General features: G+C 70.4%; 47 protein-coding genes and 1 pseudogene (1 of these 48 running past the window's edge). 25 read left to right on the forward strand and 23 right to left on the reverse strand.

What is annotated here, in order from left to right:
- The 3 genes from mmpL3 to trmB form a co-directional block, all read right to left on the reverse strand.
- Positions 1-2,577, reverse strand: a 2,577-nt coding sequence (mmpL3, locus tag BST44_RS17510; protein WP_142274549.1) for a trehalose monomycolate exporter MmpL3, incomplete at its 3' end; no start/stop codon positions are given.
- A gap of 49 nt (positions 2,578-2,626) precedes the next feature.
- Positions 2,627-3,340: an NYN domain-containing protein gene (locus BST44_RS17515; protein WP_083178435.1), complete on the reverse strand. Its 714-nt coding sequence runs from the start codon at positions 3,338-3,340 to the stop codon at positions 2,627-2,629.
- A 9-nt stretch (positions 3,341-3,349) separates the two neighbouring features.
- Complete coding sequence (trmB, locus tag BST44_RS17520; protein ID WP_208619828.1) at positions 3,350-4,144, reverse strand: tRNA (guanosine(46)-N7)-methyltransferase TrmB; 795 nt, start codon at positions 4,142-4,144, stop codon at positions 3,350-3,352.
- A 170-nt stretch (positions 4,145-4,314) separates the two neighbouring features.
- On the opposite strand from trmB, the gene BST44_RS17525 reads away from it, so the two are divergent.
- The 3 genes from BST44_RS17525 (at position 4,315) to BST44_RS17535 (ending at position 8,960) form a co-directional block, all read left to right on the forward strand.
- Complete coding sequence (locus BST44_RS17525) at positions 4,315-5,409, forward strand: hypothetical protein (RefSeq protein ID WP_083178380.1); 1,095 nt, start codon at positions 4,315-4,317, stop codon at positions 5,407-5,409.
- Positions 5,406-6,983: a hypothetical protein gene (locus tag BST44_RS17530; RefSeq protein WP_083178436.1), complete on the forward strand. Its 1,578-nt coding sequence runs from the start codon at positions 5,406-5,408 to the stop codon at positions 6,981-6,983. The genes BST44_RS17525 and BST44_RS17530 overlap by 4 nt, the downstream gene beginning before the upstream one ends.
- 147 nt (positions 6,984-7,130) lie before the next feature.
- A complete protein-coding gene (locus tag BST44_RS17535; protein ID WP_083178381.1) occupies positions 7,131-8,960 on the forward strand; it encodes a phosphoenolpyruvate carboxykinase (GTP) in 1,830 nt (609 codons plus the stop codon).
- Between the two features lie 18 nt (positions 8,961-8,978).
- Here BST44_RS17535 and BST44_RS17540 read toward each other — a convergent pair whose 3' ends face one another.
- Positions 8,979-9,998: a sensor domain-containing diguanylate cyclase gene (locus BST44_RS17540; protein WP_244184855.1), complete on the reverse strand. Its 1,020-nt coding sequence runs from the start codon at positions 9,996-9,998 to the stop codon at positions 8,979-8,981.
- 250 nt (positions 9,999-10,248) lie between these two features.
- Between BST44_RS17540 and fadD4 the strand changes: the two genes are divergently transcribed.
- Together fadD4 and BST44_RS17550 are read left to right on the forward strand one after the other, a co-directional pair.
- Complete coding sequence (gene fadD4 / locus BST44_RS17545; RefSeq protein ID WP_083178383.1) at positions 10,249-11,778, forward strand: fatty-acid--CoA ligase FadD4; 1,530 nt, start codon at positions 10,249-10,251, stop codon at positions 11,776-11,778.
- Positions 11,779-11,781: 3 nt separating this feature from the next.
- Positions 11,782-12,741 (forward strand): enoyl-CoA hydratase/isomerase family protein, encoded by a 960-nt coding sequence (locus tag BST44_RS17550; RefSeq protein WP_083178384.1) that lies wholly within the window; start codon positions 11,782-11,784, stop codon positions 12,739-12,741.
- 18 nt (positions 12,742-12,759) lie between these two features.
- On the opposite strand, the gene BST44_RS17555 is transcribed toward BST44_RS17550, so the two are convergent.
- Together BST44_RS17555 and BST44_RS17560 are read right to left on the reverse strand one after the other, a co-directional pair.
- Entirely contained in the window at positions 12,760-13,182 is a 423-nt protein-coding gene (locus BST44_RS17555) for a CD225/dispanin family protein (protein WP_083178385.1), read from the reverse strand.
- A 117-nt stretch (positions 13,183-13,299) separates the two neighbouring features.
- Positions 13,300-14,460: an acyl-CoA dehydrogenase family protein gene (locus BST44_RS17560; RefSeq protein WP_208619829.1), complete on the reverse strand. Its 1,161-nt coding sequence runs from the start codon at positions 14,458-14,460 to the stop codon at positions 13,300-13,302.
- A gap of 112 nt (positions 14,461-14,572) precedes the next feature.
- On the opposite strand from BST44_RS17560, the gene BST44_RS17565 reads away from it, so the two are divergent.
- The 3 genes from BST44_RS17565 to BST44_RS17575 all read left to right on the forward strand — a co-directional run bounded on the left by BST44_RS17565 (position 14,573) and on the right by BST44_RS17575 (position 18,161).
- Positions 14,573-15,577, forward strand: a complete 1,005-nt coding sequence (locus tag BST44_RS17565; RefSeq protein ID WP_083178386.1) for a MaoC family dehydratase — start codon at positions 14,573-14,575, stop codon at positions 15,575-15,577.
- Between the two features lie 95 nt (positions 15,578-15,672).
- On the forward strand, positions 15,673-16,863 hold the full coding sequence (locus BST44_RS17570) for a CoA transferase (protein WP_083178438.1): 1,191 nt from the start codon (positions 15,673-15,675) through the stop codon (positions 16,861-16,863).
- Positions 16,857-18,161: an amidohydrolase family protein gene (locus BST44_RS17575; RefSeq protein WP_083178387.1), complete on the forward strand. Its 1,305-nt coding sequence runs from the start codon at positions 16,857-16,859 to the stop codon at positions 18,159-18,161. The genes BST44_RS17570 and BST44_RS17575 overlap by 7 nt, the downstream gene beginning before the upstream one ends.
- A gap of 7 nt (positions 18,162-18,168) precedes the next feature.
- Here BST44_RS17575 and BST44_RS17580 read toward each other — a convergent pair whose 3' ends face one another.
- Positions 18,169-19,068: an alpha/beta hydrolase gene (locus BST44_RS17580; protein ID WP_083178388.1), complete on the reverse strand. Its 900-nt coding sequence runs from the start codon at positions 19,066-19,068 to the stop codon at positions 18,169-18,171.
- Positions 19,069-19,202: 134 nt separating this feature from the next.
- Here BST44_RS17580 and BST44_RS17585 point away from each other — a divergent pair, with 134 nt between their 5' ends.
- The 7 genes from BST44_RS17585 (at position 19,203) to BST44_RS17615 (ending at position 26,474) form a co-directional block, all read left to right on the forward strand.
- The gene (locus BST44_RS17585) at positions 19,203-20,006 is read left to right on the forward strand and encodes an alpha/beta fold hydrolase (RefSeq protein ID WP_439330735.1); all 804 of its coding nucleotides are present in this window, start codon (positions 19,203-19,205) and stop codon (positions 20,004-20,006) included.
- A 185-nt stretch (positions 20,007-20,191) separates the two neighbouring features.
- Positions 20,192-20,860, forward strand: a complete 669-nt coding sequence (locus BST44_RS17590; protein ID WP_083178389.1) for a class I SAM-dependent methyltransferase — start codon at positions 20,192-20,194, stop codon at positions 20,858-20,860.
- A 188-nt stretch (positions 20,861-21,048) separates the two neighbouring features.
- A complete protein-coding gene (locus BST44_RS17595) occupies positions 21,049-22,227 on the forward strand; it encodes an alpha/beta hydrolase (protein WP_083178390.1) in 1,179 nt (392 codons plus the stop codon).
- A gap of 44 nt (positions 22,228-22,271) precedes the next feature.
- On the forward strand, positions 22,272-23,681 hold the full coding sequence (locus BST44_RS17600; protein ID WP_083178391.1) for a WS/DGAT/MGAT family O-acyltransferase: 1,410 nt from the start codon (positions 22,272-22,274) through the stop codon (positions 23,679-23,681).
- A gap of 99 nt (positions 23,682-23,780) precedes the next feature.
- Complete coding sequence (locus tag BST44_RS17605) at positions 23,781-24,566, forward strand: crotonase/enoyl-CoA hydratase family protein (RefSeq protein WP_142274550.1); 786 nt, start codon at positions 23,781-23,783, stop codon at positions 24,564-24,566.
- A 103-nt stretch (positions 24,567-24,669) separates the two neighbouring features.
- Complete coding sequence (locus BST44_RS17610) at positions 24,670-26,181, forward strand: class I adenylate-forming enzyme family protein (protein WP_083178393.1); 1,512 nt, start codon at positions 24,670-24,672, stop codon at positions 26,179-26,181.
- On the forward strand, positions 26,178-26,474 hold the full coding sequence (locus BST44_RS17615) for a hypothetical protein (protein WP_083178394.1): 297 nt from the start codon (positions 26,178-26,180) through the stop codon (positions 26,472-26,474). Before BST44_RS17610 ends, BST44_RS17615 begins: the two co-directional genes overlap by 4 nt.
- A 4-nt stretch (positions 26,475-26,478) precedes the next feature.
- On the opposite strand, the gene BST44_RS17620 is transcribed toward BST44_RS17615, so the two are convergent.
- From BST44_RS17620 to BST44_RS17630, 4 genes are all read right to left on the reverse strand, one after another.
- Positions 26,479-27,045 carry a TetR/AcrR family transcriptional regulator gene (locus BST44_RS17620; protein WP_083178440.1) on the reverse strand — a complete coding sequence of 189 codons (567 nt, stop codon included), beginning with the start codon at positions 27,043-27,045 and terminating at the stop codon, positions 26,479-26,481.
- Between the two features lie 89 nt (positions 27,046-27,134).
- Complete coding sequence (locus tag BST44_RS31345) at positions 27,135-27,266, reverse strand: hypothetical protein (protein ID WP_007167324.1); 132 nt, start codon at positions 27,264-27,266, stop codon at positions 27,135-27,137.
- Positions 27,267-27,551: 285 nt separating this feature from the next.
- Positions 27,552-29,021, reverse strand: coding sequence for an aldehyde dehydrogenase (locus tag BST44_RS17625; protein ID WP_083178395.1), 1,470 nt, complete (start codon positions 29,019-29,021; stop codon positions 27,552-27,554).
- A 91-nt stretch (positions 29,022-29,112) separates the two neighbouring features.
- Positions 29,113-29,895, reverse strand: a complete 783-nt coding sequence (locus BST44_RS17630; RefSeq protein ID WP_083178396.1) for a class I SAM-dependent methyltransferase — start codon at positions 29,893-29,895, stop codon at positions 29,113-29,115.
- A 63-nt stretch (positions 29,896-29,958) separates the two neighbouring features.
- Here BST44_RS17630 and BST44_RS17635 point away from each other — a divergent pair, with 63 nt between their 5' ends.
- The gene (locus BST44_RS17635) at positions 29,959-31,113 is read left to right on the forward strand and encodes a glycosyltransferase family 4 protein (protein WP_083178397.1); all 1,155 of its coding nucleotides are present in this window, start codon (positions 29,959-29,961) and stop codon (positions 31,111-31,113) included.
- Here BST44_RS17635 and BST44_RS17640 read toward each other — a convergent pair.
- Together BST44_RS17640 and pgfA are read right to left on the reverse strand one after the other, a co-directional pair.
- A pseudogene (locus BST44_RS17640) lies at positions 31,097-32,901 on the reverse strand (MmpA family trehalose lipid delivery protein). The gene BST44_RS17635 and the pseudogene BST44_RS17640 overlap by 17 nt on opposite strands.
- Positions 32,902-32,909: 8 nt before the next feature.
- The gene (pgfA, locus tag BST44_RS17645; protein ID WP_142274551.1) at positions 32,910-34,190 is read right to left on the reverse strand and encodes a cell envelope lipid trafficking protein PgfA; all 1,281 of its coding nucleotides are present in this window, start codon (positions 34,188-34,190) and stop codon (positions 32,910-32,912) included.
- 130 nt (positions 34,191-34,320) lie between these two features.
- Here pgfA and BST44_RS17650 point away from each other — a divergent pair, with 130 nt between their 5' ends.
- On the forward strand, positions 34,321-35,550 hold the full coding sequence (locus BST44_RS17650; RefSeq protein ID WP_142274552.1) for an acyltransferase family protein: 1,230 nt from the start codon (positions 34,321-34,323) through the stop codon (positions 35,548-35,550).
- On the opposite strand, the gene BST44_RS17655 is transcribed toward BST44_RS17650, so the two are convergent.
- From BST44_RS17655 to BST44_RS17665, 3 genes are read right to left on the reverse strand one after another with little or no spacing between them, the layout of a single operon-like run.
- Positions 35,547-36,023, reverse strand: a complete 477-nt coding sequence (locus BST44_RS17655) for a type III secretion system chaperone family protein (protein ID WP_083178400.1) — start codon at positions 36,021-36,023, stop codon at positions 35,547-35,549. The genes BST44_RS17650 and BST44_RS17655 overlap by 4 nt on opposite strands.
- Before the next feature lie 44 nt (positions 36,024-36,067).
- Entirely contained in the window at positions 36,068-37,558 is a 1,491-nt protein-coding gene (locus BST44_RS17660; protein ID WP_083178401.1) for an AMP-binding protein, read from the reverse strand.
- Complete coding sequence (locus BST44_RS17665) at positions 37,551-38,531, reverse strand: phosphotriesterase family protein (protein ID WP_083178402.1); 981 nt, start codon at positions 38,529-38,531, stop codon at positions 37,551-37,553. Before BST44_RS17665 ends, BST44_RS17660 begins: the two co-directional genes overlap by 8 nt.
- A 116-nt stretch (positions 38,532-38,647) precedes the next feature.
- Here BST44_RS17665 and BST44_RS17670 point away from each other — a divergent pair, with 116 nt between their 5' ends.
- From BST44_RS17670 to BST44_RS17680, 3 genes are all read left to right on the forward strand, one after another.
- Positions 38,648-40,354: an acyl-CoA dehydrogenase family protein gene (locus BST44_RS17670; protein WP_083178403.1), complete on the forward strand. Its 1,707-nt coding sequence runs from the start codon at positions 38,648-38,650 to the stop codon at positions 40,352-40,354.
- A gap of 154 nt (positions 40,355-40,508) precedes the next feature.
- A complete protein-coding gene (locus tag BST44_RS17675; protein WP_083178404.1) occupies positions 40,509-41,216 on the forward strand; it encodes a TetR/AcrR family transcriptional regulator in 708 nt (235 codons plus the stop codon).
- A complete protein-coding gene (locus tag BST44_RS17680) occupies positions 41,213-42,154 on the forward strand; it encodes a R2-like ligand-binding oxidase (RefSeq protein ID WP_083178405.1) in 942 nt (313 codons plus the stop codon). Before BST44_RS17675 ends, BST44_RS17680 begins: the two co-directional genes overlap by 4 nt.
- Before the next feature lie 157 nt (positions 42,155-42,311).
- Here BST44_RS17680 and BST44_RS17685 read toward each other — a convergent pair whose 3' ends face one another.
- The gene (locus BST44_RS17685; RefSeq protein WP_083178406.1) at positions 42,312-43,688 is read right to left on the reverse strand and encodes an NADP-dependent succinic semialdehyde dehydrogenase; all 1,377 of its coding nucleotides are present in this window, start codon (positions 43,686-43,688) and stop codon (positions 42,312-42,314) included.
- A 79-nt stretch (positions 43,689-43,767) separates the two neighbouring features.
- Here BST44_RS17685 and BST44_RS17690 point away from each other — a divergent pair, with 79 nt between their 5' ends.
- Entirely contained in the window at positions 43,768-45,414 is a 1,647-nt protein-coding gene (locus BST44_RS17690; protein WP_083178407.1) for an acetolactate synthase large subunit, read from the forward strand.
- Position 45,415: 1 nt separating this feature from the next.
- Here the strand turns inward: BST44_RS17690 and BST44_RS17695 are convergent, their stop codons facing one another.
- The gene (locus tag BST44_RS17695) at positions 45,416-45,787 is read right to left on the reverse strand and encodes a hypothetical protein (RefSeq protein ID WP_083178408.1); all 372 of its coding nucleotides are present in this window, start codon (positions 45,785-45,787) and stop codon (positions 45,416-45,418) included.
- Positions 45,788-46,061: 274 nt separating this feature from the next.
- On the opposite strand from BST44_RS17695, the gene BST44_RS17700 reads away from it, so the two are divergent.
- Positions 46,062-47,441 carry an HNH endonuclease signature motif containing protein gene (locus tag BST44_RS17700; RefSeq protein ID WP_083178409.1) on the forward strand — a complete coding sequence of 460 codons (1,380 nt, stop codon included), beginning with the start codon at positions 46,062-46,064 and terminating at the stop codon, positions 47,439-47,441.
- Between the two features lies 1 nt (position 47,442).
- Here BST44_RS17700 and BST44_RS17705 read toward each other — a convergent pair whose 3' ends face one another.
- The 4 genes from BST44_RS17705 to BST44_RS17720 all read right to left on the reverse strand — a co-directional run bounded on the left by BST44_RS17705 (position 47,443) and on the right by BST44_RS17720 (position 53,754).
- Positions 47,443-48,885, reverse strand: a complete 1,443-nt coding sequence (locus BST44_RS17705; protein WP_083178410.1) for a lipase maturation factor family protein — start codon at positions 48,883-48,885, stop codon at positions 47,443-47,445.
- Between the two features lie 87 nt (positions 48,886-48,972).
- Positions 48,973-53,223, reverse strand: a complete 4,251-nt coding sequence (locus tag BST44_RS17710) for a DUF3367 domain-containing protein (RefSeq protein WP_439330736.1) — start codon at positions 53,221-53,223, stop codon at positions 48,973-48,975.
- Positions 53,224-53,287: 64 nt separating this feature from the next.
- Positions 53,288-53,461, reverse strand: coding sequence for a DUF2613 domain-containing protein (locus tag BST44_RS17715; RefSeq protein WP_065443914.1), 174 nt, complete (start codon positions 53,459-53,461; stop codon positions 53,288-53,290).
- A 95-nt stretch (positions 53,462-53,556) separates the two neighbouring features.
- Positions 53,557-53,754, reverse strand: coding sequence for a DUF2613 family protein (locus tag BST44_RS17720; protein ID WP_065443883.1), 198 nt, complete (start codon positions 53,752-53,754; stop codon positions 53,557-53,559).
- A gap of 128 nt (positions 53,755-53,882) precedes the next feature.
- Here BST44_RS17720 and BST44_RS17725 point away from each other — a divergent pair, with 128 nt between their 5' ends.
- The 3 genes from BST44_RS17725 to BST44_RS17735 are packed head-to-tail and all read left to right on the forward strand — an operon-like array spanning position 53,883 to position 57,008.
- Complete coding sequence (locus tag BST44_RS17725) at positions 53,883-55,034, forward strand: glycoside hydrolase family 3 N-terminal domain-containing protein (protein WP_083178412.1); 1,152 nt, start codon at positions 53,883-53,885, stop codon at positions 55,032-55,034.
- Between the two features lie 53 nt (positions 55,035-55,087).
- Positions 55,088-55,741, forward strand: coding sequence for a TetR/AcrR family transcriptional regulator (locus BST44_RS17730; RefSeq protein ID WP_083178413.1), 654 nt, complete (start codon positions 55,088-55,090; stop codon positions 55,739-55,741).
- 16 nt (positions 55,742-55,757) lie between these two features.
- Positions 55,758-57,008, forward strand: coding sequence for a chloride channel protein (locus BST44_RS17735; RefSeq protein WP_083178414.1), 1,251 nt, complete (start codon positions 55,758-55,760; stop codon positions 57,006-57,008).
- A 6-nt stretch (positions 57,009-57,014) separates the two neighbouring features.
- Here the strand turns inward: BST44_RS17735 and BST44_RS17740 are convergent, their stop codons facing one another.
- On the reverse strand, positions 57,015-57,671 hold the 3' portion of the coding sequence (locus tag BST44_RS17740) for a MaoC/PaaZ C-terminal domain-containing protein (protein WP_083178415.1). It continues 225 nt past the right edge of the window; only the last 657 of its 882 coding nucleotides appear in the window; its start codon lies beyond the right edge, outside the window; its stop codon occupies positions 57,015-57,017.

Genomic DNA, 57,671 nt, shown 5'->3' on the forward strand with positions numbered 1-57,671 from the left:
CGGGGGCACCGGCAGTCGCGTGGTCTTGGCCTCCGTCGGCTGGCCGGGCCGGGTCTGCAGGCGCGTGGTGTTGGCGGCGTCGGCGGGGGGCGCCGGGCTGCGCATCGTCGCCCCAGCGGGGGCGTCGTGCCCCGGCTTCGGCTCGGCGGGACGGGTCGCGCGCGACGGCTCCAGGGCGCCGGGGTGCGTGGGGTCGTGCGGCGGGCGCGGCGGGGCGGCGGCCAGGCTGGCCGCCACCGGGGGCCGCGCGGGCCGGCCGTTGAGCGTCGGCCGCTTGCGCTCGTCGGGCAGGTCGATCTCGCCCAGCCCGATCCGGTTCTGCAGCCGCCGGGCCCAGCGCGGCGCCCACCAGCAGTCGTCGCCGAGCAGCTTCATCACCGACGGCACCAGGAACATGCGGACCACGGTCGCGTCCAGCAGCAGCGCCGCCATCAGGCCGAACGCCAGGTATTTCATCAACACGAGGTCGGAGAACACGAACGAACTGGCCACCACGGCCAGCACCAGCGCGGCGGCCGTGATCAGGCGCCCCGTGGTCGCCGTGCCGATCCGGATGGCCTCGGCGGTCGACATGCCGCGTTCGCGCGCCTCCACCATGCGGGACACCAGGAATACCTCGTAGTCGGTGGCCAGGCCGAAGCCCACCGCGACCACCAGCGCGATCACCACCACCATCAGCGGGGTCGGCGTGAAGTTGAGCACGCCCGACAAATGCCCGTCGACGAAGATCCACGTCAGGATGCCCATCGTCGACCCGAGCGTCAGCGCGCTCATCAGCACCGCCTTGACCGGCAACACCACCGACCCGAACGCCAGGAACATCAACAGCAGCGTCGCGCCCAGCAGCAGCACCAGCATCAGCGGAGCCTTGTCGAACAGGCTGTGGATGCTGTCCTGCTCGAGGGCCGGCGTGCCGCCGACATAGAGGTTGAGGCCCTTCGGCGGGCTGATCGCCCGGAGTTCGCTGATTTTCTTGGCGGCGTCGTTCTTATTGACCAGGCCGTTCTGGATCACGCGCACCGAGCCGTCCTTGGGCACCGTCGTGCCGTTCGGCCCGGCGACACAGGGGTTGCCGGCGATGGTCGGGCACGGCCGCTCCTCCCAGGTCTTGTCGGTGAACCCGCCGATCGAGGAGATCCTGTTGCGGATGTCGGCGACCTGCTGGTCGGTGACCTTGCTGTGGTTGGTGCTCTGGATCACCATCGTCAGCTGTTCGGTGCGGTAGCCGGGGAAGAGCTTGTCGAAGTGTTCCTGCGCCTGGCGCACGGGGTTGGTGGGCGGCAGGTACTTCTCGCTCATGCCGCCGAACGACAGGTTGCCCAGCGGGATGACCAGCAGGATCATGCCGACGGCGATCGGGATGGCGAACGCCAGCGGGCGCTTCATCACCCAGTTGACGAGCTTGCCCCAGAAGCCGGCCTCGACCTCTTCGCGGGTCTTGGTCTTCTGCAGCCGGTCGGCGAGCCAGTTGAGGTAGGCGCGCGAGTACTTCCAATTGCGCAGGAACGGCACGCGGAACGCGGTCCGCACGCCCAGCGCGTCGACGTGCCGCCCGAGGATGCCCAGGCAGGCCGGCAGGAAGGTGATCGACAGCAGCGCGGCGAGGCCCACCGCGGCGAAGATCGCGTATGTCAGCGAGTGCACGAAGCCCTGCGGCAGAACCAGCAGGCTGGCGCTCGACGCGATGATCAGCACCGCCGAGAACGTCACGGTGCGCCCGGCCGTCATCACGGTGCGCCGCACGGCGGTCTCGGTGTCGTAACCCTCGGCGATCTCCTCCCGGAATCGGCTCACCACGAAGAGCCCGTAGTCGATCGCGATGCCCAGGCCGATCAACGACACCACCGGCTGGGCGAAGTAGTGCACCGGCCCGAACACGGCGACCAGCCGCAGGATGCCCAGCGAGCCCGCGATGCTGAGCCCACCCACGATCGCCGGCAGGCCCGCGGCGACCGCACCGCCGAACACCAGGAACAGGACCACCGCCACCATCGGGACCGCAAGGACCTCCATGCGGCGCTGGTCGGTGGCGATGGTTCCGGTCAGGGCGTTGGCGATGGGCTCGAGGCCGGCCAGCTGCACGGTGCCGCCGTCCAGCTTCTGCAAATCGGGCGCGATGTCCTTGTAGTTGTTCAGGATGCTGTCGTCGTCGTCACCCTTGAGCGGAATCGAGACGAAGGTGTGCTTCCTGTCCTCGCTGACCATCCCCTTGATCAGGGGGTTCGTGCTGTCGGGCGCGGCCAGCCAGCCTGCCCAGCCGACGACCTGGTCAGGATGATCGGCCTTGAACTTGTTCAGCTGGCCGACGATCTTGTCGCGCCACGCGGCGTCGTCGACCGTTTTTCCGCTGGGCGCGGTGAAGGTGGCGACGATGTGACTGGTGCGGTCGCGGCCGTAGGTCTGGTCGCCCAACACCGAGGCCTTCACGGATTGACTGCCCTCGTCGTAGAAGCCGCTCTGTGTGACATGCTTGCCGAGGCTCATCCCGAAAACCCCACCCAGCAGGCACAGAGCTACCGTGACCCCGATCACGATGTACCGATAGCGGTACACAGTCCGACCCCACCAGGCGAACACGCAAGCTCCTTACTGGATCGTTAACGACCCGCGCATCGGTTTTCCAGTGTCACACACGCGCGGTCAACAGCGCGGACAGCGGCCTGAACGGCTGCAGCCATGCTCCCTGGTCAGGCAGCGAATCTAGGCCGATTCGCGGCAGCGGCTCCCGGAACACACCGTTGATGTCCTCCAGGTCGACGAAGTCCAAGGTATCCGACGCTAGCGCCCAACTCGCATGTTCGCGAAATCCGATGACCTGGACCGCGACTCCGGTGCGCGCAATTTCCTCCAGCGGCTCGCGAAACGCCTGCCCGTCGGCCGACGCCACCACCAGGGCCGCCAGCCCCTCGCTGCGCCGCAACTCGATGTGGGCGAGCATGTCGCGGTCGACGTCGCTGTCCTCGTCGATCTTCGGTTTGGCGAACACCGCGAACCCGACGTTGCGCAGGGCATCCACCCAGGGCCGGACGACGTCGGCGCTGGCCGGCGCGATGTTGGTGAAGACGGTGGCCTCGGGTTCCACGACGACGCCCGGCCGGCCGGCGCTGACCTCGGCGGTACGCCCCAGCAGCCAGCGGCCCAGGGCGTCGAACCGCGGCCGCTCCAGCGCGGTGGGGCGACGCCCCAGGATCGAGCCGAGCCCCATGTCGAGGTTGGGCGCGTCCCAGACCAGCAGGACGCGACCGCCCGGAGGCGAGAAGCTGCCCAGCGCGTCGTCGGACAACACGGCGGGGGACTCGAGGGGGTCTGCTGCTGCGGTCTGTTGTTCCGCCAGGCTCATGGTCATCGCCTACTCGTGTCGTAGCCAGATGAATTCGGTCACCGCGCTGCCCGCCTCGTGGGCCTTCGTCTCGTATTTGGTGGTCGGCCGCACCACCGAGATCGGCAGCCCGGCGTCGTCGGGGTCGACGCGGGACAGCCGCGGTTCGGCGTCGCCCACCTCGGCGATGTGCTCGGCGTAACCGGGGTGATCGGTCGCGACATGGAGGACACCACCGGGGAGTAACCGGTCGGCGATCAGGCCAATCGTGCCCGGCTGCAGAAACCGGCGCTTGTGGTGACGGGCCTTCGGCCAGGGATCGGGGAAGAAGACGCGGACCCCGGTGAGCGAACCCGGCGCGATCAGCCGCTGCAGCACGTCGAGGGCGTTCCCGCGGATCAGCCGGATGTTGCCGACGCGCTCGCGGTCGATCGCGCACAGCAGCTGCGCCAGTCCCCGCTTGTAGATCTCCACCGCGATCACATCTATATCCGGCTCGTCCTTGGCCATCGCCAGCGTCGACGTGCCGCTGCCGCAACCGATCTCGAGCACCAGCGGTGCGCGGCGGCCGAACCAGCCGCGGGTGTCCAGTGGCGGCTCCCCGGCGCCGGCGCCCTCCCCGGCCGGGGCGCCCACCGACAGCCCCAGCTCCGGCCAGAGCCGTTCCCAGGTTTGCCGCTGGGCGTCGGAAAGGGCGGAACGTCGGGAGCGAAAGGTCGATGCCGGAAGGTAGCGCTGGTCGCGACCGCCGTCCGACTCCTCCTCCGGCGCGCCCGGACACACTCCCACCCCGGGTTGCGCATGCATTTGTCCATGGTGGCCCATAAACCGGTGATGTAGCCGCCCCTGGTCCAGATTGATACCCAACAGTTGCCTTCAGCTGGTAACAGTCAAACGGTGGCTCGCATCAAAGTGACGCAAGTGCCACCATTCGGTGGGACCCGACCGGCCCCCGGGTCGGATCCATCGAACCGAACGCAGGACATGAGGGGACGATGAGGGGACAAGGACACCAGGTCTTCGTCGACGAGTTGGCGCGCTTTGCCGCCGGCCACGCCGACCCGCGCGTCGCGGCCATCGCCGAGCGGACCGCCGCGCCGCTGCGCGCGCTGGTTCGGGGGCGCCGCGGGGCGGGGCGCGGCACGGTGGCCCGCGCGCTGGACCGTGCCGGGGCAGGCGCCGGGATCGCGGTGACGACGGCCGAGCTGCGCGACGCCGACGTCGTCGTGCAGGTGATCACCGAGGTGGTCAAGCCGGAAGACGCCGAGGCCATCGCCGCCGCCGGCCGCCCGGTGGTGGCGGTGCTGAACAAGGCCGACCTGGCCGGATCCCTTTCCCGCGGGGACGGGCCCATCGCGGCGGCACGGACCCGCTGCGCGGAACTGGGCGGCCTGGCGGGCGCGCCCGTTCTCCCCATGGCCGGGCTGCTCGCGGTCGCCGCGCTCGACGACCTGGACGCCCCGCTGTGGGCCGCGCTGCGAACGCTGGCCGCCCACCCGGGCGCGGCCGCCTCCCTGGACGGTTCGTTCGCCGGGTTCCTGGCGGCGGACAACCCCGTGCCGGCCGACGTGCGGCTGCGGCTGCTGCAGACACTGGACCTGTTCGGCATCGCGCTCGGGGTCGCCGCGTTCCGGCAGGGCAGGACGGCGGCCCAGGTGCGGGCGCTGCTGCGCCGGACCAGCGGCGTAGACGCCGTCCTGTCGCAGCTCGCGATCGCCGGCGCCGAGGTGCGCTACCAGCGGGTCCTCGACGCCGGCGCGGAGTTGGCGGCGCTGGCCGTCGGCCCAGGTGCGGCCGCCGAGCGGATCAGCGCGTTCCTGTCCCACGACGACACCGTGGTGGCCCGGATGGCGGCGGCCGTCGACCTGGCCGAGGCGGCCGGGCTCGACCCCGACGAATCGGGCGTCGCCGACTGGGACCGCGACCCGTCCGCGCACCTGCCGCGGGCCGTGCGCTGGCAGCGCTACAGCCGCGCCTCGGGGAACGACCTGCACCGGGCCTGTGGGGCCGACATCGCCAGGGGAGCGATGCGGCTGTGGTCGCAGGCCTGCGGCTCGCTGCCCGGGCATTCGCCGGGGGACTGGCGATGAGCGGCGACAAGCCCGACGATCCGGTCGCTGCCGTCGACGCGCTGGTGGCGGGCGTCGCGCCGGAGCTGGAAGCCCCCGCCATCCACCGCCGCGAGGTGGTGCTGGTGACCGGGCCGTGGCTGGCCGGCGTGAGCGCGGTGGCGGCGGCCCTGCGGGAACGGCTGCCCGAGCAGAAGTTCGTCGAGTCGGCGGAGCTGGGCTCCGCAGAAGCGCCGACGGCGGTGGTGTTCGTCGTCTCGGCGGCGGCCGAGCTCACCGCGTCCGACTGCGCGCTGCTGGACGCCGCGGCCGCGCACACCGATGCGGTGGTCGGGGTGGTCTCCAAGATCGACGCGCACCTCGCGTGGCGCGACGTCCTGGCCGCCGACCGCGGGACGCTGGCCGCGCACGCGCCGCGCTACGGCGGCGTGCCCTGGGTGGGGGCGGCCGCGCTGCCCGACGTCGGCGAGCCCGACGTCGACGCCTTGGTGCAAACCCTCTCGGCGCGGTTGGCCGACCCCGAGCTGGCCCGCCGAAACAGGCTGCGGGCCTGGGAGTTCCGGCTCACGACGGTCGCGCAGCGGTTCGACCGCGAGGCCGACGGCGCCGGGCGGCGGGCGCGGGTCGACGCGTTGCGCGACGAGCGCAGCACGGCCCTGCGGCAGCGGCGCGAGGCGAAAACCGAGCGCACCATCACGCTGCGCGGCCAGATCCAGCAGGCGCGGGTCCAGCTGTCCCACTTCGCCCGCAACCGGTGCTCGTCCGTGCGCAGTGAGCTGCAGGAGGACGCCGCCGGATTGTCCCGGCGCGACATGCCCGGCTTCGAGGCACGCACCCGTGACCGGCTGCACGAGGTGGTCGCCGAGGTCAACGACGGCACCGCCACCCACCTCGCCGACGTCGCGCACGTGGTGGGGGTCGCGACGATCCTGCCGCCCGCCGACGAGCTGCCGACGGTCGACGTCCCGCCGCCGCCGCTGAAGTCGCGCCGCCACGAAACCTGGCTGATGATGCTGCTGGGCGCCGGGTTCGGCCTGGGCGTGGCGCTGACCCTGAGCCGGCTGATGAGCGGGCTGGCGGACCGGCTCAGCCCCGCGCTGTCCGTCGTCGCCGCCGTGACGTGTGTGGCGATGGGACTGGCGGTCACCGTCCTGGTGGTCCACATTCGCAGCCTGCTGCGCGACCGGGCGCTGCTGGACCGGTGGGCGGGCGAGGTGACCTCCTCGCTGCGTTCGGTGGCCGAGGAACTGGTCGCCACCCGCGTCCTGGTGGCCGAGTCGGTGCTGAGCAAGGCGGTAATGGCTCAGGACGAGGTCGAGGGCGCGGAGGTGGGCGACCAGGTCAGCGCCATCGACCGCGAGCTGCGCGCGCACGCCATGGCCGCCTCGCGGGCGGCGGCCGCGCGGGACCGGGAGATGCCCGCGGTGCGCGCCGCCCTGGAGTCCGTGCGTGCAGAACTGGGAGAAGCGGGTATGTCTACACCCGACGATTCCGCTTCGGACGGGGAAAATGCCGCCGCCCCCGATGCGACCGAAAAACCGGCATCTAGGAGCGGTGACAGTGATCTTTCGGGATCTTCTGAATCGTTGTTGTGAGAAGGCTTATACCTGCCCGAGACCGCCCCGACAAGATCCTCACGATAACCTGTAGTTAACGCCACCATGTTCACCGTTGTGTGGGCGACCGCATACGCGACAGGCACCCAAGAAGCCCGAGTACAAAGAAGAATTCAGGAGACTTCGATGACCTCAGCGACCATTCCCGGTTTGGACACCGCGCCCACGAAACATCAGGGGCTGCTGTCGTGGGTACGGGAGGTCGCCGAGCTCACCCAGCCCGAGCGGGTGGTGTTCACCGACGGTTCCGACGAGGAGTGGCAGCGGCTGACCGACCAGCTGGTCGAGGCGGGCACCTTCACGCGGCTGAACGAGGAGAAATACCCCAACTCCTTCCTCGCGCTGTCCGACCCGTCGGACGTGGCCCGGGTGGAGTCGCGGACGTTCATCTGCGCCGAGCGCAAGGAAGACGCCGGGCCGACCAACAACTGGATGGACCCCGCCGAGATGCGGTCCACCCTGACCGACCTGTACCGCGGCTGCATGCGCGGCCGCACGATGTACGTGGTGCCGTTCTGCATGGGGCCGCTGGGTGCGGACGACCCCAAGCTGGGCGTGGAGATCACCGACTCCGAGTACGTGGTCGTGTCCATGAAGGTGATGACCCGGATGGGTAAGGCCGCGCTGGAGAAGATCGGCGACGACGGCTTCTTCGTCAAGGCGCTGCACTCGGTGGGCGCCCCGCTGGAGCCGGGCCAGCAGGACGTCGCGTGGCCCTGCAACGACACCAAGTACATCACCCACTTCCCGGAAACCCGCGAGATCATGAGCTACGGCTCCGGCTACGGCGGCAACGCCCTGCTGGGCAAGAAGTGCTACTCGCTGCGCATCGCGTCGGCGATGGCGCACGACGAGGGCTGGCTCGCCGAGCACATGCTGATCCTCAAGCTGATCTCCCCGGAGAACAAGGCGTACTACTTCGCCGCCGCCTTCCCGTCCGCCTGCGGCAAGACCAACCTGGCCATGCTGCAGCCGACCATTCCGGGCTGGCGCGCCGAAACGCTCGGCGACGATATCGCCTGGATGCGGTTCGGCAAGGACGGCCGGCTGTACGCGGTCAACCCCGAGTTCGGCTTCTTCGGGGTGGCGCCGGGCACCAACTGGAAGTCCAACCCCAACGCCATGCGCACCATCGCCGCCGGCAACACCGTGTTCACCAACGTCGCGCTGACCGACGACAACGAGGTGTGGTGGGAAGGCCTGGAGGGCGAGCCCGACCACCTCGTCGACTGGAAGGGCAACGACTGGTACATCCGCGAGACGGAAACCAAAGCCGCGCACCCGAACTCGCGGTACTGCACGCCGATGTCGCAGTGCCCCATCCTGGCGCCGGAGTGGGACGACCCGCAGGGCGTGCCGATCTCGGGCATCCTGTTCGGCGCGCGCCGCAAGACCACCGTTCCGCTGGTGACGGAGGCCCGCGACTGGCAGCACGGGGTGTTCATGGGTGCCACCATGGGCAGCGAGCAGACCGCCGCCGCCGAGGGCAAGGTCGGCACCGTGCGCCGCGACCCGATGGCCATGCTGCCGTTCCTGGGCTACCACGTCGGTGACTACTTCCAGCACTGGCTGGACCTGGGCAAGAACTCCGACGAGTCCAAGCTGCCGAAGGTGTTCTTCGTCAACTGGTTCCGCCGCGGCGACGAGGGGCAGTTCCTGTGGCCGGGCTTCGGCGAGAACAGCCGCGTCCTGAAGTGGATCGTCGACCGCATCGAACACCGGGCCGGCGGCCAGGACACCCCGATCGGCGTGGTGCCGTCGGCCGACGACCTGGACCTCGACGGGCTCGACGTCGACGGCCAGGACGTCGCGCAGGCGCTGGCGGTCAACCCCGACGAGTGGCGGCAGGAACTGCCGCTGATCGAAGAGTGGTTCGAGTTCGTCGGCGACAAGCTGCCCACCGGCGTCAAGGACGAGTTCGAGGCGCTCAAGCAGCGGCTGGCCGACGCCGGGTAGGCCGAGCGAACCGAGAAGTCACACCGCGCGCCGCGAGTCGGGCCTCGCCTTCTTCTCCGCGTACATCAGCTCGTCCGCGCGGGCCAGCAGTTCCTCCACGGTCGCGTGCTCGGCGACGGGCGCCTGCACCAGGCCGACGCTGGCGGACAGCCGGTAGGGCCGGTCGCCGGTCTCGTTGAAGGCGCGGAACGCCTCGGCGAGCCGCTCCTTGACCCCAGCGGTGCCGCTGTCGCGTTCGGTGACCAGCACGCAGAATTCGTCGCCGCCCAGGCGGGCGACGATGTCGGACTCCCGCCGGATCGCCCGCAGCACCGCGGCGACGTCCTTGATCAGCGCGTCGCCGACGTCGTGGCCCTGTTCGTCGTTGACCCGCTTGAGCCCGTCGACGTCGAGGAACGCCAGCACGCAGTTGTGGCCGAGATGGTGTGCCCCGCGCAGCTTCTGCTCGGCGAGCAGGTAGAAGCCGCGGCGATTGTTCAGGCCGGTCAGTTCGTCGGTGACGGAGAGCCGGCTGATCTCCTCGTTGGCGCTTTGCAATTCGGCGGTGCGATCGCGCACCCGCTGCTCGAGTTCGGAGTACACCTGCACGTTCTCCATCGCGATCGACGTCGAGTCGGCGAGGGCCTGCAGCAGGCGCACCTCCTGCTCGGACGGCGGATGCCGGTGGGCCCAGTAGTTGCCAATCGCCCCGATCGGGTCGCGCTTGCGGATCGGGACCATCACCAGGCTCTTGACGAACGTCGCGCGGTAAATCCCTTGCGGGATGCGCGCGTCGCGGAAGACATCCGGGATGATCGCCGCTTCGCGGTGCAGCATCGCCCAGCCGCTGACGCAGGACTCGATCGGGAATCGGCTGCCCTTCCAGAGCGGAGCGATGGCGTCTTCGTCGGCGTAGTAGCACCTGTTGTCGTCGCGCAGCACGAACGTCGCGCCGTCACAGCCGGTGAGCTCACGCGCCGAGGACCGGACGATGCGCTGGATCTCGGGCAGGGTGCGCGCCAGCGACAATTCCTGGACCGCCTCGAGCAGGCGCTCCATGCCGTCGACGTAGTCGTAGACGCCCAGTCGGTCGGTCGCCGCGCAGCACGTCGCCCGCGTGGAGAGGCGCTCGGCGTCCATGCGCACCTCCGTACGAGACCGGCCGCCGCGTCACGCCGGCGTCGTCAAGGCAAGTTACCGTACGCCGACCCGGGCCGCATTCGCCGGCGGATTCGCCGGTCGCGAGCCTCCGCCGCCCGGGCGACCACCACTTGACACCCGTCAAGTTTTTCGGCGGTACAGTCTGCGCATGCAGATTCGCGAGTACCTCGGCAGCGGCAAGCCCGCCGTCATCCTCCACCCGTCCGGCACGGTCATCACGTTCGACGAGCTGGAGGCGCGGGCCAACCGGCTGGCGCACTACTTCCGGCGGGCCGGCCTCACCGAGGGCGACGTCGTGGCGATCCTGATGGAGAACAACGAGCACATGCACGCGGTGATGTGGGCGGCGCGGCGCAGCGGTCTGTACTACGTGCCGATCAACACTCACCTGACGGCGGCCGAAGCCGCCTACATCGTCGACAACAGCGCCGCCAAGGCGATCGTCGGGTCGGCGGCACTGCGCAAGACGTGCGAGAACCTGGCCGAGCACCTTCCCGGCGGCCTGCCCGGGCTGCTGCTGATCGCCTTGGAAGAGGGAGAGGCCGACCTCGCCGGCTGGCAGCGCTACCCCGAATGCGTTGCGGGCGAGCCCGACACCCCGATCGACGATGAACGGGAGGGCGACCTGCTGCAGTATTCGTCGGGCACCACCGGCCGGCCCAAGGGCATCAAGCGCGAACTGCCGCACGTGCCGCCGGCCGAGGCGCCGGGCATGATGTCGGCGCTGGTCAGCTTCTGGATGAACCCGGACTCGATCTACCTCAGCCCGGCGCCGCTGTATCACACCGCGCCGTCGGTGTGGTCGATGAGCGCGCAGGCCGGCGGGGTCACCACGGTCGTGCTGGAGAAGTTCGATCCCGAGGGCTGCCTCGACGCCATCCAGCGTCACCGCGTCACGCACGGCCAGTTTGTCCCGGCGATGTTCACCCGCATGCTGAAACTGCCTGAGGCGGTGCGTAATTCGTACGACCTGTCCAGCCTGCAGCGGGTGATGCACGCCGCGGCGCCGTGCCCGGTGGAGATCAAGAAGCAGATGATGGACTGGTGGGGGCCGATCATCGACGAGTACTACGCCTCCTCCGAGGCGCACGGGTCGACGTTGATCACCGCCGAAGAGTGGCTTGCGCATCCCGGTTCGGTCGGCAAACCCATGGGGGGCGCTGTGCACATCCTCGACGAGAACGGCAACGAGTTGCCGCCCGGGCAGGCCGGCGAGATCTACTTCGAGGGCGGGTATTCGTTCGAATACCTCAACGACCCCACGAAAACCGCGGCCTCGCGCAGCAAGCACGGCTGGGCCACCGTCGGCGACATCGGCTACCTCGACGAGGAGGGGTACCTGTACCTGACCGACCGGCGCCACCACATGATCATCTCCGGCGGGGTGAACATCTACCCGCAGGAGGCCGAGAACCTTCTGGTCACCCACCCGAAGGTGTTGGACGCGGCCGTGTTCGGGGTTCCCGACGACGAGATGGGGCAACGCGTGCTGGCCGCCGTGCAGACCGTCGACCCGGGCGACGCCACCGACGAGTTCGCCGACGAACTGCTGGCCTGGCTGCGAGACCGCTTGGCGCACTACAAGTGTCCGAAATCGATCGCCTTCGAGGCGCAGCTGCCACGCACCGACACCGGCAAGCTCTACAAGAACGGGCTGATCGAGAAATACTCGGTGTGACCCGTGCTCAAGGTGGTCGACCTGTCGAGCCCGCCGGACCCCGGGCCCGACACCGGCGCCGCATCCCCGCCGGGGGTGATCCTGGCGCACGGCGCCGCCGCCGACCTCGCCCGGAGCGAATCATGGCTGGATACTGCCACTTTCACCCTGACCGAGGATCCCTGTGACGATCGCCGGGTCGTCACCGTCGATTCGGTGTCCGACGCGCTCACCGAGCTGACCGCGCGCTGTCGCCGATGGCCGCACGCCAGCGGCGTCTGTGACGACGTGTTGCGCGCGGTGAACCCGGGCGGCCCGGCGCTGCCCGCGGTGCTGACCGAGTCGCTGGCGTACTCCACCCTGCAGGCCGGGCCCGAGTTCGCGCGCTGGCTACGCGAGCGCGGTCCGGCCCGCATGCCCGACATCGCCGACCCGGTGCGGGCCCACCGCGACGGCGACACGCTGCGCATCGCCTTCAACCGGCCGCAACGTCACAACGCGTTCTCCACCGACGCGCGCGCCGCGCTGCTGGAGGCGCTGACCGTCGCGCAACTGGACCCGTCGGTGACCGGGATCGTGTTGAGCGGCAACGGACCGTCTTTCTGCAGCGGTGGGGACCTCGCGGAGTTCGGCACCTTCGCCGACCCCGCGAGCGCGCACCTGGCCCGCACCCGGCACAGCCCCGCCCTGGCGCTCCATGCCCTGACGGCCCGGCTCGGCCGCGGCTGCAGGGCGGAGGTGCACGGCCGCGTGCTGGGCAGCGGGCTGGAGATGGCGGCGTTCTGCGGGTGGGTCACCGCGCGGGGGGATTCGGTGTTCGGACTACCCGAGCTGCAGCTGGGGCTGATCCCCGGCGCCGGCGGGACGCTCAGCGTCACCCGCCGGATCGGCCGGTGGCGCACCGCCTATCTCGTGCTGTCCGGCCGCACCGTCGACGCCGTGACCGCGCTGGCCTGGGGCCTGGTGGACGCGACCTGGGACTGAGCGGTGCCTAAGCCGTTGTCAGAAGCCCGAATACGTCGTGGTTGTGGTCGACGGCATGTTCGAGACGGCGATCACGCCGATGGCGACGTACAGGATCACCATGATCACCGCGAACACCGCGCCGGCGATGGCGCCGATGATGGCCCACTTTCTGGCGTTGTCGGCCGCCGCCTGCGCCTCGGCGTACCGCCCCTGCGACCACAGCCCGGACACCTTGGTGGAGTAGACGATCGACACGATGCCGAACGGCAGACAGCACAACACCGTGACCAGAATGGCCCAGACGAGATAGTTCTCCGGCTCCGGCTGTCCCGGCCAGCCCGGTTGCGGCGCCTGCCAACCCGGTTGCTGCCCCGGCCAACCCGGCTGCGGGCCCTGCCAGGGCGGGGGCTGACCCTGCCATTCCGGGGAGCCCTCGTACGGCCCTGGGGGATAACTCATCGCAGCCGACTTTCCTTCGTTGCAGTAAGTTTTACTCCCGCGCAGCTTTGCTGGCTTGAGAAGTCAGGCAAGGATACAGCACGCCCCGACGTCAAGCCCGCACATTCGGGCGCGGGCTCAGATGCCGCCGCGCGCCACCAGCTGCCCGGCGATCACGTTGCGCTGAATCTCGTTGGTGCCCTCGCCGACGATCATCAGCGGCGCGTCGCGGAAGTAGCGCTCCACGTCGTACTCGCACGAATAGCCGTAGCCGCCATGGATTCGCACGGCGTTCAAGGCGATTTCCATCGCCACCTCCGAGGCGAAAAGTTTGGCCATGCCGGCCTCCATGTCGCAACGCTCGCCGCTGTCGTAGCGTTCGGCGGCATAGCGGGTGAGCTGCCGCGCGGCCGTGAGTTTGGTCGCCATGTCGGCGAGGTAATTGCCGACCGACTGGTGTTTCCAGATCGGCTTGCCGAAGCTTTCCCGCTGCTGGGCGTACGCCAGCGCGTCCTCGAGCGCCGCCGTGCCCACTCCCAGGGCGCGGGCCGCCACCTGGATGCGGCCGGTCTCGAGGCCCTTCATCATCTGCGAAAAGCCTTCGCCCATCCGGCCGCCCAGCACCGCGGACTCGGGCACCGGGAAGTCGTCGAAGGACAGCTCGCAGGACTCGACGCCCTTGTAGCCCAGCTTGGGCAGGTCCCGCGACACCGTCAGCCCGGGCCCGTGTCCGACGAGCACGATCGAGATGCCCCGGTGCCGAGGCGCGGCGTTCGGATCGGTCTTGCACAGCAGCGCGATCAGCCCCGAGCGCCGCGCGTTGCTGATCCACGTCTTGGCGCCGTTGATCCGCAATTGGCCGGGGGCGCCGTCCGCGCCCTCAACAGGCAGCGCCGTCGTCGTCATGTTCTGCAGGTCCGAGCCGCCGCCCGGTTCCGTCAACGCCATGGTGGCCCGCAGCTCGCCGGTCGCCATCGCCGGCAGATACGCCCGCTTCTGCTCCTCGGTCCCGAACAGCGTCAGCAGCTTGGCCACCACGGTGTGCCCGCCCATCGCGCCCGCCAGGCTCATCCAGCCGCGCGCGAGCTCCTCGGTGACCCGCACATAGCACGGCATGGACACCGGCGACCCGCCGTATTCCTCGGGAATGGCCAGGCCGTAGATGCCGATCCGCTTCATCTGCTCGATCCACGCCTCGGGATAGGTGTTGGCGTGCTCGACCTCGCGGACGGTCGGCTTCACGTCGCGGTCGACGAACGCCCGCACCGTGGCGACCAGCATCTCTTCCTCGTCGTTCACCTGTGAGCACCCTCCAGCATCGATGGTGGCAGACCCGCTTCGCCCGGCTTCGCCGCGCTCGCGATCGCCACGGGTTGACCCTCGATTCGACAGCCTGCCAGCATGTGGCGTTGTGACTAGTGACGGGTATGCGGGGATCCGCGCCGGCGGGCCGTACTTCGACGACCTGTCGGTGGGCCAGGTGTTCGACTGGGCGCCGGCGATCACGCTGTCGTCAGGACTGGCCGCCGCACACCAGGCGATCGTGGGGGACCGGCTGCGGCTGGCGCTGGACGCCGACCTGTGCGCCGCCGTCACCGGACTGCCCGCACCGCTCGCGCATCCGGCGCTGGTCTGCGACGTGGCGATCGGGCAGTCCACGCTGGCCACCCAGCGGGTCAAGGCCAACCTGTTCTACCGCGGGCTGAGGTTTCACCGCTTCCCGGTCATCGGCGACTCGCTGTCCACCCGCACGGAAGTGGTTGGGCTGCGAGCCAATTCGTCCAAGCCGGGGAGGGCCCCCACGGGACTGGCGGCGCTGCGGATGACCACCGTCGACCAGGCCGGCCGGTTGGTGCTCGATTTCTACCGTTGCGGCATGCTGCCCGCCGGTCCGGATTGGCGGCCGGAACGGGCGCCGCACGACGACCTGTCCACCATCGGCGCCGACGCGCCGCCCCCCGCGGCGGATCCGACCGCGCGGTGGGACGCCGACATCTTCAAGAACAGGGTGCCCGGCCCGCACTTCGACCGCGCCCTGGCCGGAGCGGTGCTGCACAGCACCGGCGACGTCGTCAGCAGCGCCCCGGAACTCGCCCGGCTCACCCTCAATATCGCCGCAACACACCATGATTCGCGCGTCGGCGGACGGCGGCTGGTGTACGGCGGGCACACCATCGGACTCGCCCTTGCCCAGGCGAGCAGGCTGCTGCCCAACCTGGTGACCGTGCTGGGCTGGGCGTCCTGCGAGCACACCGGACCCGTCCACGAGGGCGACACCCTCTACAGCGAGTTGCACGTCGAGTCCGCCCAGCCGGCCGGGCACGGGGGAGTGCTGGGGCTGCGGTCGCTGGTCTACGCGGTGGGCGAGCCGGATCGCGCGGTCCTGGACTGGCGATTCAGCGCGCTGCAGTTCTAAGGCCTTTCGCGAGCGTGACGGCACTGCGAGATTCCCCGCGATTTTTCGCACGCCCACGAGACACAGACATATTCCCGGTGACGGCCACGCGCACAATGGGGGGCGTGAGCTCGGCTACGTCGATGTGGGGGAGCAGCGGGCTGGCCTGTCTGACCGGCTTACCGGACGGGCCGCCCGACTTCTCCCGCGCCACCGTGCTGACGCACGCCCGACGGGTCGCCGCGGTGGTCGGCGAGCGGTTGGGTGTCACGATCGATGCCGCCGGCCTGCTGGCCGGGCGGGCCGCCCTGCTCGGCCTGACCCGCCGCGGCCGGGTGTCCGCCGGCGGCGCCACCCGGTTGCTCATGGCCGCCGACGCCTGGTGCGCGATCACCCTGTCGCGTCCCGACGACATCGCCGCGGTCCCCGCCCTGGTGCAGGCCGACAAGGTGGCCGCCGACCCGTGGCCTGCGCTGCTGCGTTGGGCCGCAACGCAACCGCGCGCGGCGATCGTCGAGCGCGCGACGCTGCTCGGCATCCCGGCAGCGAGCCTGGGCGAGGTCGTGCGCGCGGCGCCGCGAATACGGCCACGGGGGGACCGGGGGCCGGCGCGCGACGCCGGCGGTCTCCTGGTCGCCGACCTGTCCTCCATGTGGGCGGGCCCGCTGTGCGCGCAGCTGTTGGCACGCGCGGGGGCGACCGTGGTGAAGGTCGAGAGCCCGGCCCGCCCGGACGGCACCCGCGGGGGCAACCCGGGCTTCTTTGACTGGATGAACGGACAAAAGCTCTCCTACTGCGTCGATTTCGACCGCCAGGCCGACGAGTTGCGTGCCTTACTGACCGTCGCCGACGTCGTGATCGAGGGCTCGCGCCCCGCGGCGCTGAGTCGGCGCCGGCTCGGGCCGGAGCACATCGAGCCGGGCGTGGGCCGAATCTGGTTGCGCCTCGAGGGACATCCAGACGGCCGGCCGGCGTTCGGCGACGACGCCGCGGTGGGCGGCGGGCTCGTCGGCGTCGCCGCCGACGGGCCGGTGTTCTGCGGCGACGCCATCGCCGATCCGCTGACCGGCCTGGAGGCGGCCCGACTGGTCGCCGATGCGCTGGGCCGCGGTGGCGGCGAGTTGATCGAGGTGTCGATGGCGACCGTCGCCGCCGGGTATGCGGCGCTGCCGATGCAGGCGTCGGTCTCGAACCGCCCCGCGCCGCCTCCGCCGGCCCCGCCGCCGGCGCGGTCGGCCGCGCGGCTGGGCGAGGACAACGACGCGGTGCGCCGCCTGGTGGCCGAAAAGGCCTGCCGGCCATGCTGATCCGGCGGGCCACGCTGCTGGACGGGACCGTCACCGATATCCGGGTCGGTGAACGGATCGAGGAAATGGGTGATGGCCTGGTCGCCGAGCCCGGTGAGGGCGTGCTGTACGCGGGCGGGGGGACCGTGCTGCCCGGCCTGCACGACCACCACGTGCATGTGCGGTCGGCGGCCTCCGCGCTGGACTCGTTCTTCGTCGGGCCGCCCGGGGTCAGCACGGAAACCGAACTGACGCACCTGCTGTCGAATGCGACGCCGGGTCCCGACGGCTGGATCCGCGCCGTCGGCTATCACGAGTCGGTGGCCGGCGAGCTGGACCGGACCGCGCTGGACGCCATGGTCCGCGGCGTCCCCGTGCGTATCCAGCACCGCAGCGGCGCGCTGTGGATCCTCAACTCCGAGGCGCTGGGCCGGGTGGGGCTCGCCGATCATCCCGACGGGCGGCTGCGCAGCGCCGACCACGGTTGGTCGGACCTGCTGCAGCGGCGCGAAAGCGACCTGGCGGAGCTCAGCCGGCGGATCACCGCGACCGGCGTCACCGGGGTCACCGACGCCACCCCCGACCTCGACGCCGACGCCATGGTGTCGCTGGTGGTGGCCCACCGGCGCGGCGAGTTCCGGCCGCGGCCGAGCTTCCTGTCCCCCGGCAAGAAGATCCTGCACGACGACCGCCTCGACCTGGACGGGCTCACGGACTGGATCGGCGGCCGGCACGGCGAGGGCCGGCCGGTGGCCGTGCACTGCGTGACCGCGGCCCAGCTCGTGGTCGCCATCGCGGCCCTGCGGGCGGCCGGCGGCCATCCGCAGGACCGCATCGAGCACGCCGCCGTCGTGCCCGACGACAACCTGGCCGACCTGGCCGACCTCGGCGTCACGGTGGTGACCCAGCCCAATTTCGTCGCCGAGCGCGGCGATCACTACCTCGCCGACATCCCCGCCGACGAGCATCCTCAGCTGTGGCGGGTCGCCTCCCTGCTGAAAGCGGCCGTGCCGGTGGGGCTGTCCACCGACATGCCGTTCGGCCACGGCGACCCCTGGACGGCGATGCGCGCCGCCGTCCACCGCACCACCCCCAGCGGCGCGGTCCTCAACGCGGACGAATGCGTCTCCGCCCGCGAGGCTTTGACGATGTTCCTGGGCCGGCCGGACCGGCCGGGCCAACCGCGCGGCGTGTCGGTCGGGGAACCCGCGGACCTCTGTGTGCTCAGCGAGCCGCCGGCGACGGCGCTGGCCGAGCTGGAGGCCGGCATGGTGGCGGCCACCGTCATCGGCGGTGAGCTGGTGTATTTCGCGATGTGACCCGCGGTCAGGCCGACGCGGCCAGGGCGGCCCGCAGAATATCGCACTGGCTGTCGAAGAACCGTTGCGAGACTTGAGCTTTGGGGGCGATGAGGTCGAAGCCGTGGAAGGCGCCCGGCACGGTCTCCACCTGGCACGGCACCCCGGCCGCCGTCAGCCGCTCGGCGTAGGCCAGGTCCTCGTCGTGGAACAGGTCGTGCGTGCCCACCCCGATCCAGGCCGGCGGCAGCCCGCCGAGGTCGTCGCGCCGGCCGGGCACGGCGACCCGCGGGTCGGCGTCGCCGAGGTACGCCGCCCAGCCGAACCGGTTGCTGCGGTTGTCCCACAGCCGGTAGTTCGCGTTGCGGGCGGTGGCCGAACTGCGGTCGTCCAGCATGGGATAGGTCAGCAACTGGAACGCGGGGCTCACCTCGGCGCGGTCGCGGGCCAGCAGGGCCAGGGCCGCCGCCAGCCCGCCGCCCGCGCTCGCGCCGCCGATCGCCACCCGGTAGCGGTCCACGGACGGCAGGCCGGCCAGCCAGGTCAACGCCGAATAGCAGTCTTCCAACGGCACCGGATACGGATGTTCGGGCGCCAGGCGGTATTCCACCGACGCGACGGTGATCCCCAGCCGGCGGCTGAACCCGCTGCAGAGCCGGTCGTCCTGTTCGGCGGTGCCGATCACGTACCCGCCGCCGTGGATCCACAGCAGCGCGCCGGTCGGTTCGGTGACGCCCGCCGGCCGGAACAGCCGAACGCCTGCCCCGGAACCCAGCGTGATCACCTCGACGTCGCGGACGGGCCTGCCCAGGCGCCCCCGCAGCGCGATCCCCGCCCGCATGATCGGCAGGGTCCGGGGACCGACCAGCCGGCGCGGCGCGAACCGGGCGATCCGTTGCAGGTCAGGGTGAACGTCGGTGTTCGGCACCGCATCAGTATCACCGACGCCGAAAACCCGGGGGCCTGGTATCAGTGATAGGCGGCGGCACAGACATCCGAAGACTTCGGGGAGGCAACGTGAGCGGAAACGCCCCTCGGCTCGAGCCGGGGTTCGTCGACACCGTGCTCGGCAAGATCCGCGTGCAGGTCAGCCCCGGCACCGGCGCGCCGGTGCTGATGTGGCCCAGCCTGCTGATGACCGGCGACCTGTGGGCGGGCCAGGCCGCGCAGTTCGGGGAGCGCCACCGCCTGGTGCTGATCGATCCGCCCGGCCACGGCGGCAGCGAGCCGCTCCGGTCGGCCTTCACGTTCGGCGACTGCGCCCGCTGCGTCGTCGACCTGCTGAACGGGCTGGGCATCGACAAGGCCCACTTCGTCGGCAATTCGTGGGGCGGCATGATCGGCGCGACGTTCGCGGCGCGGTATCCCGACCGACTCGACCGCGCTGTCCTGATGAATTGCACCGCATCGAAAGCCGGCCGCGCCCAGAAGGCCAAGTACGCGGCCATGTTGCGGGTCGCGGCGCTGCTGGGCGGGATTCGGCCGCCGCTGACGCGGTCGGCGTTGCGCGCCTTCCTCGGCCCGACGACGCTGCGCCGGAGGCCCGATGTGGTCGACGCCGTGCGCGCGAACCTGCGGGCGGTCGACATCGATTCGGTCCGCTGGGCGGTGCGCAGCGTCGTGCCCGCCCGCCCGGATCAGCACGCCCTGCTGCGAACCATCGCCGCCCCGGTCCTGGTGGTCGCCGGCGCCGAGGACGCCACCTTCCCCGTGGCCGAGACCCGGGCCATGGCGGAGTCGATCCCTGGCGCGTCCTTCAGCGTCCTCGACGGGATCGCGCACCTCGCGGCCCTGGAAGACCCCGCCCGGGTGAACGACCTGCTGGACTCCTTCCTGTTCGGCCCGACGGTCGCGGACGGCGAATGAACCGATTCGCTCCCGGGCGCGTACCCCAAGGGCGGTGGATTAGCCGAGCGAAGATCGGGGTATCGGTGGAATGCTGGCGAGCGCGGCACGCGTCGGCGTGCCGGCTGTTGCTGGTTCGTCGTCGCAACGTCCCTCACCGGGACCGAGCGTGGACCGCCCGGTCGGGCAGGACGCGAGGGACGTGAATGCTGGGGCACCTTTACGATCGCGCGCTGGGCGGCGAGCGATGTTGGATCCGGCACGACGACGGCGAACTGCGGCCGCTGCCCGCGCACCGCTGGTTAGGCGCGCGATGTCCCGACGACCCTTGTCCCGGTGATGGATCCGGCGACGCGTTCGACGAAGACTTCGACGAAGCCGTCACCCAGATGTGCACCGGCCCGACGATCGAATTGGGTTGCGGCCCTGGCAGATTGGTCGCGCGGCTGATTCAGCGCGGGGTACCGGCCCTCGGCATCGACCGCTCGGTGACCGCGATCCGGTTGGCGGGACGCGGCGGCGCGCCGGTCCTGCTCGGCGACGTGTTCGACCCGCTGCCCGCGATGGGCCTGTGGCAGACGGTATTGCTGGTCGACGGCAACGTCGGCCTCGGCGGAGACCCGTGCCGCATCCTGGGGCGCGCCGCCGAGCTGCTGGCGCGCGGCGGCCGGTGCGTGGCCGAGTTCGACGCCGAGAACATCGGCATCCGGTCCCGCTGGGTCCGGCTGGAGTCCGCGTGCGAGGTCGGGCCCTGGTTCCGCTGGGCGTCGGTCGGGGTCGACAGCGCCGCCGCCCTGGCCGCGCAGGTCGGTCTGACGCTGACCGGTGTGCGGCTGATCGGCGACCGGGTGATCGCGTGCCTGGCGGCCATGTGAGCGTGTCGCTCCCCGGCCGCCACCGCACCGACAGCAAACTACGCAAACGCTCGGCCGAGCGCGAATGCCTTCGAGGCAATCACCCGCCGGATGTCTTTTCGGCGTCGGGCGTTGCGTCGACGCAAACGTCAGTTTCGGACCCGGGGCCGGGGGTACGCTGCCCTCACACGACGGCAAGGAGGCCGACTATGACATCGTGCGCGAAGTGGTTGCTGCGGGCGCGTCCCGGCGACTACGCGCTGGCCTTGAGCGTCGCGGGTGCTTCCCTGCCGGTGGTCGGCAAGCACCTCGAACCGCTGGGCGGCCTCACCGCGATGGGCATATGGGGCGCCCGGCACGCCCCCGACTTCCTCTCCGGGATGACCAAGCCGCGGCAGCCGAAGGACGGCGCCGAACCGCCCCAGGAGCGGGTGAGCGCGCGTGACGTGTCCGTCGCGGCCCTGCGGGGAATCGTGTCGGCCGCCGACCTCGAACTGGACTGGCCCGCGGCGCTACGGACGCCGCCGATCTGGGACGCGATGCGTCAGCGCCGCTACCTCCACCGCCGCGCGGTCCACTACGGGGACCACCCCGCCCAGGTGCTCGACGTGTGGCGCCGCAAGGACCTGCCCGCGCACCCCGCCCCGGTGCTGATCTTCGTTCCGGGCGGCGCCTGGGTGCATGGCAAGGCCATGGGTCAGGGCTCCGCGCTGATGTCCCGGCTGGCCGAACAGGGTTGGGTCTGCCTGGCGATCGACTACCGCGTCGCCCCGCACCACCGGTGGCCGCGGCACATCATCGACGTCAAGACCGCCATCGCGTGGGCGCGCGCCAACGTCGACAAGTTCGGCGGCGACCGCGATTTCGTCGCCGTCGCGGGCTGTTCGGCCGGCGGCCACCTGTCCGCGCTGGCAGGCCTGACCCCCGACGACCCGCAGTACCGCGCGAAGCTGCCCGAAGGCGCCAACACGTCGGTGGACGCGGTGGTCGGCATCTACGGTCGCTACGACTGGGAGGACCGGTCCACACCCGAGCGGGACCGGTTCGTCGACTTTTTGGAGCGGGTGGTGGTCAAGCGCCGGATCGCCCGTCACCCCGAGGTGTTCCGGGACGCGTCGCCGATGGCCCGGGTGCACCGAAATGCGCCGCCGTTCTTGGTGATTCACGGGAGCAAGGACAGCGTGATCCCCGTCGAGCAGGCGCGCAGCTTCGTCGACCGGATGCGGGCCGTCTCGCATTCGATGGTCGGCTACCTGGAGCTGCCCGGTGCGGGCCATGGATACGACCTCGTGGACGGGGAGCGGGCCGGCGCGGCGGCGCACGCGACTTCGCTATTCCTCAACCAGGTTTATCGCACCAAGACAAACGCGGCCAAAGAGGTGATCTGAACTGCTGCTGCTGAGTATGGTCCCTCTATGGGCAAGGGGCAGCGGTGAAAAGGCTCAGCGGGTGGGATGCGGTCCTGCTGTACAGCGAGACGCCGAACGTGCACATGCACACCATCAAAGCCGCTGTGATCGAACTCGATTCCGATCGGCGTGACTTCGGCATCGAGGCGTTCCGCGAAGTCATCCGCGGCCGCTTGGGCAAGCTGGAGCCGTTCTGCTACCAGTTGGTCGAAATCCCGTTCAAGCTCCACCATCCGATGTGGCGGGAGCACTGCGAGGTCGACCTGGAGTACCACATCCGGCCCTGGCGGCTGCCCGCCCCCGGCGGGCGGCGGGAGCTGGACGAGGCCATCGGCCGCATCGCCAGCACCCCGCTGGATCGCGGCCGCCCGCTGTGGGAGATGTACTTCGTCGAGGGCCTGGCGAACAACCGGATCGCGGTGGTCGGCAAGATTCACCACGCGCTCGCCGACGGCGTCGCCTCGGCCAACCTGATGGCCCGCGGGATGGACCTGCAGCCCGGGCCGGAGGGCGGGCCGTACGTTTCGGATCCGGCGCCCACCACGCGCCAGCTGATGAGTTCGGCCTTCGCAGACCACCTGCGCCACGTCGGGCGCATCCCACACACGATCCGCTACACGGCCGAGGGCCTGCGCCGGGTGCGGCGCAGCTCGCGCAAGCTGTCCCCGGAGCTGAGCCGGCCGTTCGAACCGCCGGCGAGCTTCATCAACCACAAGATCACCCCCGAGCGCCGGTTCGCCACGGCCACCCTGGCGCTGGCCGACGTCAAGGAGACCGGCAAGCGGCTGGGCGCGACGATCAACGACATGGTGCTCGCCATGTCGGCCGGCGCGCTGCGAACCTTGCTGCTCCGCTACGACGGCCAGGCCGAACCCCTGCTGGCGTCGGTGCCGATGAGCTTCGACTTCTCGCCCGAGCGGATCTCCGGCAACCGGTTCACCGGGGTGCTGGTGGGCCTGCCGACCGATTCCGACGACCCGCTGGAGCGGGTGCGCTGCAGCCACGAGAACGCCATCGCCGCCAAGGAAGGCAACCAGCTGATGGGGCCGGAGCTGGTCAGCCGCTGGGCGGCCTACATGCCGCCCGCGCCCACCCAGGCCTTTTTCCGGTGGGCGTCCGGCCGCGACGGCGACAACAAGATCCTCAACCTGAACATCTCCAACGTGCCCGGTCCGCGCGAACGCGGCCGGGTGGGCGGGGCGCTGGTCACCGAGATCTACTCGGTGGGCCCGCTGACCGCGGGCAGCGGCCTCAACATCACCGTGTGGAGTTACGTCGACCAGCTCAATATCTCGGTGCTGTCCGACGGCGCCACGCTCAAGGACCCGCACGAGGTGACCGAGGCGATGGTCGCCGACTTCGTCGAAATACGCAGGGCGGCAGGGCTTTCTGAGGAACTCACGGTCGTCGAAGCGGCGATGGCGCCGGCCTGAGGGCCGTCGGTGGAAACGCGACTCTCGACTGGTGCCAACGTCATTTCCGCCGGCCGCTAGCATCTTCTGCGACAGCAGCCACCCCTAACCGAAGGAGCTGTGCGGCACGTGAGCGACGAAGCCAACGAACCCGAAGTCCTGGTCGAACAGCGGGATCGGATCCTGATCATCACGATCAACCGGCCGAAGGCCAAGAACGCGGTCAACGCTGCCGTGGCCAACGGCCTGGCCGAGGCGGTCGACCGGCTCGACGGCGACCCGGGCCTCTCGGTGGGCATCCTGACCGGCGCCGGCGGATCGTTCTGCGCGGGCATGGACCTCAAGGCCTTCGCCCGGGGCGAACTGCCCATCGTCGAGGGCCGCGGCATGGGCTTCACCGAGCGTCCGCCCGTCAAGCCGCTCATCGCCGCGGTCGAGGGCTACGCCCTGGCCGGCGGCACCGAGCTGGCGCTGGCCACCGACCTGATCGTGGCGTCCAGGGAGTCCGCCTTCGGCATCCCCGAGGTCAAGCGGGGGCTGGTCGCCGGCGGCGGCGGGCTGCTGCGGCTGCCGCAGCGCATCCCGCCGGCCATCGCGATGGAACTCGCGCTCACCGGCGACAACCTGCCCGCCGAGCGCGCCCACAGGCTGGGGCTGGTCAACGTGCTGGCCGAACCAGGCAGGGCGCTCGAGGAGGCGATCGCGCTGGCCGAGAAGATCGCCGCCAACGGGCCGCTCGCGGTGGCCGCCACCAAGCGGATCATCGTCGAGTCGCGCGGTTGGAGTCCCGAGAATATGTTCGCCGAGCAGAACAAGCTCCTGGCCCCGGTGTTCGCCTCCAACGACGCCAAGGAGGGCGCGATCGCCTTCGCCGAGAAGCGTCCGCCGCGCTGGACGGGCAGCTGAGCCACCGGCCCGCTCCGCGCCGGTGCCGGGTGATCTAAGCTACAGTCGAACATGACACTTTTGGCCAGCTGTGTAACGTCTTGATACCGGAGAAAGTGCACGCGTGAGTATTTCGTTGCTGCTGGAGATGGCCGCGTCGAGCAATCCCGACCGCACGGCCGTCGTTTCCCAGGGGTCCACCGGGGCCCTGCGGCTGACGACGCAGCAGCTCAGCGATCTCGCCGACGGCGGCGCCGCGGTGATCGCCGGGTCGAACGCGAAACACGTGGCCTACGTGGGTACCGGCGGCGCGCCGCTGCCGGTGCTGATCTTCGCGGCCGCCCGCGCCGGGGTGGCCTTCACCCCGATCAACTACCGGCTGTCCGCCGACGCCATTCAGGCGCTCGTCGAACGCCTGCCCGAGCCCATGGTGATCGTCGACGAGCGCTACCGCGACACGGTCGGCGAGGCCTCCGGCCGGATGCTGACCACCGACGAATTCCTGACCGCCGCGCAAGGCGGGGCGGCCGACTTCGAACCGGCGTTCCCCGACCCGGAGTCGGTCGCGATCGTGCTGTTCACCTCCGGAACCACGTCGCAGCCCAAGGCCGTCGAGCTGTCGCACAACAACCTGACCAGTTACGTCACCGGCACGGTGGAATTCGAGTCGGCCACCGACAGCGACGCCGCGCTGATCTGCGTGCCGCCCTATCACATCGCGGGCGTGGGCGCCGCCCTGTCCAACCTGTACGCCGGCCGCAAGATGGTGTACCTGCCGAATTTCGATGCGCAGGAATGGATTCGGTTGATCAACGCCGAAAGCGTGACCACCGCGACCGTCGTGCCCACCATGCTGGACCGCATCGTCGACGCGCTGGAGACCGGCGGTCACCAGCTGCCGTCGCTGCGCAACCTCGCCTACGGCGGCTCCAAGGTGGGGCTGCCGCTGGTGCGCCGGGCCCTCGAGCTGCTGCCGCACGTGGGCTTCGTCAACGCCTACGGCCTGACCGAGACGAGCTCGACCATCGCGGTGCTGACCCCGGACGACCACCGGGCGGCGCACGGCGCCTCGGAGCCCCCGGTCGCCAGGCGGCTGGCGTCGGTGGGGCGTCCGGTACCCGGTATCGAGATCGAGATTCGCGACGGGGACGGCAACGTGCTCGGGCCCGGCGAGACGGGGGAGCTGTTCGTCCGCGGCGAGCAGGTCTCCGGGCGCTACACCGGGATCGGTTCGGTGCTCGACGAAAACGGGTGGTTCCCAACCAAAGACATCGCCATGCTGGACGAGGACGGCTACCTGTTCATCGGCGGCCGCAGCGACGACACCATCATCCGCGGCGGCGAGAACATCGCGCCCGCCGAGCTCGAAGAGGTGTTGGTCGAGCACCCGCACGTGCGCGACGTCGCCGTAGTCGGCGTCGAGGACCCGCAGTGGGGGCAGGCCATCGTCGCGGTGGTGGTGCCCCACCTTGGGGCGGAACCGGATCCCGAGGAACTGCGCGAGCACGTCCGGAAAAGCCTGCGCGGGTCGCGAACCCCCGACCGAGTAGTCTTTCGCGACGAGTTGCCCACGACCCCCACCGGCAAGGTTCTTCGCCGGGAGATCATCGAGATGCTAGAAGGGCTACGTGCATGATCAAGAACGGAACCCGCCTGGCCAGCCAGGTGTGTGACACGCAGGTGATCGTCGTCAGGAGCGCCGACAGCCTCGACGACTTGCGTTGTGGCGGTGCGCCGATGGTGCCGATCGGCGCCGAGCGTTCCGGCGAACTGGACCCGGCCTTCTCCGACGGCACCGTGATGGGCAAGCGCTACGTCGACGAGACCGGTGCCGAGGTGCTGGTGACCAAGCCGGGCGCCGGGAGCCTGAGCGTCGGCGCGAACCCGCTGCAGCTCAAAGAGGTCAAGCCGCTGCCGGCCAGCGACTGACGCCTCACTCCGTGATCTTGTTGCGGACCACGAATTCCCTTGCCTTGATGAGGAATTCGAGCTGATCACCGACCTGGCGCAACGGGTCGATGCTGCCCGTCGAGCGGGACAGCACGATGGCGCCTTCCAGGGCGGCGATTGACATCACCGCCAGCGAGGCGGCGCAGGGTTCGTCGAAGCCGTCGTGGGTGAACGCCCGGGTCAGCGCGGCGCACCAGCGGCCCAGGATGGCGCCGGCCTCGGCGGAGAGCTTGGCGTCGTCGTCGTCCGAGCCGATCGCCGCGGCCACCACGGGGCAGCCCGCATTGAAGCCGCCATCGGTCAGCAGGCGCTCCCAGAACTCGACGAACTTACCCAGCAGCACGCGGGCGCCCTGCTCGGCGGCGTCGTCGATCATCGCGGTGATGGCATCGCCGGAATAGCGCAGCGCCTCGATCAGGATCTGATTGCGGCCGTCGGGAAAGTGGTAGTAGACCGAGCCGCGCGGCGCGCCGCTGCGGGCCAGCACCGCGTCGATGGTCACGCCCGCGGCGCCTCGTTCACGCATTACCTCGGCGGCGCTGGCCAGCATTTTCTTACGCGTGCCGCCGCGCTTGGTGGGGGTGATGTCCTGCAGGGTCTCGCTCGTGGTCGCCACTCTCGTGCCTCCCGGGGCCAACGTCACGCAGCGTGCGAATGCCGCAGTACCGGCCAGTGCATGCCGCGCGGGCTGAAGCGGAAACTCCGGCGCTTCAGGTCGGGCATCTCGCGGGTGAATTGATAGCCGCCGATGTTCAGCTCGATGATCCACATGATTCTCTCCCGGCCTGTGCGCCGACCATGATTATGCTGAGAAGCATATAAGACATCGGTCCAGTAGGCAAATCAACTTCCTATAAACCGCAGAAGCACGGGAAATGCGGCCGGCGGACTGCTTCTGCGGCGGTTGGCGGTAGCGCCCCAGACGGCATTTTATGCTTTTTTGCATAATTTCCGGCACGGGGGGCGGGGCCGGGGCCCGCCGGAAACGCCGAACGTGCACCCACCGCGAGAAATCAGCGAAAATCTCGCGGTGAGTGCACGTTCGGTGCGGACGCCTCAGGCGTCGATGGTGTGCCCCATCGGCATGAGGACGCTCTTCTGCTGGGTGAAGTGCTCGACACCTTCCGGGCCGTTCTCGCGGCCGATGCCCGAGTTCTTGTAGCCGCCGAACGGGCAGCACGGGTCGAAGGCGTACCAGTTGATCGCGTAGGTCCCGGTGCGGATCTTCTCCGAGACCGCGATGCCGCGGTCGATGTCGGTGGTCCAGACGCTGCCGGCCAGGCCGTACACCGAGTCGTTGGCGATCTTAATCGCGTCCTCCTCGGTGTCGTAGGGGATGATGCTCAGCACGGGGCCGAAGATCTCCTCCTGCGCGATCGTCATCTTGTTGTCGACGTCGGCGAAAACGGTGGGCTGCACGAAGAATCCGGTGTCCAGGCCCTCGGGACGGCCGCCGCCGCAGACCAGGCGCGCGCCCTCCTCGATGCCCTTGGCGATGTAGCCCTCGACCCGGGCGCGCTGCTTCTCCGAGATCAGCGAACCGATCTGGGCGGCCGGGTCCGACGGCAGGCCCACGGGCAGCGCCTGCACGAAATTGCTGACGGCATCCACGACTTCGTCGTATCGCGAACGCGGGGCCAGGATGCGGGTCTGGGCCACGCAGGCCTGCCCGCTGTTCATGATCCCGGAGAACACCAGCATCGGGACGGCGGAGGGCAGGTCGACGTCGTCGAGGACGATGGCCGCCGACTTGCCGCCGAGTTCCAGGGTGCACGGCTTGAGCATCTCCGCCGCGCGCCGGCCGATCTCCTTGCCGACGGCCGAGCTGCCGGTGAACGAGAAGATGTCGACGCCGGGGTTCGACGTCAGCGCCTGCCCGGTCTCGATGCCGCCGGGGACCACCGACAGCACGCCCTCGGGCAGCCCAGCCTCGGCGAACGCTTCCGCCAAAGCGTTTGCGCTGAGCGGGGTTTCGGCGGCCGGCTTGAGCACCACGGTGCAGCCGGCCAGCAGGGCCGGGCCGAGCTTGTTGACGGCGAGGAACAGCGGCACGTTCCACGCGACGATCGCCCCCACCACGCCGATCGGCTCGCGGTGGACGATGCTCTGCCCGTAGCCGCCGGTGCGGATCTCTTTCCACTTGACCTGCTCGACGGCCGGGCCGGCGAAGAAGTTCAGCGCGCCGATCGAACTCATCCAGTGCATGGTTTCGACGCTGGTCGGCGGTTGCCCGGTCTCGCCCGCCAGGAGGCTGGTGAACTGGTCCTTGCGCTCCTCCATCAGCTTGAGCGCGTTGGCGATCACGGCCGCGCGCTCCTTGGGCGGCGTCGTGGGCCACGGCCCGTTGTCGAAGGCCGCGCGGGCCGCGGCGACCGCGGCGTCGACGTCGGCGGCCGCCGCCAGCGGCACCTTGCCGACGTACTCGCCGGTGGCCGGGCAGCGCACCTCGATCACCTCGTCAGTGGACGGCTCGGTCCACTTGCCGCCGATGAAAAGCTTGTCGTATTCGGTCTTGCTGTCGGTCATATTCGGCCGCTCCTCCTCGTCGCTCCGCCTTGCATCGTCACAGCGGGCATGGCGCCACCCTACCCAAGCAAGCGCGAAACGAGAACATGTTTCAGTACCGGGGCGAAAGCACCAGGACCAGATTGCTGACGGAGAACTCGCGCAGCAGCGGCACCGACGTCATCCACCACGCCCATCGGGGGTGGTAGCGGGGAAATGCGGCGACCGCCGCCCCGGTGCTCGCGGCCCACGCCAGGCCGTCGGCCGCGGACACGGCGAACAACGACGACCCGTAGTTGTTTTTCGCCGGATGGCCGTGTTTGCGGGCGTATCGGGCGGCGGCGCGGGCGCCGCCGAGGTAATGGGTCAGGCCCATCTCGTGGCCGCCGAACGGGCCGAGCCACACGGTGTAGGAGAGCACGGCCAGCCCGCCCGGCTTGGTCACCCGCAGCATCTCGCCGCCCAGCTGCCAGGGCCGCGGCACGTGTTCGGCGACGTTGGACGACAGGCAGATGTCCACCGAGTCGTCGGCGAACGGCAGGGCCATGCCCGAGGCGCGCACGAAGGTTCCGCGGCCGCTCGCGGCCGGGGGTCCGGCCGCGTGCATCTCACTCGGGTCGGGTTCGACACCCAGGTAGCGGATTCCGGCGTCGGCGAACGCTTCCGAGAAGTATCCGGGCCCGCCGCCGACGTCGAGCAGCGTGCGGCCGGCCGGGGGCTCGCCGTGCGCGGCCAGCCACAGGTCGCCCACCATCGCCGCGGTGTCGGTCGCCAGCGCGCCGTAGAACCGGGCCGGATCCGAACGCTCGAAGCGGAACTCGGACAGCAGCCGCAGCGCCCGGGCCAGCGTCGCCCGCCGCGCGAAAACTCGGGTGGGGGAGCGGGCGGCGGCCACCGGCCAACCCTACGCAGCGCCGGCGCCCGTCGCCGCATCGTCGGCGGGCTAGGCTGACCAGTGATGTCCGCCCTACGCTCCGTACTCTTGCTGTGCTGGCGCGATACCGGGCACCCGCAGGGCGGCGGCAGCGAAGCCTACTTGCAGCGCATCGGCGCGCAGCTGGCCGCGTCCGGCATCGACGTCACGCTGCGCACCGCCCGCTATCCCGGCGCGCCCCGGCGCGAAGTTCTCGACGGCGTGCGCATCGACCGCGCCGGCGGCCGCTACTCCGTCTACGTCTGGGCCCTGTTGGCGATGGCGGCGGCACGCCTGGGGCTCGGACCGCTGCGGCGGGTGCGACCCGACGTGGTCGTCGACACCCAGAACGGCTTGCCGTTCCTGGCCCGCCTGGTGTACGGCCGGCGGGCGGTGGTCCTGGTGCACCACTGCCACCGCGAGCAGTGGCCGGTGGCAGGCCCGGTGCTCGGCCGGCTCGGCTGGTTCGTCGAGTCGACGCTGTCGCCGCGGGTGAACCGCCGCAACCAGTACGTGACGGTGTCGCTGCCGTCGGCCCGCGACCTGGTGACACTCGGGGTGGAGAACGCGCACATTGCCGTGGTGCGTAACGGCCTCGACGAGGCTCCGGCGCGCACGCTGTCCGGCCCCCGTGCCGCCGCGCCGCGGGTGGTGGTGCTCTCGCGGCTGGTGCCGCACAAGCAGATCGAAGACGCGCTGGAGGCCGTCGCCGAGCTGCGCCCGCGCATCGGCGGCCTGCACCTCGACATCGTCGGCGACGGCTGGTGGCGCCAGCGGCTGGTCGACCACGTGCGCCGGCTCGGCATCCCCGACGCGGTGACGTTCCATGGCCACGTCGACGACGTGACGAAACACCATGTGCTGCAAAGCGCGTGGGTGCAACTGCTGCCCTCGCGCAAGGAGGGGTGGGGCCTGGCGGTCGTCGAGGCGGCCCAGCACCGGGTGCCGACCATCGGGTACCGGTCCTCGGGCGGCCTGTCGGATTCGATCGTCGACGAGGTGACCGGCATCCTGGTGGACACCCACGCCGAACTGGTGGACCGTCTCGAGGAGCTGCTGTCCGACCCCGTGCTGCGCGATCAGCTCGGCGCCAAGGCGCACATCCGCAGCGGCGAATTCTCTTGGCGGCAGAGCGCCGACGCCATGCGCACCGTGCTGGAGGCCGTGCGAGCCGGCGACTTCGTCAGCGGCGTGGTGTGACCCGGCGGGCACCGCACCGCGAGACATAATCCATTGCGCGCCGCGTCGGCGTGTCTTCGCGCCCGGTTATGTGTCGTCGCGACGGGTCCGTGTCTTCGCGCCCGGTCATGTGTCGTCGCGCCGGAGCCGGCCGGCCAACGCGCCGGCTCCGCCCACGATCAGCGTCGCCAGCCATGCCAGATGCGCGATCAACGTCGCCGTGCGCGTGCCGGCGGGCACCCGGGCGGTGTCGCCGCCGAGGCGGTAGAGCGCGAGGTCGTCGTCGCGGTAGACCGGCGTCAGCGCACCGAGGCTGCGCGCGGACGCCCCCATGTCGCCGGCGGTGTCCGACTCCACCACCAGCCAGCCCACGCCGGCCGGGGCGAGGGCGGACGGCTCGGGCCCGCTCAGTAGCAGCTGCTGCACCGCCCTGGCGTGGTTGCCCTCGCCCGGGATGACGGTTCCCGAGATCACCAGGTCGCCGGTGCTCAGCACGTCGGCACGCACCCAGCGGGGCAGCGGGTCCAGCACCGGCGCGCGGCCCGCCCAGGTGTAGAGCCGCATGGTGCCGGCCGGCAACGCCGCCACCGCCGCGGGCCGCGCGTTGATCGCGGCGGCCACCGCCGCCCACCCGCGCGGATAGTGCACGGGCGACACCTGGCCCCACACCCCCCAGGCCAGGTCGGGCAGCGCGAAGATCAGCGCGAGGCAGCAGACCGGCGCCGTCACGGCCGGCCACAGCCACCGCCGCAGCGTCACCACCGCGCCGGCACCCGCCAGCGCATAGCCCGGCACGGCGAGCGCCACCCACTTCTGCCCGTCCCGCAGCACGCCGAAGCCGGGTGCGGCATCGACCAGCGCGCTCAGCAGGTGCAGGCCCGGGCCCGTCGCCAGCGCGGCCGGAACCAGCACGGCCGCCGCCGCCACCGCCAGCAGCGGTCGCGCCGCTGGGCGGCGCAGCACCGTCGGCAACCCGGCCGCCACCATGCCCAGCAACACCACGGCCGACGCCGCCGCGAACATCGTGGTCCGCGAGATCGGCACCGCCTCGCCGTTCCAGATGCCGCTGAGGCCGGCCAGGCTGCCCAGCGTGCCCAGGCCCGGCTCGGCGCGCGGCGCGAACGCCGCAACCCCCAGCGTGTTCGCCGCCGTGTGGGGCGTCAACGACGCGCCCAGCGCCGAGGCGGTCAGCCAGGGCAGCGCGGCCGTCAGCGCGACACCCAGCGTCACCGCGGCGCACAGCGAACGGGACCGGCCGGCGCCGCAGGCGGCCACGCACACCAGCCCCACGGCCGCGGCCAGCAACAGCCCCGTCGGCGTCAGCCCGGCCAGCGCGATCCAGAAGGCCAGCCCGAAGAACGAGCCGGAACTTGTCCGCAGCCGCAGCATGGCGGTGGCGACCCAGGGCAGGCAGCCGTAGCCGACCAGCAGGCTCCAGTGGCCCTGCAGCAGCCGCTCGGCGACGTAGGGATTCCAGATCGCCAGGGTGGTGGCCACGAACTGGCCGGCCACGCCGGCATCGGGCAGCGCGGTCGCGACCAGCCGGGCCGCGCCCCATCCCGCGAGCCACAGCCCCAGCACCAGCAGCGCCTTCACCACCACGCCGCCGTCCAGCGCGTGCGAGGCCAGCGCCACGGCGAAGTCCTGAGGTGTCGCGCGCGGCGCCGACGTCAGGCCCAGCGCGGTATCGGAGAGATAGGAGCGTGGCGTGGACACGGCGTCGCGCAGCAGCAGGTACCCGGGTCCCAGCAGCGGGCCGACCACCAACAGCGCCAAGGCCAACGCGTACCCGGGCCGGGTCCAGCGCACGTGGTGGGCTACTCGCGTTCGGGTGGACCGGTGGGCTCGGGCGGCCCCGACTCGGGTGGCTCATCGGCGCCCAGGGTGGGAGCGTCGGCGTCGGGGTCATCGCGCGACGTCGGGCGCTGCGTGGGCAGCTTCTCGGTCTCGGCCTCGGCACCCGGCACGGGCTCCTCGAGCCCGCTGCGGCCGAAGAAGTCCTGGTCACCACGGTCCAGGCCGGGGTCGGTCAACGCGCTCTCGGTCCGCAGGCTGAACGAGGCGAGCAGGCCGCCGGCAACCAGCGCGATCACACCGACCGCCGTGAACGTGATCGGCAGCACCCGCGACCACAGCGCCAGCCGGTCGCGCTCGTCGCGGGCGGCGTTGACCTGCGATTCGACGGTGTCCTGGTTGGAGGTGACCTTGTAGTCGGCCAGCGTCAGTTCCGGCTTGAGCGGGTCACGGGCGAAGTAGTGGTTGGCGTGCTCGGTCTCCTTGACGACGGTGCCCGACACCGGGTCCACCCAGAAGGTCCGCTGCGCCGCGTAGTAGCGGGTCATGGTGATCTGCTCGGCCGGGTCGCCGCCCTGCAGGCCCCACATCGCCGCGGAGGCGGTGAACTTGGAGTCCGTCGCCTGGTCGGCGTACAGCGACGGGTAGGCCACGGGAGCGACCAGCTTGCCGTCGGCGTTGTAGCCGACGTTCTGGGTGAACTTGTACGTGGTCAGGCCGTTGACGTCGTCCTGGCTGTCGTAGTTGACGTCGAACGGCTTCTGCGCGATCGGGTCGAAGTAGGGGTACGTCTTCTTCTCGGTGTGGAAGGGGAACCGGTAGGCCAGCCCGTCGTGCCGCAGTGGCATCGCGGTGGGCGGGTTCTCGTCGTTGAACGTGCGCGGCTTCTGGACCGAGCCGCCCGGGTGGGTGTCGTCGGAGACGGCCATCGCCGTCTTGCGGTTGAGGGTGACGGTGTCGACGATCGCCAGCAGCAGGCCGGTGTCCTTCTGCTTGTCGGTGCGCCGCACCGAGGTCCCGACCTGCAGCGTGACCACGTCGGCGTTGGCCGGCGACTCGACGCTGACCTGCTGCTGGGACACCAGCGGCACGTTCTGGTTGACGACGACGTGATCGGTCGACAGCGACGCGGAATCGAGCGCGGTCCCGGTGCCGTCGCTGATCAAGGTGGTGTCGATGTTGAGCGGGACCTTGGTGATCCTGCTGGTGGTGTACGTGGACAACAGCAGGGCGGCGATCAGCAGGGCGGCGCCGAGTCCGATGATCCCGCATGCGGCGAACCGCAACATGACTGCTCGGTTCACGTTGCTGTGCCCTCCTAGATGCTCTCCTGCGAAGTCAGCCGCGACCCGCCCCGACCTGAGCAAGCACCGAGGCAAACCCGTTCGACCCTAACAGCAGAACGTAAGGCCCCGGCTTACGAACCTGTTGCTGATGCGAGCGGGTCCTTCGGGTGTACCCATTAGTCCCCGAACCGATCAGATGCAGACTGTGGGGGTGACGGATGGCCGGCAGGTGGGTGGGGCGCGCAGCTTCCTGCCCGCGGTGGAGGGGATGCGCGCGTGCGCGGCCATGGGTGTGGTCGTCACGCACGTCGCCTTCCAGACCGGACACTCCAGCGGCGTCACCGGCCGGCTCTTCGGCCGCTTCGACCTCGCGGTGGCCGTGTTCTTCGCGTTGTCGGGTTTCCTGCTGTGGCGCGGCCACGCCGCGGCCGCGCGCGGCCTGAGTGCGCGCCCCCGCACCGGCCACTATCTGCGGTCCCGGGCGGTGCGCATCATGCCCGCCTATGTGGTGGCGGTCGTCGTGATCCTGACGCTGCTGCCCGACGCGGATCACGCCAGCCCGACGGTGTGGTTGGCCAACCTCACGCTGACCCAGATCTACGTGCCGCTCACCCTGACCGGCGGGCTGACGCAGATGTGGAGCCTGTCGGTCGAGGTCAGCTTCTATCTGGCGTTGCCGATCCTGGCCCTGCTGGCCCGGCGGCTGCCGGTCGGCGGGCGGGTGCCGGCGATCGCCGCGCTGGCCGCCCTGAGCTGGGCGTGGGGCTGGGTGCCGATCCATTCGGGGTCCGGCACCAACCCGCTCAACTGGCCGCCGGCGTTCTTCTCCTGGTTCGCCGCGGGCATGCTGCTGGCGGAATGGGTCCACAGCCCCGTCGGGCTGCCGGTGCGGTTGGCGCGCCGGCGGGTGGTGATGGCCGCCGTCGCGGTGCTGGCCTACCTGCTGGCGGCGTCCCCGCTGGCGGGCCCGGAGGGCCTGATCCCCGGCACCGCCACTCAGTTCGCGGTGAAGACGGCGGCGGGCTCGCTGGTGGCGTTGGCCTTGGTCGCGCCCTTGGTGCTGGACCGGATCGATACCCCGCACCGGTTGCTCGGCAGCACCGCCATGGTGACGCTGGGCCGCTGGTCCTACGGCCTGTTCGTGTGGCACCTGGCCGCGCTCGCCATGGTCTTTCCGGTGCTGGGTACGTTCGCGTTCACCGGCCGGATGCCCGCCGTGCTGGCGCTGACGCTGATTTTCGGGTGGGCGATCGCCGCGGTCAGCTACGGGCTGGTCGAGTCGCCGTGCCGGGAAGCGTTGCGCCGCTGGGAGAAACGCGAGAGGCCGGCCGAGACCCCGGACAGCCTCGACGTCGAAGCGGACGCCATCGCGCCCTAACCCGTGCGGTCCATCCACTCTTCGAGTGCGTGCGCCGACGGCAGGCAGACGGCCCGCTCGATCTTCTCGAAGAGGTCGCCCCCGTACTCCACGGTGGATCGCACCAGGCCGCCCAGCGCCTCGAGGTGGATGCCGTCGGTCAGCAGGTAGGCGTTCTCGCCGACCACGCTGACGTGGCTCGGCCGGGCGGTCTCGCGCACAAACGCCTTGGGCCAATGGGTTTCACGGTTCCAGTCGTTGACCAGCTCCATCAGCCGCGGCCGCTCGGCGGCGGGGTAGTACCCGGCCGGGCTGATCGAGATCTCGAAGACGTCGCGCCGCAAACCGTTGATTCGCAGGGTCACGTGCAGCTTGCCGCGCTCGTAGCCGGGCAGTATCAGGAACTCCTCGCCGTCGTCGCTGCGGAAGAACCGCAACTGACGCGATTGCAGGTAACGGTCGATCAGCCCGGTGCTCAGCGGTTCGATTTGCATCGCCCGATGATGCGGCCGCGGGCTTGGAAGATCCTTGGCGAGCGTCAGGCCGGCTCGGCGGCCCGCAGCCGCGCGATGATCTCGGCGCGCACCGCCGATCGCCGCGCCTTGCCGGCGTCGTCGCGCAGGGGGGTGTCGACGAACTCGATGAAGTCGGGGCTGGGCGGGATCTTGTAGCCCGCGAGGTGCTCGTGCAGGAATTCCCGTACCCCCGCGGCGTCCAGCGTGGCGCCGTCGGCCGTGTGCACCAGCGCGTAGGGCACCTGGCCCAGGTCGCCGGAGTTCGGATCGGGCACCCCGACGACGAGGCAGGACAACACGTCCGGGTGCGCCGACAGCGCGTTTTCGATCTCGGCCGGGTAGACGTTGCGTCCGCCGACGGTGAACATGTCGACGCGGCGATCGGACAGATACAGAAACCCGTCGGCGTCGAAATGGCCCAGATCGCCGAGGGAATCCCAGCCGTCGCGGTTCTTCGCGCTGGCGCCGACGTAGCGATAGGTGGGCGCGCTGCCGGCGCCGGGACGCATGTAGATCTCGCCGACGACGCCGGGCGGGCAGGGATTGCCGTCGTCGTCGAGCACCTTCATCTCCCCGGCGACCACCACGCCCACCGAGCCGCGGTGGGTCAGCCACTGGTCGCCGGAGATGAAGGTCAGCGCCTGTAATTCGGTGCCGCCGTAGAGTTCCCAAACCTTCTCGGGGCCGAGCAGGTTTATCCACGCCTCCTTGATCGCGGGCGGGCACGGTGCCCCCATGTGCCAGAACCGCCGCAGCGACGAGAGGTCGTAGGACCCGGGGTCGGCGTGGTAGACGGGCAGCGCCCGTTGCATGATCGTCGGCACCGTCGTCAGGAAGGTGACGCGGTGGTCGGTGATCAGCCGCAGGAACCGTTCCGGGTCGAAGCGGCTCATCAGCACCAGGTGGTGGCGCATCAGCAGGGCGAGCGTGGCCGTGGTGAAACCGGTGTTGTGCGACAGCGGGATCGGGACCAGGGTGGTGTCGCCCTCGTGCGCGCCGAGGGGGTAGCCGATGGCGGCCGGGATCCGGCTGTCGCCGCCGGATTCGATGAGCTTGGGCCGGCCGGTGCTGCCGCCGGACCCCATCGCCTTCCACACCGGCGACACGGCTTCCGGCAGCGGGGCGTCGGAGCACTCCGGCCCGGGCGTGAAACCCGCTGGCAGGCTTGGCATGTCGGGATGCTCACGGCCGACCAGCAGGGCGGGTGGGCGCAGCTCCAGCAGCCCCTGCAGCTCCCCGCCGGGCAGCCGCGCCGACAGCGGCTGGGGCACCGCGCCCAGCTTCCAGCACGCCACCGCGGCCTGGATCCACTCGACGGAGTTGGGCAGCACCATCGTCACGTAGTCGCCTACGCCGACGCCCCGCTCGGCGTAGGCGCGGGCCAACCGGTTCGTCGAGGCGTCCAGTTCGGCGCGGGTGAGCGTCAGCCCGTCGCAGGTGACGGCCGGCTCGTCGGGCGCGAGTTCGGCCAGCGCCGCGATCTGCGTGCCGATCGGCGGGACCGGCTCACTCATATGCGCCCTGCCGCTCGAAGATGCGGCGGGGATTGTCGACCAGCATGGTGTGCAGCTGTTCGTCGGTGACGCCGCGCTCCTTCAGGGCGGGGATGACGTCGTTGTGGATGTGCAGGTAATGCCAATTCGGCGCCATCTGCGGCACCAGGTCTTCCGGAAGCGCATCGAAATAGCAGTTGGCGTCGTGCGAGAGCACCATCTTGTCGGCGTGCCCGCGTTCGCACATCGTCGCCACGATCTTGACCCGTTCTTCGAACGGTGAGATCACGTCGAGGCCGAAGCGGTCCATGCCGAGGTACGAGCCGGCGGCGATCAGCTCCTCGAGGTAGCCGACGTCGGTGCTGTCACCCGAATGGCCGATGACCACCCGGCTCAGGTCGACGCCCTCCTCTTCGAAGATGCGTTGTTGCTCGAGCCCGCGCCGCAGCCCGGCATGGGTGTGCGTGGAGATCGGCACCCCGGTGCGCTTGTGTGCCTGGGCGACGGCGCGCAGCACCCGCTCGACGCCCGGGGTGATGCCGGGCTCGTCGGTGGCGCACTTGAGGATGCCGGCCTTGATGCCGGTGTCGGCGATGCCCTGCTCGATGTCGCGGACGAACATCTCGGTCATGATCTCGGGGCCGTCCAGCAGCCCTCCGGGACCCTCGTAATGGAACCGGAACGGCACGTCGTTGTAGGTGTAAAGTCCCGTCGCCACAACGATATTCAGCTCGGTGGCCGCCGCCACCCGAGCGATGCGCGGGATGTAGCGGCCGAGGCCGATCACGGTGAGGTCCACGATGGTGTCCACGCCGCGCGACTTCAGTTCGTTGAGCCGGTCGATGGCGTCGGCCACCCGCCGGTCCTCGTCGCCCCAGGCTTCGGGATAGTTCAGGGCGATCTCAGTGGTCATGATGAACACGTGCTCGTGCATGAGCGTCACGCCGAGGTCGGCGGTATCGATGGGGCCGCGGGCGGTATTGAGTTCTGACACGGCACTGATGCTAGGTCGACTCGGTGGTCGGACAACAGTGCCGATTTATCCCGGTGCGCCCCGGCCTTGCAGTACCGTCACCCTCGTCGTCGTTTCGGCCCTCGGGAGGCACCGTCATGCTGCTCAATCCCAACCACTTGCAACGCCGGTACCCAGACCGTCGCTCGGGGGAGATCATGGCCGCGACGGTGGACTTCTTCGAATCCCGGGGCAAGGCGCGGTTGAAGTCCGACGACCACGAACGGGTCTGGTACTCCGAGTTTTTGGACCACATCGGCCGCGAGCGCATCTTCGCCTCGCTGCTGACGCCGTCGGAGTACGGTGCGAGCGATTGCCGCTGGGACACCTACCGGATCAGCGAGTTCGCCGAGATCGTGGGCTTCTACGGGCTGAGCTACTGGTACCCCTTCCAGGTCACCGCGCTGGGCCTGGGCCCGATCTGGATGAGCGACAACGCCGACGCCAAGCGCAAGGCCGCCGCGCAACTGGAGGCCGGGGAGGTGTTCGCCTTCGGGCTGTCCGAGCAGACCCACGGCGCCGACGTCTACCAGACCGACATGATCCTGACGCCGTCGAAAGGTTCACGGCACGGCTGGACCGCGAACGGCGAGAAGTACTACATCGGCAACGCCAACGTCGCCCGCATGGTCTCGACGTTCGGCAAGATCGCCGACACGGACGAATACGTCTTCTTCGCCGCCGACTCCCAGCACGACCGGTACGACCTGATCAAGAACGTGGTGAACTCCCAGAACTTCGTCGCCAACTACGCGCTGCGCGATTACCCGGTCACCGAGGCCGACATCCTGCACCGCGGGCCCGGGGCCTTCCACGCCGCGCTCAACACCGTCAACGTCTGCAAGTACAACCTGGGCTGGGGCGCGGTCGGCATGTGCACCCACGCCATGTACGAGGCGGTCACCCACGCCTCCAACCGGGTGCTGTACGGGACCGTCGTCACCGACTTCAGCCACGTCCGGCGCCTGCTCACCGACGCCTACCTGCGGCTGGTCGCGATGCGGCTGGTGTGCACGCGGGCCTGCGACTACATGCGCAGCGCGTCGGCCGACGACCGGCGCTATCTGCTCTACAGCCCGCTCACCAAGGCGAAGGTCACCAGCGAGGGGGAGCGGGTCGTCATCGCGCTGTGGGACGTCATCGCCGCCAAGGGGGTGGAGAAGGACACCTTCTTCGAGGCGGTCACCCGCGAGATCGGTCTGCTGCCAAGGCTCGAAGGCACCGTGCACATCAACGTCGGGCTGCTCGCCAAGTTCATGCCCAACTTTTTGTTCGCGCCCAACGGCGAGCTGCCGTTGATTGGTCGTCGCGACGACGCCACCGACGACGCGTTCCTGTTCGCGCAGGGACCGACCGGCGGCCTGGGCAAGGTGCGTTTCCACGACTGGCGCGCGCCGTTCGACGGGTTCGGGCACCTGCCGAACGTGGCGTTGCTGCGCAAGCAGGTCGACGTGCTCGCCGACATGCTGGCCAGCGCGACCCCCGACGCCGCGCAGCAGAAGGACGTCGACTTCGCGTTCGCCGTCGGCCAGCTGTTCGCGACGGTGCCCTACGCGCAGCTCATCCTCGAGGAGGCGGTGCTCTCCGACGTGGACGAGACGTTGATCGACGGGATCTTCGCCGTGCTGGTCCGCGACTTCAACGGCTACGCCGTGGAGCTGAGCGACAAGCCCGCGACGACGGACGAGCAGGCCCGCTTCGCGATGCGGATGATCCGCCGCCCGGTCCACGACCCCTCGCGCTACGCCCAGATCTGGAAGGAGCACATCCTTCCGCTCAACGGCGCGTACGAGATGAGGCCTTAGGCGGCGGCCTCCCGCCGAGCGTCACGCTGGCGTGGCGCTCGGGGGGCGGCGTCACGCCAGCGTGACGCTCGATGGCAGAGCGGGCAGCGCCTACCCTTGACTGTGACGCAGCTCACCGTAATATGACCAGTGGTCATCGACGCGAGGAGGCCGCATGCCAACGGTGACTTGGGCGCGGGTCGACCCCGCCCGTCGCGCCGCCATCATCGAGGCGGCGGAACACGAGTTCGGGGCGCACGGCTTCTCCCGGGGCAGCCTCAACGTCATCGCGCGGCGGGCCGGCGTCGCCAAGGGCAGCCTGTTCCAGTACTTCGCGGACAAGCGTGACCTGTACGCGTTCATCGCCGACATCGGCAGCCAGCGGGTGCGCTCGTACATCGAGGAGCTGATCCGCCAGCTCGACCCGAGCCGGCCGTTCTTCGAGTTCCTCACCGACCTTCTCGACGCGTGGGTCGCCTACTTCGCCGAACACCCACGGGAACGCGCCCTGCACGCGGCGGCCAGCCTCGAGGTCGACACCGACGCCCGCGTCAGCGTGCGCAGCGTCATCCACCGCCACTACCTGGAGGTGCTGCGCCCCCTGGTGCGCGACGCGCAGGTGCGCGGCGACCTGCGCGCCGATTCGGACACCGACGCGCTGTTGTCCTTGCTGCTCTTGATCTTTCCGCACCTGGCGCTGGCGCCCTACATGCGCGGACTGGATCCGATTCTCGGCCTGGACGAACCCACGCCGGAGCAACCCGCGCTGGCGGTACGCCGGCTCGTCGCGGTGCTGGCGGCCGCCTTCTCGGCCGCACCGCATCCGCCCCCACAACGCGCAGCCCCCCAAGCAGCCCCACAACAATCCGAGGAGATCAGATGACACGCACACATACGAACTCGATGGTCAAAGGGGGCCTCAACTGGGACAGCCTGCCGTTGCGGTTGTTCGCCGGCGGCAACGCGAAGTTCTGGGATCCGGCCGACATCGACTTCTCCCGTGACCGCGCCGACTGGGAGCAGCTCTCGGACGACGAACGCCACTACGCCATCCGGCTGTGCGCGGAGTTCATCGCGGGCGAGGAAGCGGTGACCGAGGACATCCAGCCGTTCATGTCCGCGATGCGGGTCGAGGGCCGGCTGGGCGACGAAATGTATCTGACGCAGTTCGCCTTCGAGGAGGCCAAGCACGTCCAGGTCTTCCGGATGTGGCTCGACGCCGTCGGCGTCACCGACGATCTGCACCAGTACCTCGACGACATCCCCACCTACCGGACGATCTTCTACGAGGAGCTGCCGGAGTGCCTCAACGCCCTGTCGGTCGACCCGTCGCCGGCCGCGCAGGTGCGGGCCTCGGTCACCTACAACCACATGGTCGAAGGCATGCTGGCGCTCACGGGTTACTTCGGCTGGCACAAGATCTGCGTCGAGCGCGGAATCCTGCCCGGCATGCAGGAGCTGGTCCGGCGCATCGGCGACGACGAGCGACGCCACATGGCGTGGGGCACGTTCACCTGCCGCCGCCACGTCGCCGCCGACGACGCCAACTGGGGCGTCTTCGAGACGCGCATGAACGAGCTGATGCCGCTGGGCTTGCGCCTCATCGAAGAGGGCTTCTCGCTGTACGACCCGATGCCGTTCGGCCTGTCGGTGGACGAGTTCATGCAGTACGCGGCCGACAAGGGCATGCGACGGTTCGGCACGATCTCCAGCGCCCGCGGGAGGCCGCTCGAAGAGATCGACCTCGACTATTCGCCGCTGCATCTCGAGGACACCTTCGCCGACGAGGACGAGAAGGCCCTGGCGGCCGCGTCCGCCTGAGGCGGCTATTCGACCTTGCTGCCGCCGGCGGCGTCCCCGGCGTCGACGTCGCCGATGGTGGCGACCCGCTGCGCCCGGCTATGCCGCGCTTGCGATCGCCACTGTCGCCGATGGTGGCGACCCGCTGCGCCCGGCTATGCCGCGCTTGCGATCGCCACTACCCGACCCACACGGTCTTGGCGTTGACGAACGCGCGGATGCCGAGGCCGGCGAGTTCGCGGCCGTAACCGGAACGCTTGACGCCGCCGAATCCCAGCTCGGGGTACGACACCGTCATGCCGTTGATGAAGACCTGGCCGGCCTCGATGTCGTCGATGAAGCGCCGCTGCTCGGCCTCGTCGTTGGTCCAGGCGTTGGACCCCAGCCCGAAGGTGGTGGCGTTGGCGATCTCGATCGCCTCGTCGATGTCGGCGGCCCGGTACATCGACGCCACCGGGCCGAACACCTCTTCGGTGTAGAGCGCCATGTCCTTGGTGATGTCGGTGACCACCGTCGGCGGGTAGAACCACCCCGGCCCGTCGATGGGCTTGCCGCCGAGGCGGATCGTCGCACCCGCCGCGGCCGCTTCGTCGACCTGCTTGACGATGTCGTCGCGGCCGGACTCGGTGGCCAGCGGGCCCACGTCGGTGTCCGGGTCGGTCGGGTCGCCGACCTTGAGCGCGGCCATCCGCTCGGTGAACTTGTCGACGAACGCGTCGTAGACGTCGGTGTGGACGATGAACCGTTTCGCGGCGATGCAGGACTGCCCGTTGTTCTGGACGCGCGCGGTGACCGCGGTCTTGGCAGCCTCGTCCAGGTTCGCCGACGGCATCACGATGAACGGGTCGCTGCCGCCGAGCTCGAGCACGGTGGGCTTGATCTCGTCGCCGGCGATGGCCGCGACCGACTGCCCGGCCGGCTCGCTGCCGGTCAGCGTGGCGGCGGCGACCCGCGGGTCGCGCAGGATGCGCTCGACGGCGCCCGACGAGACCAGCAGCGTCTGGAAGCAGCCCTCCGGGAAGCCGCCGCGGGCGATGACGTCGGCCAGGTAGAGCGCGGACTGCGGCACGTTCGAGGCGTGCTTGAGGATCCCGACGTTGCCGGCCATCAGCGCCGGCGCGGCGAACCGCACGGCCTGCCACAGCGGGAAGTTCCACGGCATGATGGCCAGCACCACCCCGAGCGGTTGGTAGCGGGTGTAGGCCCGCTTGGCGCCGACCGCTTGCGCGTCCGCCGGCTCGTCGGCCAGCAGCTGCTCCGCGTTCTGCGCGTAGTAACGAAAGCCCTTGGCGCACTTGAGTGTCTCGGCTTTCGCCGACTTCAGCGTCTTGCCCATCTCCTGGGTCATCATCGCGGCGACGTCGTCGGCCTCCTTCTCCAAGAGGTCGGCGGTCGCGTTTGCCCACTGGGCGCGCTGGGCAAAGGTGGTGTTATGGCGGTAGTCCTGGAACCGGGCGTAGGCACGGGCGATGGCTGCGTCGACTTCCTCGTCGGTCGCGGGGGTGAAGGTTTTGACTGTCTCGCCGGTGGCCGGGTTGATGGTGGCGATGGGCACGCTGACATCCTTCGCTTCGGGGTTGGTAGAAGGTCCAACACCCAGCCTGCCACTATCGTTCCCTCAAGGGAGGTGCCGGATGAGTAAAGCCGCCGAGCTGATGGTCAAGTGCCTGGAAAACGAAGGCGTTTCCGTGGTCTTCGGCCTGCCAGGGGAGGAGAACATCCGCTTTGTGCAGGCGCTGGCGTCGTCGAGCATCCGGTATGTGCTGACCCGGCACGAGCAGGGCGCGGCCTTCATGGCCGAGATGTACGGGCGGGTCACCGGGCGTGCGGCCGTGGTGTCGAGCACGCTGGGGCCCGGCGCGATCAACATGCAACTCGGGGTGGCCGATGCCACCACGAACAGCACTCCGTTGGTCGCGATCTCCGCGCAGGTGGGTCACGACCGGGAGTTCAAGGAGTCGCACCAGTACGTCGACCTGGTGTCGATGTTCGCGCCCATCACCCGGTGGGCCGCCGGGGTGCCGACCGCGCGCGCCATCCCCGAGATGTTCCGCAAGGCGTTCAAGGTGGCCGAGACCGAACGTCCGGCGGCCGTCTACCTGGCCGTCCCCGAGCACATCGACGCCGACGAAACCGACTATGAACTGACGCCGTTGCCGCGCAACGTCGTCCGGCCCGACGCGCCGGCGCCCGGCCAGGTGGAGCGCGCGGTCGACATCCTGCGCAACGCGAAGCGGCCGGTGGTGCTGGCCGGGCACGGCGCCGCCCGCGGCAAGGCCACCGCGGCCCTGGTCCGCTTCTCCGACCAATTCGGCATCCCGGTCGCCAACACCTTCCACGGCAAGGGCGTGATGCCCGACGACCATGCCAACAGCATCGGCACCCTCGGGTTCATGCAGCACGACTACGTCAACTTCGGCTTCGACAACGCCGACGTGGTCATCGCCGTGGGCTACGAGCTGCAGGAGTTCGACCCCGTCCGGATCAACCCTCAGGCCGACAAGAAGATCATTCACATCCACCGGTTCCCGGCCGAGGTCGACGCGCATTATTCGGTCGACGTCGGGATCATCGGCGACATCAGCGCCTCGCTGGATGCGCTGACCGACGGATTGAACGGCCACGCCTACGAGGCCGACCCCGAAGTTCCCGGCCATGGCCTACTCGCCGAGGAATTCGCTCGAGGGCAACAGGATTCGCGCTACCCGCTGGCCCCGGCGCGGGTGGTGGCCGATACCCGTGCCGCGCTGGGCCGCAGCGACGTCGTCCTGGTCGACACCGGCGCCACCAAGATGTGGATGGCGCGGCTCTATCCGACGTACGAGTGCAATACGTGTCTGGTCTCAAATGGCTTGTCCACCATGGGTTTTGCACTTCCCGGCGCGCTCGGCGTCAAGCTGGCGCAGCCCGATTCGAAGGTGCTGGCCGTCGTCGGTGACGGCGCGTTCCTGATGAACTCTCAGGAAATCGAGACCGCCGTCCGCGAGCGGATACCGCTGGTCGTGCTCATCTGGGAGGACGGCGGGTACGGCCTCATCGAGTGGAAAATGGACCTCGAGCTCGGCGCGCACTACTACGTGAAGTTCGGCAACCCAGACGTGGTGACCTACGCCGAAAGCTTTGGCGCCAAGGGTTATCGGATCTCCCATGCCGACGAGCTGTTGCCGACGCTGCGGGCCGCTCTGGACGACGACGGCGTGTCGGTGATCTCCTGCCCCGTCGACTACTCCGAGAACCTGCGGTTGACCGACCGGCTCGGCAAGCTGGACGAGACGTTGTAGTTCACGGGCACATCCAGGCCAGGGGCGGGCAGACGCCGGTGTTCGGCGGCAGCCGCAGACCGGGCGGCTGGCCCTGGACGATCAGCGCGGGCAGCCCCGAGTTGGGGGCGAAGTAGTAGGTGTGGCAGACGTTGCGGTCCCAGTCCGGCATCCGCCGCATTTCGCCCACGTTGGGACACCACATCTGGCTGCAGACGTGTGAGGTGTAGCAGCCCGGGGGTCCCTCGGGCGGGCCGCACTCCGGCGGCTGGTTGGCGCCGTTGTTGGTGGAGCAAGCAGCGTTGGCGTCGCCCGCGCCCAGCATCAGATCCGCCGCCCACAGCGAGCCGGACAAGGCCAGCGCCGTGGCCGGCCCCGCGAGTGCTTGTCTCATCTTCGGCTCCTTCGTCGGCCTTTGCGGGTTTATGTTCCTGCCGGGCGGCTGCTGTGAAGAGGGGCTTAGGTCCTCATCATCGCGCAGGCCAGCGTTCGTGTGGTCACGCCTCCTCCGGGCACCCGCCAAGAAACGGGGCAAACTTTGGACGCTTTCGCGGCTGTGCATCTATCGCGATTGTTCGCGCAGCAGTTTCTCCAAATCTTTTGCGCGAGTGTGTATCTATGGCGATTTGTGGGGCGTTTTTGTCGGTGGGCGTGGCTAGTTTGGGGTCATGAGTCCAGGCGGTCATCCCGATGCCGAGGCGGTGTTCGACGACCTCGATGCGGTCTTGGCTCGCGCCCGCGCGCTACCGGTGGACGCGATGACCGTCGGGCAACAGCTGGCGATGCTGGAGCGTTCGGAGCAGGTGCGCCGGCAATTACCGGCGGTGGAGCACCCCGTGATCAATTCCCTCGCCTGCCAGGCCACCCCGGAGGAGTTGGGCGGCACGCTCTCCCATGCGATCGCCGAGACGGCTTTGGTCAGCCGGGCCGAGGCCTCCCGGCGCGTCCACGAGGCGGCCGACCTGGGTCCGCGGCGCGGGTTGACCGGCGAACCGCTGGAGCCGCTGCTGCCGGCGACCGCGGCCGCCCAGCGCGCCGGGACACTGGGCGCCGGCCAAGTCGCGGTGATCCGCCGGTTCTTCCACCGGCTGCCCGGCTGGGTGGATGCCGCCACCCGCCAGGCCGTCGAGGCCGACCTGGCCGCCCACGGAACGCAGTATCGCCCCGAACAACTGGCCGCACTCGCCGATCACGTCGCCGACTGCCTGAACCCCGACGGCACCTACACCGACGCCGACCGCGCCCGGCGCCGCGGGCTCACGCTGGGCACGCAGGGCCCCGACGGCATGTCCGAACTACGCGGTCTGCTCACCCCCGAGGCCCGGGCCACCCTGGAAGCGGTGCTGGCCAAGCTGGCCGCCCCGGGCATGTGCAACCCGCTCGACGACGTGCCATGCGTGGACGGCGCCCCCAGCCAGGAGGCCATCGACCGCGACGGCCGCTCGGCGGCGCAACGCCACCACGACGCACTGCTGGCGGCCAACCGCGCCCTGCTGGCGTCGGGAAAACTCGGCCGACACAACGGCTTACCCGCCTCCATCATCATCACCACCACCCTGGCCGAGCTGGAATCCGCCGCCGGGCGTGGCCTGACCGGAGGCGGCACCATCTTGCCGATCAGCGATGTCATCCGACTGGCCCGCCATGCCCACCATTACCTGGCCGTCTTCGATGACGCCAAACCGCTGGCGCTCTACCACACCAAGCGCCTCGCCTCCCCCGGGCAACGCATCGTCTTATATGCGAAAGACCGGGGCTGCACCGCACCCGGTTGCACCGTGCCCGGCTACTACAGCGAGGTCCACCACGTCACCGACTACGCCACCTGCCGGCGCACCGACATCGACGGCCTCACCTTCGCCTGCGGCCCGCATCACCGCCTGCTCAAACCCGACGGCTGGACCACCCGCACAAACACCAACGGCGACACCGAATGGATACCGCCCCCGCACTTGGATCGGGGCCAGCCCCGCACCAACGCGTTCCATCATCCCGAAAAACTGCTCCGCGACCGCGACGATGAGGACGACGATGACGACGAGCCGTAGCTCAGCCGTGCTGTGACGTGGCCGCGGGCAGCGCCATCGGCCGGACATAGCCGCCGATGAGCGTCCGATGCCACCACGCCCGCTCACGGCGCAGCTCGGCGGGCGTGGTGAAGCGATACTCGTACAAGAGCGCACGGACATACCGCGGCGGTGAATCCGGAAAAGGATTGTGCCGCAACAGGCGCAGCGTGGGCCGGTCGTTGCGCAGCAGGCGCTGCAGGAACGGCGTCAGCCACGGCTGCGCGTAACTGGGCGAGATGGCGGCGAACCACATCAACCAGTCCAGCCGCAGGTGATAGGGCGCCCACTGCCGTGGCAGCCGGCGCACGGCGCCGGGCTTGCCCTTGAATTCGTATTCTTTCCAGGCCGTCTGGTCGCCGAGGTGTGCCTCGGCGGTGCCCTCGATCACCACCTCGCGCCGGGTTCGGCCGATGCTGCCGAACGCGCCGTAGGTGTTCACCAGGTGAAAAGAATTGAACGACATGTTCATTCGCTGCCGCGAGGACAGCATGTTGCGCACGGGCCAGTAACTCATGAACAGCACCGCCGTCGTGAACGCGATGACCAGCGCTGCGAACCACACCGGCGTCGCCGGGAACGCCGGATGATGGCGCCAGCCGATCCAACCGATCCACGAATCGTCAATTGCACTACAGGCCAACAAGATCGTTACCCAATTGAGCCAGGCGAAGTTTCCCGACGCCACCAGCCACAGCTGGGTGACGACGATGATCGCCGCGGCGATCCCGGCCACCGGCTGAGGCGCGAACAGCCCGAACGGCACGATCAGCTGTGAGAAATGGTTACCCGCCACCTCGATTCGATGCAGCGGCTTGGGCAGGTGGTGGAAGAACCAACTCAACGGACCCGGCATGGGCTGCGTTTCGTGGTGGTAATACAGACACGTCAGGTCACGCCAGCACGGGTCGCCGCGCAGCTTGATCAGGCCCGCGCCGAACTCCACCCGGAACAACAGCAGCCGGGCCATCCACAACGTGAGCACCGGGGGCGCCACCTGCTCGTTGCCGAGGAAGATCATCAGAAAGCCGGTCTCGAGCAGCAACGACTCCCAACCGAACGCGTACCAGGTCTGCCCCACGTTGACGATGGAGAGGTAGAGCACCCACAGCGCCAGCCACATCAGCATCGCCGCCCAGAGCGGCGCCGCGTCGGCAGCGCCGGCGACGATCGCCGCAGACAGGGCCGCGCCGAACCACGAGACCGCCGAGAACAGGCGATCGGAGTAGCGCAGGTGAAACAGGCTGGGTGTCCGCCAGAACGACTGCCCCGCCAAAAACCTTGGGACGGGCTGCATTCCGTGCTCACCGATGAGTGCCCGGAATTGCGCCGCGGCTGCGACGAACGCGAGCAGGTAGACCACCGCGGCGCCCCGCTCGAGCACCTCTCGCCCGAGCCAATATTCGGGTGCGGAAAACCAGCCCATGGCCGTAACTCCTCGGACGGTGGTGGTCACACAGACCCGCATATCCAGTCAAGCAGGCGGTAAACCGCACGCCAATACCCCGAAGGGCTATTCGCCGCGGGACCCGGACACCCGCTCGGGCATCGTCACCGCGGACGCGGCGAGCACCGCAACCGAAATCAGCGCCAGCAGCTGGACGTTCGCGGAATGCCCCGCGTAGCCGTCGACGGAGCGCCACGGATGCCGTGACAACACCGCCCCGGCCAGGATGAGCCCACCCGCGCTCAGCGCCATCGCGGCACCGTTCAGCCGGCGGTCCCGCAGCCGGTACCGCACGCCCAGGGCGGCGGCGGTCACGAGCACCCCGGCGGCCCCGGCGATCACCGCCCCGCCAGCCAACACCGCGACCGCCGCCCACGGCCCCGGCGCCCAGGGCCGGGAGGGCGCGTCGTCGGGTCGACCACGCCGGGTGCGCCACAGCGCGAGCAGGGCCAGCAACGGCAGCAGGGCCAGCCCGAACGCCAGCCCGGCGCGGTACGGCGCGTTGGGCGGGAACGTCAGCGTGATGGTGCCGGGGTCTCCGGGCGGCACGACCCAGCCCTGCTGCCAACCGTTGACGGCCACCGGGGTCAGCCGCGTCCCGGTGCCGGTGCGCGCCACCCAACCGGGGTTGATGCTCTCCGGGATGACCAGCACCCGCGACGTGGCCGACGGGGGAGCCTGCACTTCCCGGCGGTCCGGCCCCCACGCCCGCCACACCGGAGCGGCGACCGCGCCGGGTGCGGGAGCGGCGGCGGAACCCGTGGTCAGCTCGGCGCCGTCGACCACGAACTGAGCGCCCGGGCTGATCAACAGCTCCTGCTGCCCCGCCGGCAGCGCGATCGGGTCCCGGTCGCAGGCCTGCGCCGCGACGGGGGCGTCGTCGAGCAGCGCGCCCACGGTGGTGCGGATCGACGTGTGCACGAATCGGCCCGCGACCGCGACGACCGGGCCGTGGTCGCAATCCACGGTGACCTCCCTGCCGCGGTTGCGGCCGGCGTCGGCGGGCGCGACCGGGTGGCCGTCGGCGCCGAGCACCGCCAGCTCGGCCAGCCCCGGCGGCTTGAGCTGGTCGAAACCCAGCGCGTTGCGGTCGATGACGTCTTCCCAGTCCAGCAGGCTCACGGTCACGGTGTCGGTCAACCGCGGATGCAGCGCGACGGTCTGCGGTTCGCCGGGCCGCAGCGCGCGCACCTGCGGGCCGTCGCCCAGGTTGACCGCCACCATCGTCGGGTGCGCGGGCAGCGCCGACCGGCTCGGCACCAGCCGCAACCCGGTGACCTCGGTGGGCCGCGGCAGCGTGAGCGTCAGCGTGGGCGGGGTCTTGTGCTGCACCACTCGCTGCGGCGCGGTCCACGCGGTGGACGGGTCGCCGTCGGTGGCGGCGTAGGCCGAGCCGAGGACGTCGACCAGGTCCGAGTCGCCCCGGGCGCGGGTGGTGTTCGGCTCGGCGATCAGGTCGGCCAGCTTCGGCCCCTGCCGTGGACGGACCCACACCAGCGGGGTCACCGACGTCGGCGCCGGAACGGTCAGCGTCCGGCTGAGGTTGACCGGTTCCTCGGGCGCCAGGGCCATCGACGGCGCGCAGCGCACACCGTCGGGCGCCGTCGCGCAGCCCGGCCTGCCGAGCAGCTCGGAACCGAGGTCCCAGCCCGCGACGGTCGAGCCCGGCGGCGGCCCGGGAACCCGCACGGTGTGCCGCAGGTCGACCTGGTGGGCGAAGCCGGACGCGTCGTACTGGGTGATCGACAGGTCGGTGATGCCGAACTGCACGCCGGGCGATCCGTCGTCGGTGCCCGCGGCGGTGATCCGCACCCACGGCGTCTCGCCGTAGGGCAGCGCGGAGGCGAGCGGCTTGCCCGGCTCGTCGAACCGCAGGGTCGTGCTGCCGGTGGCGGTTTCGATCAGGATGCGGCGCACCTGCGCGCCGACGGCGGTGGCGCTGGGCGTCAGGGTGATCGCCGCGTTGGTCACGGGATGGTCGAAGTCGACCCGCAGCCACTGGCCGACGGCGGCCTGCAGCGAGTTGGACACCCACGCGGTCGCCGGATCGCCGTCGACGGCCGCGACCGGGGAGGTCGCCGGCGCCACGTCGGGCATCGCGGTGGAGTCCGACGACGAGCTCGACACGGTGATCCGCCCGCCCGTCCAGGCCCCGACGACGGGGTCGGCGCCGGGGACGGGGTAGTCGGGCACGCGGTTGTAGGTGTGCCGCGCGTCGCCCGCGGCCCGGGCGGCCGACGAATGCAGGTCCACCCGGCCGTAGTCGGTCTCGCGCGCCACCGGGGTGTCGGTGACGGTCACCGCGGGCGCCGGCAGGCCGGCGCCGCGGGCGTCGGCGGTCAGGAGCACGGGACCCAGCGGCGGTTGCCCCAGGAGCCGGCGCCGCTCGTCGAGCCGCTGCAGCACCTCGGGTCCGCCGTCCACCCTGGGCAGCCGGTCCACGTCCGCGAAGTACGGCGCGCCGGAGCCGCCGGCGACCCGGTAAACCACTCGATAAATCTCGATGGCCGGATACCGCGGACGCAGCCCGCTGTCGGCCACGAAGCCCGCCAGGGTGCCGGGCCCCACCGGGTCGCCGAACTGCGCCACCTTCTGCAGCCCCGGGGAGCCGTCGACCGTGCGGTGCACCAGGATCGGGCGCGCCGAGCGCGACGTGTCCGGATCCAGGTCGTTGCGCACCACGAGATACGAAATGCCTTGGCGCGCAAGGGTATCAGCGAGACCGGCCGAGGGCCGCCCGGCGGCGAAGAGGCGTTGCACAGAATCCAGCGCCCGGATGGTCTGCGGCGGGGTCAACGGGATGGAGTCGCGCACACCCCACGGGCTGCCGCCGAGCACCTGCAGCGGCTCGTCGTGGCTGGTGCCCCACACCTGGGTGGCGAACGGCGCACCCGGAACCACCAGCACGCGGCCGGGGACCGGCGTCCCCCTGTTGTGCTGGTCGAGCCAGTCGGCGGTGTCCTGCCAGTACCGGGGGATCGCGTTGAAGGTGCCGGGCGGGGTCAGCCGGCCGGTCCACGCGAGCGAGGTGCTCACCATCAACGCCGTCAGGATGACGGTCGCGACCGCCACCCGCCTATCGCGCTCGGGGCGGGCGAACGCGCGCAGCCACACCGACCCGGGCACGGATCCGGGCAGCGGTATCCGCCCCAGCACCTGGGCGAGGCCCAGCACGATGGGGATCCGGATCACCGAACCCAGCTTGTGCACGTTGCGCAGCGGCGCGCCGCCGGCGTCCAGGAACGCCTGCACCGCGTGCGCCACCGGCGAGCCCAGCCCGCCGCTGTAGCCGGCCGCCATCAACACCACGCCGGTCAGCAGCATCGTCACCAATCGCCCGCGGGCAGGCATCGCCGAACCGGCCAGCCCCGCCAGTCCCGCCGCCGCGACCAGGCAGGTGGCCAGGACGGCCGCCGAGCCGGTCACCAACGGCGCCCCCGCGGTGGCCGTCGGCGCGACGTACGGGGTCCAGCTCTCGGTGCCGCGCAGGATCTCGGTCAGCGACGACCACTGCGTGGTCACCCCGGACGATTCGATGAAGTCCAGGAACGGCGGGCTGATCGCACGCAGCATCACCAGCGCCACCGCCCACCACAGCGTCGCCAGGAACAACGCCAGCAACCACCACCCGGTGTATCGCCACCACAGCCGGTTGGGCCGGTGGCACGCCCACCAGATCACCGCGGGCAGGCAGCCCGCCAGCGTGGCGATCGCGTTGACCGCGCCCATCAGCGCGACGGCCAGGCCGGCCTGCGCGGCGAGCGCTCGCACCGACCGGTTCGTGGACGCGCGCCCCCCTTTCAGGGCCAGGATCGTGGGCAGCAACACCCACGGCGCCAGCATCATCGGCAGGGTTTCCGACGAGATGGACCCCAGGGTGGTCAGCACCCGCGGTGACAGCGCGAACGCGGCGGCACCGATGACCCGTGAGGCCGGGCTGCCGATGCCCAGCGCCTCGGCGACCCGCAACAGTCCCCAGAAGCCGACGGTGAGCAGCAGCGCCCACCACAGCCGTTGGGTGACCCAGCCCGGCAGCGAAAGCAGATGGCCGATCGCGAAGAAGGCGCCGTGCGGGAACAGGTACCCGTACGCCTGGTTCTGCGCCTGCCCGAACGGCAGCTCGCTGTTCCACAGGTTGGTGGCCCGGGCCAGGAAGCGCAGCGGGTTGGCGGTGAGATCGAGTTTGGTGTCGGGCGCGATCCGGCCCGGGGATTGGGCGAACGTCAACAGCAGGGAGAGCGCCCCGACCAACCACAGCCAACGGCGCGACACACGGGCGGTCGGCGAACACGGGACGGGCGAGCCGGACTCGGCGATGGCCGCTGGAGTCGGTGGCGGCGACTCGTCCCCCGCGAGCGGGCGGTGCCCCCGGCGCCCGCCGCTAGCTACGGTTGCCGTACTCGACCCGGTTGAGCACTGACGACTGCGGATCGCCCCCGGGGAGTGGCGGTTTCGTGTCTTGCTGCACCATCAACGTGATCCCGAAGATCGCCGCCGCGCCGAGCAGCAGACCGACCACCACGCTCGCGGCGGCGGGCGCAATGATCCGGTTCATCGACGGCTCCTTACAGCATCTTCAGCATCTTCGAGAACTTGGCGGTGGCCTAGCGCCAACCTAGCAGAAGCCCGGTCGGCGCCCCGGAGCGCTGGTCAGGGCAGACAGTGCCCGTGAAAGCACCGGTCGCCGTATTGCACCAGCTGCGGTCCGAGGGGGCTCGGCTGGGCCGGACGGCCGCGCACGGGCGCCACGCCGTGATCGGCGACGGCCAGCGTGACGCCGACCGTCGTCGCCATCCCGACCGACAGACCCACCGCGATGCTGGCCGCGGCCAAGGTGAAACCCGTCATGGCTGGCTCCTTCTCGCCCCCCGCTAGCCCAGCTAGCACCTGCCCGGGAATGCCCGCGCGGCCGGACGAGGAAACCTCGCCGCCGCCCACACCCGGAGGTCCGGACCCCGCCGTGAAAACATGGCCCGATGTCATTTTCGCGCACCATGGCCGCGGCAGGGGCCGTGCTCGCCTCCGTGTCGGCATTGGTGTCGGGCTGCGCTCACCACGCGGGCCGGTCGCCCGGCCCGTCGACCTCGGTCAGCAGGCCGGCGGCCGCACCCGCCCCGCCGGCGTGCGGTGACCTCACCGCGCTGCCGGTCCGCGACAAGCTGGCCCAGCTGCTGATGGTGGGCGTGAAGAACGCCGACGACGCCCGCTCGGTGGTCGACGACTACCACGTCGGCGGCATTTTCATCGGCAGCTGGACGGACCTGTCCCTCCTCAAGGGCCCACTGGCCGACATCGCGGCGAAGGCCGGACCGCTCCCGCTCGCGGTCAGCGTCGACGAGGAGGGCGGGCGGGTGTCGCGGTTGCGGTCGCTGATCGGCGCGTCGCCGTCCCCCCGGGAGCTGGCCCAGACCCAGACCGTCGCCCAGGTGCATGACCTGGCCGCCGTGCGCGGCAAGAAGATGCGCGACCTGGGCATCACCATCGACTTCGCCCCCGTCGTCGACGTCACCGACGCCACCGACGGGGTGATCGGCGACCGATCCTTCGGGGGCGACCCCAACACGGTCACCGCCTACGCCGGGGCGTACGCGCAGGGCCTGCGCGACGCCGGCCTGCTGCCGGTGCTCAAGCACTTCCCCGGGCACGGGCACGGCTCGGGCGACTCGCACACCGGCGGCGTGGTGACGCCGCCCCTGAGCGACCTGCAGAACGTCGACCTGGTGCCGTACCGGACGCTGGTGACGGCGGCGCCGGTCGCGGTCATGCTCGGGCACCTGCAGGTCCCCGGACTGACGGGTGACGAGCCGGCGAGCCTGAGCGCCGCGGCGGTGCAGCTGCTGCGCAACGGCGTCGGCTACGGCGCTCCGCCGTTCAACGGCCCGGTGTTCACCGACGACCTGTCCAGCATGGGCGCCATCTCCGACCGGTATGGCGTCGCCGAGGCGGTCCTGCGCGCCCTGCAGGCGGGCACCGACGTCGCGCTGTGGGTCACCACCGACGAGGTGCCCGCGGTCCTGGACCGGCTGCAGAAGGCGGTGGCCGCCGGCGAACTGCCCGAGCAGCGCGTCGACGACGCGCTGGGGCGGGTGGCGACGATGAAGGGTCGCAGCCCCGCCTGCGGCCACTGAAGCGCACCAGTTGCTTACTCTGGAGTCAGATAGACGGGCTAGAGAGGCATGCGATGGCGGGTGGCACCAAGCGGTTACCGCGCGCTGTTCGCGAGCAACAGATGCTCGACGCCGCCGTGCAGATGTTCTCGGTCAACGGCTACCACGAGACCTCGATGGACGCCATCGCCGCCCAGGCGCAGATCTCCAAGCCGATGCTCTACCTGTACTACGGCTCCAAGGAGGACCTGTTCGGCGCCTGCCTGCACCGGGAGATGGCCCGGTTCATCGACGCGGTGCGCGCGGACATCGACTTCACGCAGAGCCCGAAAGACCTGCTGCGCAACACCATCGTGGCGTTCATGCGCTACATCGACGCCAACCGGGCGTCGTGGATCGTGATGTACACCCAGGCCACCAGTTCGCAGGCGTTCGCGCACATGGTGCGCGAGGGGCGTGAACAGATCATCGAGTTGGTCGCCGGGCTGGTGCGGGCCGGCAGTCGCGGCCCGCGCGCCGAGCGCGAGCACGAGATGATGGCCGTGGCGCTGGTGGGCGCGGGGGAGGCGATGGCCAACCAGCTCAGCACCGGCGACATCGACGCCGACGAGGCCGCCGAGCTGATGATCAACCTGTTCTGGCACGGGCTGCGGGGCGCGCCGGAGGAGCGGGAGGCCGCCGCTGCCGCGCTGCCGGAGAAGGGCGGGCCACGGGCCGCCGGGCGCTAACCCCTACATTCGTGAGGTGGCTCGACCGCCCGCCCGCCGCAACGTCGACTTTTTCTGTGCCGTCATCATCGTCGGGCTGCTGGCCGGGGTTGCCGGGCTGGCGACCACCACGGTGCTGCGCTTCGTCGAGCACCTGACCTACCACTACACCTTCGGCACGCTGCTGACCGGGATCACCGGGAGCAGTCCGGTCCGCCGCGCCCTGGGGCCGATGGTCGGCGGCGCGCTGGCGGGGCTCGGCTGGTGGGCGTTGCGGCGCGGCGCGGCCGTGCCGCCGCTCGCGGACACCATCGCCCGCCGCGAGCGGATACCGCGGCTGGCGTGGGGTGGCGACGCCCTATTGCAGGTGCTGCTGGTCGGCTCGGGCGCGTCCCTGGGCCGGGAGGGGGCACCCCGGCAGTTCGCCGCCGCCCTGGCCGACTGGGGCACCGCGTGGCTTCGACGGCTGACGGCCCGCGACCGCCAGATCCTGCTCGCGTGCGCGGCGGGCGCCGGGCTGGGTGCGGTCTACGCCGTCCCGGTGGCCGGCGCGCTGTTCTCCGCCCGGATCATGCTGACCAGCTGGCGTCCCCGCGCCCTGGGCGCCGCGCTGATCACGTCGAGCCTGGCCGTGGCCGTCTGCTCGGCCGCCACGCACGACGAACCGATCCTGGACTGGCCCAACGCGAACGTGTCCTTCGAGCTGACCGGCCAGGCGCTGATCTTGGCGCCGGTGGCGCTGGCGGTGGGATTGGCGTTCACCCGGCTGATGGCGGCGGCGCGACCGGCCAAGCAGCTGCGGACGTGGGTGCTGGTTCCCGCGCTCGGCGGCGCGGGCCTGGTGATGGGGATCTGTTCGCATTGGTGGCCCGAGCTGCCCGGTAACGGCCGCAGCATCCTGACCGTCGGCCTGAACAGCGGGCTGACGCTGTCCGCCGCGCTCGCGATCCTGGCGCTGAAACCCCTGCTGACCGCGCTGTTCCTGCGCGCCGGTGGGGCGGGTGGCATGCTCACCCCGTCGCTGGCCACCGGCGCGGCCGCGGGATCGGCGCTGGTGCTGGCGATGAACACGGTGGCCGGCACGCACCTCCACGGGCCGACGGTCTCGCTGGCGGGGGCCGCCGGCGTGCTGGCCGTGACGCAGGGCTCACCGATCTGGGCGGCGATCTTCGTCTGGGAGCTCGCCCGCCCGCCGCTGTGGTTGTTTTTCCTGTTCCTGGTGACCGCGACCGGCGCCCACGCGCTCAAAGTCGTTGCCACCGGCCGTGGCCCGACGCGCTCGGGCTGAAATTTCCTAGAGCGCCCGGACCGTGCCGGTCAGGTACGGGTAGCCCTTGGCGACGTTGCGCAGCGCGATGTCCCAGCCGCGATGGCTTTCGTCGATGTGGCTTTCGTCGATGTGGCTTTCGTCGATGTAGAGGCCGGCGGTGCCCGGCAGCACCAGCGGCTTGCCGAACCGCACCGAGTACTTCACCGCATCCGGGAAGCGGGCCTCGATGTTCGCCAACACCGCTGCGGCGCTGAACATTCCGTGCGCGATCACGGTCGGGAAGCCGAACAGCCTGGCCGCGACGGGGTTGGTGTGGATCGGGTTGTGGTCACCGCCGACCACGGCGTAGCGCCGGATCAGCCCGGGGCTGACGCGCAGGACGGTGCTGGGCGGCGGCAGCTTGGGCTGCTTCTGCGGCGGCGGCTTCGGCTCGTCGGACAGGCTGGTGCGCTGCTGGTGCAGGAAGGTCGTCACCTGGTGCCACGCGGTGTCCTGGAAATCGCCGCCGACGCTCACGTCGGTCACCAGGTCGACCAGCAGGCCCTTGCGGTGCTCGCGCAGGTTCTCCGCGTGCACGCGCACGCCGACGGTGTCGGTGACCGCGATCGGTCGGTGTTGCGTGATGTGGTTCTCGACGTGCACCGAACCCATTGCGGCGAAGGGGAAGTCGAACCCCGTCAC

The sequence above is a fragment of the Mycobacterium scrofulaceum genome, assembly GCF_002086735.1.
GTDB lineage: Bacteria > Actinomycetota > Actinomycetes > Mycobacteriales > Mycobacteriaceae > Mycobacterium > Mycobacterium scrofulaceum.

Excerpts from the sequence above, each read along its gene's own strand:
- BST44_RS17625 (WP_083178395.1), bottom strand. The coding sequence starts at position 29,021 with ATGACCGACAGCAAGACCGAATACGACAAGCTTTTCATCGGCGGCAAG.
- BST44_RS17615 (WP_083178394.1), top strand. The coding sequence starts at position 26,178 with ATGATCAAGAACGGAACCCGCCTGGCCAGCCAGGTGTGTGACACGCAG.
- BST44_RS17540 (WP_244184855.1), bottom strand. The coding sequence starts at position 9,998 with ATGGAGCGCCTGCTCGAGGCGGTCCAGGAATTGTCGCTGGCGCGCACC.
- BST44_RS17700 (WP_083178409.1), top strand. The coding sequence starts at position 46,062 with ATGAGTCCAGGCGGTCATCCCGATGCCGAGGCGGTGTTCGACGACCTC.
- BST44_RS17655 (WP_083178400.1), bottom strand. The coding sequence starts at position 36,023 with ATGCAAATCGAACCGCTGAGCACCGGGCTGATCGACCGTTACCTGCAA.
- BST44_RS31345 (WP_007167324.1), bottom strand. The coding sequence starts at position 27,266 with ATGTGGATCATCGAGCTGAACATCGGCGGCTATCAATTCACCCGCGAG.
- BST44_RS17590 (WP_083178389.1), top strand. The coding sequence starts at position 20,192 with ATGCTGGGGCACCTTTACGATCGCGCGCTGGGCGGCGAGCGATGTTGG.
- BST44_RS17575 (WP_083178387.1), top strand. The coding sequence starts at position 16,857 with ATGCTGATCCGGCGGGCCACGCTGCTGGACGGGACCGTCACCGATATC.
- BST44_RS17730 (WP_083178413.1), top strand. The coding sequence starts at position 55,088 with ATGGCGGGTGGCACCAAGCGGTTACCGCGCGCTGTTCGCGAGCAACAG.
- BST44_RS17555 (WP_083178385.1), bottom strand. The coding sequence starts at position 13,182 with ATGAGTTATCCCCCAGGGCCGTACGAGGGCTCCCCGGAATGGCAGGGT.
- BST44_RS17725 (WP_083178412.1), top strand. The coding sequence starts at position 53,883 with ATGTCATTTTCGCGCACCATGGCCGCGGCAGGGGCCGTGCTCGCCTCC.
- BST44_RS17690 (WP_083178407.1), top strand. The coding sequence starts at position 43,768 with ATGAGTAAAGCCGCCGAGCTGATGGTCAAGTGCCTGGAAAACGAAGGC.
- fadD4 (WP_083178383.1), top strand. The coding sequence starts at position 10,249 with ATGCAGATTCGCGAGTACCTCGGCAGCGGCAAGCCCGCCGTCATCCTC.
- BST44_RS17650 (WP_142274552.1), top strand. The coding sequence starts at position 34,321 with ATGCGAGCGGGTCCTTCGGGTGTACCCATTAGTCCCCGAACCGATCAG.
- BST44_RS17660 (WP_083178401.1), bottom strand. The coding sequence starts at position 37,558 with ATGAGTGAGCCGGTCCCGCCGATCGGCACGCAGATCGCGGCGCTGGCC.
- trmB (WP_208619828.1), bottom strand. The coding sequence starts at position 4,144 with ATGGGCCACCATGGACAAATGCATGCGCAACCCGGGGTGGGAGTGTGT.
- BST44_RS17535 (WP_083178381.1), top strand. The coding sequence starts at position 7,131 with ATGACCTCAGCGACCATTCCCGGTTTGGACACCGCGCCCACGAAACAT.
- BST44_RS17695 (WP_083178408.1), bottom strand. The coding sequence starts at position 45,787 with ATGAGACAAGCACTCGCGGGGCCGGCCACGGCGCTGGCCTTGTCCGGC.
- BST44_RS17720 (WP_065443883.1), bottom strand. The coding sequence starts at position 53,754 with ATGACGGGTTTCACCTTGGCCGCGGCCAGCATCGCGGTGGGTCTGTCG.
- BST44_RS17635 (WP_083178397.1), top strand. The coding sequence starts at position 29,959 with ATGTCCGCCCTACGCTCCGTACTCTTGCTGTGCTGGCGCGATACCGGG.
- BST44_RS17620 (WP_083178440.1), bottom strand. The coding sequence starts at position 27,045 with ATGCTGGCCAGCGCCGCCGAGGTAATGCGTGAACGAGGCGCCGCGGGC.
- BST44_RS17595 (WP_083178390.1), top strand. The coding sequence starts at position 21,049 with ATGACATCGTGCGCGAAGTGGTTGCTGCGGGCGCGTCCCGGCGACTAC.
- BST44_RS17525 (WP_083178380.1), top strand. The coding sequence starts at position 4,315 with ATGAGGGGACAAGGACACCAGGTCTTCGTCGACGAGTTGGCGCGCTTT.
- BST44_RS17670 (WP_083178403.1), top strand. The coding sequence starts at position 38,648 with ATGCTGCTCAATCCCAACCACTTGCAACGCCGGTACCCAGACCGTCGC.
- BST44_RS17705 (WP_083178410.1), bottom strand. The coding sequence starts at position 48,885 with ATGGGCTGGTTTTCCGCACCCGAATATTGGCTCGGGCGAGAGGTGCTC.
- BST44_RS17715 (WP_065443914.1), bottom strand. The coding sequence starts at position 53,461 with ATGAACCGGATCATTGCGCCCGCCGCCGCGAGCGTGGTGGTCGGTCTG.
- BST44_RS17515 (WP_083178435.1), bottom strand. The coding sequence starts at position 3,340 with ATGAGCCTGGCGGAACAACAGACCGCAGCAGCAGACCCCCTCGAGTCC.
- BST44_RS17675 (WP_083178404.1), top strand. The coding sequence starts at position 40,509 with ATGCCAACGGTGACTTGGGCGCGGGTCGACCCCGCCCGTCGCGCCGCC.
- BST44_RS17570 (WP_083178438.1), top strand. The coding sequence starts at position 15,673 with ATGGGGGGCGTGAGCTCGGCTACGTCGATGTGGGGGAGCAGCGGGCTG.
- BST44_RS17530 (WP_083178436.1), top strand. The coding sequence starts at position 5,406 with ATGAGCGGCGACAAGCCCGACGATCCGGTCGCTGCCGTCGACGCGCTG.
- BST44_RS17680 (WP_083178405.1), top strand. The coding sequence starts at position 41,213 with ATGACACGCACACATACGAACTCGATGGTCAAAGGGGGCCTCAACTGG.